General features: G+C 39.3%; 48 protein-coding genes (1 of these 48 cut by a window edge). 24 read left to right on the forward strand and 24 right to left on the reverse strand.

Annotation, left to right across the window (positions count from 1 at the left end):
* Window positions 1–214, forward strand: partial view of a LysR family transcriptional regulator gene (locus I6F50_RS11080; RefSeq protein ID WP_165741055.1) — the end only. Its footprint begins 668 nt before the window's first position; the window shows 214 of its 882 coding nt (coding positions 669–882); its start codon lies off the left edge, out of view; it ends in the stop codon at window positions 212–214.
* Between the two features lie 146 nt (window positions 215–360).
* On the opposite strand, the gene I6F50_RS11085 is transcribed toward I6F50_RS11080, so the two are convergent.
* The 4 genes from I6F50_RS11085 to I6F50_RS11100 all read right to left on the reverse strand — a co-directional run bounded on the left by I6F50_RS11085 (window position 361) and on the right by I6F50_RS11100 (window position 2,798).
* Complete coding sequence (locus tag I6F50_RS11085) at window positions 361–753, reverse strand: ACT domain-containing protein (RefSeq protein WP_165741054.1); 393 nt, start codon at window positions 751–753, stop codon at window positions 361–363.
* Between the two features lie 371 nt (window positions 754–1,124).
* Entirely contained in the window at window positions 1,125–1,682 is a 558-nt protein-coding gene (locus I6F50_RS11090) for a sugar O-acetyltransferase (protein ID WP_024613121.1), read from the reverse strand.
* Window positions 1,683–1,780: 98 nt separating this feature from the next.
* Window positions 1,781–2,341, reverse strand: coding sequence for a hypothetical protein (locus tag I6F50_RS11095; RefSeq protein ID WP_166112806.1), 561 nt, complete (start codon window positions 2,339–2,341; stop codon window positions 1,781–1,783).
* A gap of 1 nt (window position 2,342) precedes the next feature.
* Window positions 2,343–2,798, reverse strand: coding sequence for a YaiI/YqxD family protein (locus I6F50_RS11100; protein WP_165727905.1), 456 nt, complete (start codon window positions 2,796–2,798; stop codon window positions 2,343–2,345).
* Window positions 2,799–2,895: 97 nt separating this feature from the next.
* Here I6F50_RS11100 and I6F50_RS11105 point away from each other — a divergent pair, with 97 nt between their 5' ends.
* Window positions 2,896–3,426, forward strand: a complete 531-nt coding sequence (locus I6F50_RS11105; protein WP_165741980.1) for a lipocalin family protein — start codon at window positions 2,896–2,898, stop codon at window positions 3,424–3,426.
* Window positions 3,427–3,961: 535 nt separating this feature from the next.
* Here the strand turns inward: I6F50_RS11105 and I6F50_RS11110 are convergent.
* From I6F50_RS11110 to I6F50_RS11120, 3 genes are read right to left on the reverse strand one after another with little or no spacing between them, the layout of a single operon-like run.
* The gene (locus tag I6F50_RS11110; RefSeq protein ID WP_197176232.1) at window positions 3,962–4,297 is read right to left on the reverse strand and encodes a DUF3325 domain-containing protein; all 336 of its coding nucleotides are present in this window, start codon (window positions 4,295–4,297) and stop codon (window positions 3,962–3,964) included.
* Window positions 4,294–5,895, reverse strand: a complete 1,602-nt coding sequence (locus I6F50_RS11115) for a PepSY domain-containing protein (protein ID WP_165740800.1) — start codon at window positions 5,893–5,895, stop codon at window positions 4,294–4,296. Before I6F50_RS11115 ends, I6F50_RS11110 begins: the two co-directional genes overlap by 4 nt.
* Window positions 5,892–6,233, reverse strand: coding sequence for a hypothetical protein (locus I6F50_RS11120; RefSeq protein WP_165728812.1), 342 nt, complete (start codon window positions 6,231–6,233; stop codon window positions 5,892–5,894). The genes I6F50_RS11115 and I6F50_RS11120 overlap by 4 nt, the downstream gene beginning before the upstream one ends.
* A 343-nt stretch (window positions 6,234–6,576) precedes the next feature.
* On the opposite strand from I6F50_RS11120, the gene I6F50_RS11125 reads away from it, so the two are divergent.
* The 3 genes from I6F50_RS11125 to I6F50_RS11135 all read left to right on the forward strand — a co-directional run bounded on the left by I6F50_RS11125 (window position 6,577) and on the right by I6F50_RS11135 (window position 8,801).
* On the forward strand, window positions 6,577–6,933 hold the full coding sequence (locus I6F50_RS11125) for a VOC family protein (RefSeq protein ID WP_165740799.1): 357 nt from the start codon (window positions 6,577–6,579) through the stop codon (window positions 6,931–6,933).
* 150 nt (window positions 6,934–7,083) lie between these two features.
* The gene (locus tag I6F50_RS11130; RefSeq protein WP_024591552.1) at window positions 7,084–7,665 is read left to right on the forward strand and encodes a uracil-DNA glycosylase family protein; all 582 of its coding nucleotides are present in this window, start codon (window positions 7,084–7,086) and stop codon (window positions 7,663–7,665) included.
* Window positions 7,666–7,922: 257 nt separating this feature from the next.
* On the forward strand, window positions 7,923–8,801 hold the full coding sequence (locus tag I6F50_RS11135; protein WP_197176234.1) for a bile acid:sodium symporter family protein: 879 nt from the start codon (window positions 7,923–7,925) through the stop codon (window positions 8,799–8,801).
* Between the two features lie 318 nt (window positions 8,802–9,119).
* On the opposite strand, the gene I6F50_RS11140 is transcribed toward I6F50_RS11135, so the two are convergent.
* Complete coding sequence (locus tag I6F50_RS11140; protein WP_197159946.1) at window positions 9,120–10,787, reverse strand: cell surface protein; 1,668 nt, start codon at window positions 10,785–10,787, stop codon at window positions 9,120–9,122.
* A gap of 72 nt (window positions 10,788–10,859) precedes the next feature.
* Entirely contained in the window at window positions 10,860–12,326 is a 1,467-nt protein-coding gene (gene dgt / locus I6F50_RS11145; protein ID WP_007583580.1) for a dGTPase, read from the reverse strand.
* A 163-nt stretch (window positions 12,327–12,489) separates the two neighbouring features.
* On the opposite strand from dgt, the gene I6F50_RS11150 reads away from it, so the two are divergent.
* Complete coding sequence (locus I6F50_RS11150) at window positions 12,490–13,710, forward strand: alkaline phosphatase family protein (protein WP_165728810.1); 1,221 nt, start codon at window positions 12,490–12,492, stop codon at window positions 13,708–13,710.
* A gap of 91 nt (window positions 13,711–13,801) precedes the next feature.
* Here the strand turns inward: I6F50_RS11150 and I6F50_RS11155 are convergent, their stop codons facing one another.
* Both I6F50_RS11155 and I6F50_RS11160 read right to left on the reverse strand, forming a co-directional pair.
* Window positions 13,802–14,545, reverse strand: a complete 744-nt coding sequence (locus I6F50_RS11155) for a zinc-dependent metalloprotease family protein (protein WP_007583576.1) — start codon at window positions 14,543–14,545, stop codon at window positions 13,802–13,804.
* Between the two features lie 126 nt (window positions 14,546–14,671).
* Window positions 14,672–15,376, reverse strand: coding sequence for a hypothetical protein (locus tag I6F50_RS11160; protein WP_165728809.1), 705 nt, complete (start codon window positions 15,374–15,376; stop codon window positions 14,672–14,674).
* Window positions 15,377–15,755: 379 nt separating this feature from the next.
* Between I6F50_RS11160 and I6F50_RS11165 the strand changes: the two genes are divergently transcribed.
* Window positions 15,756–16,913, forward strand: coding sequence for a benzoate/H(+) symporter BenE family transporter (locus tag I6F50_RS11165; protein ID WP_165728808.1), 1,158 nt, complete (start codon window positions 15,756–15,758; stop codon window positions 16,911–16,913).
* 137 nt (window positions 16,914–17,050) lie between these two features.
* On the opposite strand, the gene I6F50_RS11170 is transcribed toward I6F50_RS11165, so the two are convergent.
* From I6F50_RS11170 to I6F50_RS11190, 5 genes are all read right to left on the reverse strand, one after another.
* Window positions 17,051–18,100: a DUF2955 domain-containing protein gene (locus I6F50_RS11170; protein WP_007583570.1), complete on the reverse strand. Its 1,050-nt coding sequence runs from the start codon at window positions 18,098–18,100 to the stop codon at window positions 17,051–17,053.
* 10 nt (window positions 18,101–18,110) lie between these two features.
* Window positions 18,111–19,175 (reverse strand): HlyD family secretion protein, encoded by a 1,065-nt coding sequence (locus I6F50_RS11175; RefSeq protein ID WP_121953524.1) that lies wholly within the window; start codon window positions 19,173–19,175, stop codon window positions 18,111–18,113.
* 8 nt (window positions 19,176–19,183) lie between these two features.
* Complete coding sequence (locus I6F50_RS11180) at window positions 19,184–19,651, reverse strand: MarR family transcriptional regulator (protein ID WP_007583567.1); 468 nt, start codon at window positions 19,649–19,651, stop codon at window positions 19,184–19,186.
* A 134-nt stretch (window positions 19,652–19,785) separates the two neighbouring features.
* The gene (locus tag I6F50_RS11185; RefSeq protein ID WP_024592422.1) at window positions 19,786–20,670 is read right to left on the reverse strand and encodes a spermidine synthase; all 885 of its coding nucleotides are present in this window, start codon (window positions 20,668–20,670) and stop codon (window positions 19,786–19,788) included.
* On the reverse strand, window positions 20,663–21,286 hold the full coding sequence (locus I6F50_RS11190) for a fused MFS/spermidine synthase (protein WP_007583564.1): 624 nt from the start codon (window positions 21,284–21,286) through the stop codon (window positions 20,663–20,665). Before I6F50_RS11190 ends, I6F50_RS11185 begins: the two co-directional genes overlap by 8 nt.
* A 635-nt stretch (window positions 21,287–21,921) precedes the next feature.
* Between I6F50_RS11190 and I6F50_RS11195 the strand changes: the two genes are divergently transcribed.
* The 11 genes from I6F50_RS11195 (at window position 21,922) to I6F50_RS11245 (ending at window position 30,399) form a co-directional block, all read left to right on the forward strand.
* Entirely contained in the window at window positions 21,922–22,575 is a 654-nt protein-coding gene (locus tag I6F50_RS11195; protein WP_033026818.1) for a thermostable hemolysin, read from the forward strand.
* Window positions 22,572–24,041: an AMP-binding protein gene (locus I6F50_RS11200; RefSeq protein WP_197141698.1), complete on the forward strand. Its 1,470-nt coding sequence runs from the start codon at window positions 22,572–22,574 to the stop codon at window positions 24,039–24,041. The genes I6F50_RS11195 and I6F50_RS11200 overlap by 4 nt, the downstream gene beginning before the upstream one ends.
* On the forward strand, window positions 24,034–24,723 hold the full coding sequence (locus I6F50_RS11205; RefSeq protein WP_166377543.1) for a TenA family transcriptional regulator: 690 nt from the start codon (window positions 24,034–24,036) through the stop codon (window positions 24,721–24,723). The genes I6F50_RS11200 and I6F50_RS11205 overlap by 8 nt, the downstream gene beginning before the upstream one ends.
* Window positions 24,720–25,490, forward strand: a complete 771-nt coding sequence (locus tag I6F50_RS11210; RefSeq protein ID WP_165740509.1) for an SDR family oxidoreductase — start codon at window positions 24,720–24,722, stop codon at window positions 25,488–25,490. The genes I6F50_RS11205 and I6F50_RS11210 overlap by 4 nt, the downstream gene beginning before the upstream one ends.
* A 23-nt stretch (window positions 25,491–25,513) precedes the next feature.
* Window positions 25,514–26,161 (forward strand): hypothetical protein, encoded by a 648-nt coding sequence (locus tag I6F50_RS11215; protein ID WP_165740510.1) that lies wholly within the window; start codon window positions 25,514–25,516, stop codon window positions 26,159–26,161.
* A 7-nt stretch (window positions 26,162–26,168) separates the two neighbouring features.
* On the forward strand, window positions 26,169–26,828 hold the full coding sequence (locus I6F50_RS11220) for a response regulator transcription factor (protein WP_165740511.1): 660 nt from the start codon (window positions 26,169–26,171) through the stop codon (window positions 26,826–26,828).
* A 26-nt stretch (window positions 26,829–26,854) separates the two neighbouring features.
* Entirely contained in the window at window positions 26,855–28,168 is a 1,314-nt protein-coding gene (locus I6F50_RS11225) for an ATP-binding protein (protein ID WP_165728802.1), read from the forward strand.
* On the forward strand, window positions 28,161–28,514 hold the full coding sequence (locus I6F50_RS11230; RefSeq protein ID WP_024591521.1) for a cupredoxin domain-containing protein: 354 nt from the start codon (window positions 28,161–28,163) through the stop codon (window positions 28,512–28,514). Before I6F50_RS11225 ends, I6F50_RS11230 begins: the two co-directional genes overlap by 8 nt.
* Complete coding sequence (locus tag I6F50_RS11235) at window positions 28,501–29,241, forward strand: iron transporter (RefSeq protein WP_197176236.1); 741 nt, start codon at window positions 28,501–28,503, stop codon at window positions 29,239–29,241. Before I6F50_RS11230 ends, I6F50_RS11235 begins: the two co-directional genes overlap by 14 nt.
* Entirely contained in the window at window positions 29,238–29,954 is a 717-nt protein-coding gene (locus I6F50_RS11240) for a hypothetical protein (protein ID WP_165740513.1), read from the forward strand. Before I6F50_RS11235 ends, I6F50_RS11240 begins: the two co-directional genes overlap by 4 nt.
* Window positions 29,955–30,189: 235 nt before the next feature.
* Complete coding sequence (locus tag I6F50_RS11245; protein WP_002959120.1) at window positions 30,190–30,399, forward strand: cold-shock protein; 210 nt, start codon at window positions 30,190–30,192, stop codon at window positions 30,397–30,399.
* An 844-nt stretch (window positions 30,400–31,243) separates the two neighbouring features.
* Here the strand turns inward: I6F50_RS11245 and I6F50_RS11250 are convergent.
* The 3 genes from I6F50_RS11250 to udk all read right to left on the reverse strand — a co-directional run bounded on the left by I6F50_RS11250 (window position 31,244) and on the right by udk (window position 34,137).
* A complete protein-coding gene (locus I6F50_RS11250) occupies window positions 31,244–31,954 on the reverse strand; it encodes a transporter substrate-binding domain-containing protein (RefSeq protein ID WP_197176238.1) in 711 nt (236 codons plus the stop codon).
* 306 nt (window positions 31,955–32,260) lie between these two features.
* Entirely contained in the window at window positions 32,261–33,487 is a 1,227-nt protein-coding gene (locus tag I6F50_RS11255; protein ID WP_007583535.1) for a NupC/NupG family nucleoside CNT transporter, read from the reverse strand.
* 17 nt (window positions 33,488–33,504) lie between these two features.
* Complete coding sequence (gene udk, locus I6F50_RS11260) at window positions 33,505–34,137, reverse strand: uridine kinase (RefSeq protein WP_007583533.1); 633 nt, start codon at window positions 34,135–34,137, stop codon at window positions 33,505–33,507.
* Between the two features lie 192 nt (window positions 34,138–34,329).
* Between udk and I6F50_RS11265 the strand changes: the two genes are divergently transcribed.
* The 3 genes from I6F50_RS11265 (at window position 34,330) to I6F50_RS11275 (ending at window position 37,182) form a co-directional block, all read left to right on the forward strand.
* Complete coding sequence (locus I6F50_RS11265) at window positions 34,330–35,562, forward strand: phosphopentomutase (protein WP_010555228.1); 1,233 nt, start codon at window positions 34,330–34,332, stop codon at window positions 35,560–35,562.
* Complete coding sequence (deoD, locus tag I6F50_RS11270; protein ID WP_002959109.1) at window positions 35,562–36,266, forward strand: purine-nucleoside phosphorylase; 705 nt, start codon at window positions 35,562–35,564, stop codon at window positions 36,264–36,266. The genes I6F50_RS11265 and deoD overlap by 1 nt, the downstream gene beginning before the upstream one ends.
* A gap of 697 nt (window positions 36,267–36,963) precedes the next feature.
* Window positions 36,964–37,182: a hypothetical protein gene (locus I6F50_RS11275; RefSeq protein WP_165722933.1), complete on the forward strand. Its 219-nt coding sequence runs from the start codon at window positions 36,964–36,966 to the stop codon at window positions 37,180–37,182.
* A gap of 437 nt (window positions 37,183–37,619) precedes the next feature.
* Here I6F50_RS11275 and I6F50_RS11280 read toward each other — a convergent pair whose 3' ends face one another.
* Window positions 37,620–38,510, reverse strand: coding sequence for a tetratricopeptide repeat protein (locus I6F50_RS11280; protein ID WP_197176240.1), 891 nt, complete (start codon window positions 38,508–38,510; stop codon window positions 37,620–37,622).
* Window positions 38,511–39,413: 903 nt separating this feature from the next.
* Between I6F50_RS11280 and katG the strand changes: the two genes are divergently transcribed.
* Window positions 39,414–41,594 carry a catalase/peroxidase HPI gene (gene katG, locus I6F50_RS11285; protein WP_197176241.1) on the forward strand — a complete coding sequence of 727 codons (2,181 nt, stop codon included), beginning with the start codon at window positions 39,414–39,416 and terminating at the stop codon, window positions 41,592–41,594.
* A gap of 162 nt (window positions 41,595–41,756) precedes the next feature.
* Here the strand turns inward: katG and I6F50_RS11290 are convergent, their stop codons facing one another.
* Window positions 41,757–42,329: a hypothetical protein gene (locus I6F50_RS11290; RefSeq protein ID WP_010555231.1), complete on the reverse strand. Its 573-nt coding sequence runs from the start codon at window positions 42,327–42,329 to the stop codon at window positions 41,757–41,759.
* A gap of 192 nt (window positions 42,330–42,521) precedes the next feature.
* Between I6F50_RS11290 and arfB the strand changes: the two genes are divergently transcribed.
* Window positions 42,522–42,935 carry an alternative ribosome rescue aminoacyl-tRNA hydrolase ArfB gene (gene arfB, locus I6F50_RS11295; protein WP_007583522.1) on the forward strand — a complete coding sequence of 138 codons (414 nt, stop codon included), beginning with the start codon at window positions 42,522–42,524 and terminating at the stop codon, window positions 42,933–42,935.
* Between the two features lie 129 nt (window positions 42,936–43,064).
* Here arfB and eat read toward each other — a convergent pair whose 3' ends face one another.
* Genes eat through I6F50_RS11310 form a run of 3 tightly spaced genes read right to left on the reverse strand, consistent with a single transcriptional unit; the run spans window position 43,065 to window position 46,820 of the window.
* A complete protein-coding gene (gene eat / locus I6F50_RS11300) occupies window positions 43,065–44,471 on the reverse strand; it encodes an ethanolamine permease (protein WP_197159960.1) in 1,407 nt (468 codons plus the stop codon).
* 58 nt (window positions 44,472–44,529) lie between these two features.
* Window positions 44,530–45,417 carry an ethanolamine ammonia-lyase subunit EutC gene (gene eutC / locus I6F50_RS11305; RefSeq protein WP_197176242.1) on the reverse strand — a complete coding sequence of 296 codons (888 nt, stop codon included), beginning with the start codon at window positions 45,415–45,417 and terminating at the stop codon, window positions 44,530–44,532.
* A complete protein-coding gene (locus I6F50_RS11310; RefSeq protein ID WP_197176243.1) occupies window positions 45,414–46,820 on the reverse strand; it encodes an ethanolamine ammonia-lyase subunit EutB in 1,407 nt (468 codons plus the stop codon). The genes eutC and I6F50_RS11310 overlap by 4 nt, the downstream gene beginning before the upstream one ends.
* Before the next feature lie 220 nt (window positions 46,821–47,040).
* On the opposite strand from I6F50_RS11310, the gene I6F50_RS11315 reads away from it, so the two are divergent.
* Window positions 47,041–48,021: a helix-turn-helix domain-containing protein gene (locus tag I6F50_RS11315; protein WP_165741312.1), complete on the forward strand. Its 981-nt coding sequence runs from the start codon at window positions 47,041–47,043 to the stop codon at window positions 48,019–48,021.
* Window positions 48,022–48,179: the final 158 nt, after the last annotated feature.

The raw sequence follows: 48,179 nt of genomic DNA on the forward strand, positions 1-48,179 counted from the left end.
AGTGGTGTCGGCACCGTGTTTTTCTATTGTGCCGATGTACCTAGAAACAACCGACTCTATCGCATTTTTACCCTCACGCGCAGTAAGCTCAGAGCTAGTAAAAATAGAGCTGCTACAGTTACCCGCGCCGTTTGACGTAATAGCCGCATGGCATCCGCGCTACAATAAAAACCCGCTTCATAAATGGGTAGTATCGAAGTTGGTTGTTGAGTGATTTGAGAGTTATTATTTGTAATAAAAAATAAAGCGGTTTTAATAAAGCTTTTAAGACAAGAGCATTATGAAACGTAGATCGGTTAAGTGAAGCGTCCCCCGTCGCTCCAATATTCATATCAATCAGATTGTTGCTTCACCAGCAACCTAACCAATCTCTCCAAGTGCTTTCATTGCAGCTTGTGCTTTATCTGTTTGTACAAAAATATGGTCGTGATAAAACGCAGCTACCACATTAGCGCTAATGCCATGCTCAGTGAGCTTTGCAGATACCGCAGCGGTTAACCCTACGGCCTCTAAGCTTGAATGTACGTTAAGAGTAATTAAATTATATTTACTCTCAAAGGTAATACCTGCTTTATCGGCGGTTTCAGCTTTTAAAATAAGGGTTAGCCCTTCTTCTTCTACATAAGTGGCAAGTGGGTCTAAATGAACATAATCAGCAAGCTTTCCTGCCAAACAACAAAAAATATACTCGCCTTGCTTAAGCTCTGGCTGCATTGATTTTAATAATTGGTTTAACTCTAAAATTCCGGCCATGGTCGCTCTTATTAACCTAATTCAATTCAAATAAGTAAGTCTATTTTCAAACTGTTTTTTAATTAAATTACTATCTCGTTTAACTATTATTTTTTCGACAATATCCCAAACACCGATCAAATTTTAAGGCTCTATTGGCGATTGGTTTAAGCTTATACCATTCCAATAAATAGCAGATCTATTTTACTTGCTAAAACAACCCATTTCTTTGTTGTCAATTTCGCAAAGGGAACAACCATTTACATCAATTTACGCCTAGAACTGAATTATTTTTTCGGCGTAAAATTTAGATCACATACTTAATGGAATTGGTATTAAATACTATAAAAGGAGTAAGTTTAAAGAGTCGCTTAGTTTTTAAGTTGAGCAAATTAACTTTCAATCATTTTTATTATTTTTGCAGGATTCCCACCTATAACAACGTTATCGCCAAACGATTTTGTAACAACAGCACCCGATGCAACAACTACATTATTACCTAAAGTAACGCCTGGATTTATGACTGCATGACCACCAATCCAACAATCATTTCCTATTGTTATTGTTTTTGCATATTCGAGCCCACTTCTTCTATCAATTGGGTTTATAGGGTGTGTAGCGGTATAAATTCCAACCTGTGGTGCAATAAAGCAATTGTTACCAATATTAACTTCCGCAGCGTCTAAAATAACGCAGCCAAAATTAGCATAAAAATTTTCACCTACATGAATATTTGACCCATAATCACAATTAAATGATGACTCTACATGAACTTGTTTTCCTGTTGAGCCAAATAACGCATGTATAATTTGAGCTCTTTCATCCAAATGAATAACACTTGTTTGGTTTAGCGCTTCCGTTTTTAAGCTAGCTTTTAATCGTAATTCAATAAGCTCAGGGTCACTTGGGTCATAATACTGACCAGATAGCATTTTTTCTTTTTCTGTCATAATTTAAAATCCAAATAATATATTTTTTATAAGTGGCAGATTCAGCTTTTAAGCTAAGCACCACTACCTTTGTTTAGTACGTGTGCATTTAGTTACTTTTAACTATTTTTTAGTTGTGCAACTAGCTCGCTAAGCCTAGCTATTTTTATATTACTTAGCTGCCTGTAATCAAAATACGGGCATACTATAATATTGTTGGCTATATCTATTGCAAATTCGTCGTCGAGCCACTCAAATTTCGCATTAAGCTTACCTTGTTGGAGTAAGCTTTTAGCGTGCGTACGCCCAGCAATTATGTGTAGCTGGTTTTTATTATTTGAAGCTTTATCTGTACAAGTAACAGTAATATTAGGCGCGCTAAATAGCAGGGCGGTTTTACTACTTTTTTGCAGTAAAAACTCATCGCGATATTGCTGCCAAGTAGGCGCTTGTTTAGCAAATGAGTAATACTCACTTGGTAGAGCAAACAATACTTTGGCGTACACGTTAAATACTTTGCGCCAACCATTACCGCAGTGCTGGTTTATGGTATTTATTTGTTCATTTATAACCGGTTCAAGGCATTGAAGTGTTTCAAAAAACGGCATTGGCGGCGCTTTTGCTACATACACTGCCACGCTAAATTGGGTATCGCCTAAGCCAACTAATTGGGTATTCAAGTTAGTTAGCCTTGTTTTGCGCTAAAATACGATCGAGATTATTAGCAAAATTTTGACGGTCGGTTTGACTAAGTGGAGGCGGCCCGCCACTCATTTCTACACCACTTGAGCGCATGGTATCCATAAAGTCGCGTACGTTAAGTATTGAGCGAATATTCTCCGTGGTGTAAAGCTCGCCACGCGGGTTGAGCGCCTGCCCACCGTTATCAATTACTTCACTCGCCAGCGGTATATCGCCAGTAATAACTAAATCGCCTTTTTCAATACGTTTCACTATTTCGTCGTCGGCTACATCAAAGCCTGACGATACTTGAACGCGGCTTATGTATTTTGACGGCGGAATACGCATTGCGTGATTAGCCACTAAAATAGTGTCGATTTTCATACGCTCTGCCGCTCTAAAAAGTATTTCTTTTATAACGACAGGACACGCGTCTGCATCTACCCAAATTTTCATGCTATGGTCATTTTTATTGCTTTAGAATTAAGACGATCCTATAGCAAATTTTATTCTTGTGAAATAGCATAAATTACATAATTGAAAAGGAGCTTACATGAAGGCTATAAAATACGGTTTACTTATTACTGGTCTATTTTTTCTTAGTGCCTGCACCAGCCCCCCTGAGGGAATAACACCCGTTAAAAACTTTGATATACAAAAATATAAAGGCAAATGGTTTGAAATAGCGCGTCTTAATCACTCGTTTGAAGAAGGTATGGAGCAAGTTACCGCGACTTATTCAATTAACGACGACGGCACAGTAAAGGTCCTTAACAAAGGCTATTTAACGGATGATAAAAAATGGGATGACGCCGAAGGCTTGGCCAAATTTGTTGAGGGCACCGACACCGGACATTTTAAAGTCTCGTTTTTTGGTCCATTTTATGGCGCTTACGTGATTTTTGAACTTGACCAACCCGATTATCAATATGCATTTATAACCAGTTACAACAAAGATTACTTGTGGTTTTTATCGCGTACACCAACGGTTAGCAAAGAGCTTAAAGAGCACTTTTTAACTAAAGCGAAAGAGTTAGGCTTTGCTACTGATGAAATAATTTGGGTAAATCAAGAGAGTATGTAAAGGGGGTTTACAGTTAGCTGTATGCGCTTTTAAAGTGGTAATAAAAACGTCATCTAACTGTAAAGTAAATTAAATATATAAACGCTATATTGCTAGCACTTACAGTGAGACAGTAAGTATTAGGAACACTGAATATCCCCTATTGTTGGCAAGCTATATAGCTTGCCATTTTTTTTGCCTAGGGCGTGTTGATCTTTGTGGATTGAAATCTGTTCAATCTAGGGGCGATTAAATCGCGGCGCGAGGTTTGTAACCTAGTGGGCTAAGTAAAAACCGAGCAAAGCTTCCGCGTCCTGCTCACGCCCCTTACCTACATCCATGTAGGCAACAAAGAGTTAATCGTCCCTAGAAAGAACCCAAAGGGCAGCGCATGTTTGGTATTTATGCTGCGTTATCGCCTATTTATGGGGAATAACCACACTACATAGGCTCTGCCTTGCCTAAATACCAAACGGTCTGCTGCAAATTCACCCACCAAAGATCAACACGCCCTAATCTATGGGAAAGTAACGGATCACGTTTTTACTAACTAAGGCTAGTTTAACGCTAAAAATAGACCGCTAAGTACAATTAATAAGGCGCTTAAAACACTAAACCACTTTACGTAGCCTACTAAAAAGTTATAAAAAACCATTATAATTAAGAAACTTAGGCTCATAAACCCACAAAATAGTAACGCGCCATAACCACTTTGAGTTGCTACGCAAAGTACTAAGCTTAGTAAAATACTGATCCAAGCAATAAATAGCAGGCTTTTACTTTGTAATTCTGTAGGGCGTTTTTTAAATACATCTTTAAAATGATTAAACTTAGCCAGTGCAAAACCATTAAAACCAAACAAACACAGACTAAAACCAAGTAAATCAATCATGATTTTTGCCTTTTAAGATTATTAGATTGGTTAGGGCTGATTATTTTTGAGTTGTTTTTAGCAGTACGTAATTTTTCGGTTTGTATAAAAAATAATATACTAAATAACAAAAACAGTGCATCAAAAGTAAATAAAGCCCACTGTTTGTGCATCAAATAGCTAACTATATTACCGTTAGTTGTAAGTGCATTAATAACCGGTACGCTTAAACATGCAACAGCATTTATAGCTGCCATAACTCGCCATTGCAGTGTGTCGCGCTTTATAAGTGCTAAAAGAGCAACCGCTAGCCATGTTAAAAAGAACGCGAGTATTTCTTTATCGGCGCGCTCTGCGGTAGTTGGGCTAAGTAGTCTGTTAGCAATAAAAAATGCACACGTTGCCAGTGGTAGTCCCATAATAGTGGCTAGGTTTAACCCCTCAACTAGTTTTAAACCAAACGAAGGTTTAACGTTATTTTTAGTTCGCTCGCGAATTCGCTTAGCCCACATAATACAGCCAGAGCCAATCATTACACAGCCTGCAATACCGCCTAATACGTATAACCAACGCAGTAACCACGTAGCTAAACGCCCTGTATGCATTGAATTAAGTGATTCGTAAAGCGCTTTGCTACTAGTTAGCTCGTCATCAGTTTTAGCAACCATTTGCCCTGTAGCACCACTAAATATTAAGCGTGGTGCTTGGTCACGCAGTGTTTTACCTGCGCTTACCAATACGGTAATTGTTGAAGCTGCCATATTTGGTTGGTTAACTTGTACGCGAGTAATATCTGCATGAGGCCACTTAGTATAAACCTGATCCAAAATGCTTTGAATCGGCACCATTGACGATTCGCCTTGGGCTTTATCGGTCATGGTGTTGCGAGGGGTTACATCGTTAAAAAAGCCACGCATGCCGTTATCGTAAGACGTTTGCGCAGGGTAGGGAAACAACATAAATATGAGCGTAATCATGCCCGTGTAAGTAATCATTAAATGAAAAGGCAGGGCAAGCACAGAGCTTAAATTGTGGGCATCTAACCACGTACGGCTACCTTTATTACGTCTAAAACTAAACATATCTTTAAAAATACGCTTGTGAATAACCACACCCGATATAATGGCAATTAGCATAAAAAAGCTAGCAAAGCACACAATCCAGCGTGCGGTTATTGCATCCATGTAATGTAAATCATAGTGCAGCCGATAAAAAAAGTTACCACCTTTAGTATCTACAAAGGGCTCAAGCTCTTTCATGGTATTAGGGTTTAACTGTGTGTTTTTAAACTGGCTGCGGCGCTGGCCTGGCTCTTTTGGCTTTGCATAACCATAAATTAAATAAGGAATACGCGGCTCAGGTAATGTAATACGCCAGCTTGATGAGTTAGCTCCATGGTTAGCTAAGTAATCGAACCCTGTAATTATTTGTTGTTTTTGCGCTTCTATACGCTGTGTTTGGGCTTGTACATTATGTATGGCAGGTTGATTCCACAGCGTTATTTCGTCTCTAAAAAAGCTAAGTGTTCCTGCAAAAAATATTAAATATAATAACCAACAAACGAGTAACCCTACCCAAGTGTGTAACCAAGTCATCGATCTGAAAAAGCTGTCTTTCATACCCAACCCTTTAGTAATACAAGCAATCCGATAAACGCACCTGTACTTAGTAAAATACTGATCCAAATTTTTCTTAATGATTTAACGCTAAAGGCATAAATAAATACTACGGCATAAATTAAAATGCTGATTGAAACACTAAACAGTACAGCGTCTTGCTTAGCTATTGGCAATACAAAACTTAATAACGCAGTACTTGCAGAGGTAAAGGCATAGCCACCAATTATGGCAATAAAAAAACGTAAAAATACCAAAACTCGATAACTGCTTACGCTTTTTACTATAAGCGCAATTACGTTAACCTTATCGAATGGCGCACTGTGCAAAGGTGCCTGCATAGTTAATTAATCCCTTTATTTAAAGCTGAGGATAAAACAAAGGCGCTATTATATATGTTACAAATACAAAAGATAGCTATTCTCATTTACGGCGGCTAACTTTTAGTAAATTATCCTTCTTACTTAACCTGAACCTTGGTTAACAGGTTTTATACGTATTGAATTATGGTGATATTTAAATTTATTTTCTCTAGCGCTGAAAATAGCTGCTCGAGATAGATTTATTATCCAGAGTTCAGATTACTTAGTAAAATACTGATCTGTTATTGTTTAATGATATTGCACAGGCTGCATGTAAAGCTTAAGGTTAATAAACTGAGTAAAAATAAAGAGTGAAATAACGATGAGCGATCACGAAAAACTAAATTACGTAGAGTTTCCTGCATGCGACTTACCCGCAACTAAGGCCTTTTTTAGTCATGTATTTAATTGGCAGTTTACTGACTACGGCCCAGAATACACGGCGTTTAGTGGGCAGGGGTTAGATGGTGGGATTTTTCAGGCTCCATTAAAATCACTAACTCAGTATGGGGCAGCATTACTTATTTTTTATAGCGACGACATACACGCAACCTTTAAAAAAGTAGAGACATTTGGCGGAGTAATATTAAAACCTATTTTTGAGTTTCCTGGCGGTTGTCGGTTTCACTTTACAGAACCAAGTGGTAACGAATTTGCGGTATGGGCGAAAGAACACTAGGTACTATAAGGGCTGTAGGGCATTTAGGCTTAAAGATCAGGATTTTACTAACTAATCGCCATTTTAGATAAAATAAACCGATTTTTTACCAACTCATTTATCCTAAATGGCCATTTAGGATGAAAATTAAGCATTTAAGGCCAAATAAACATGAATAGTCACCAATTAATAGACCAAGTTAGTAAATGCGTGATCTGTGATCCTCATTTACCTTTAGGGGCTCGACCTGTAATACAATTTAACCCAAACGCACGTATTTTAATCGCAGGCCAAGCACCGGGTATAAAAGTTCACGAAACAGGCGTGCCGTTTAACGATGCAAGCGGAAACCGCCTACGAGAATGGCTTGGGCTAACACGTGATGAATTTTACGACGCTAATAATATAGCAATTTTACCTATGGGCTTTTGCTACCCGGGTAGGGGGAAGTCGGGTGATTTACCACCGAGAAAAGAATGTGCCCCAGCATGGCGCGAGCAATTATTGGCTGCACTACCAAATATTGAGCTGACAATAGTATTAGGTAAATACGCGCAGGCGTATCATTTACCGGAGACTAAAAAAATGCCACTTACGGAGTTAGTAAAATCGTGGCGTGAGTATTGGCCAAATTATTTAGTGCTTCCACATCCGAGTCCGCGCAATAATATATGGCTTAAAAAGAATCCATGGTTTGAGCAAGATGTACTTCCAGAACTGGGTAAACGCATTGCTACTATTTTAAATAAGTAATGCTTCTAGCATTAGGATTTATTGTAAAGGGGCGTTATACCAATCCGCAATAATACTTAATCATTTTGCGGGGCTAAACGTGTCGCTACCTGTGTTAAAAAATTCTCATTTAGAACAACTAAATAGCGAATTTTTTGCCTAGCTATCAACACGTTTTTCTATCCTCAAAATAGATCACTTAATTAAGCGAATTGGTATACAGTTAACTTAAAAATTAACACTCCAATTAAAAAAAATAACAAACGAGGCTGTCTAATTTGAATGCATCTATATTAACTGAAGTAATACTTCCGCTCGCCCTTGCACTTATTATGTTTGGTATGGGTCTTGGGCTCACAACAAACGATTTTACTCGTCTATTTAAAAGCCCGCTCGCCATTGTTATGGGTTTAATAGGCCAACTTGTAGCAATGCCTTTATTAGCATTAGGGCTGTGTTATTTACTTAACCTACCAACGCCTATAGCTATTGGTTTAATGATATTAGCTGCCTGCCCAGGCGGTACTATGTCAAATGTATTAAGCCAGCTTGCTAAAGCTAATTTAGCGCTTTCGGTAAGTTTAACCGCTGCCTCTACCGCAATTAGTATAATAACCACACCGTTTATTATTGGCTTTGCTATGAGCCAGTTTGCCCCAGCAGACGATGCTACTTTCTCTATTTTAATTACTTCATTAGGGCTATTTTTTATTACCTTAGTGCCAGTTGCTATAGGCATTTGGTTACGTCACTTTAAAAGTGATTTTGCCATTAAAGCAGAGCCGTTTTTTAGACGCTTCTCGTTGTTTTTTATGCTTATGATGATTGCAGCACTAGTAATAAAAGAGCGCGATTTATTAGTTAGCTCATTTAACGATGTATTTTGGGCGTGCATAGCACTTAATATTGGTTCAATGGTTGTTGGTTGGTTAATTGCTAAGTGTTCAAAATTAAATTTAACTGATTCGCTGACGCTTTCAATTGAGGTTGGAATTCAAAATGCATCGTTAGCTATTTTAATTGCTATTAGCTTTTTGAATAAACCAGAATACGCGGTCACCGGTGGCGTGTATGGCCTTGCCATGTTTATAGGGCCACTGCTATTAATTGGCGGGTTAAAGCTTAAAAATAAACGTACCGCTAGGGCTGTTAACTAGGACTTTTAATTAGGGCATGTTGACCAAGTTACTTTAATTTAAGGCTACGGATAACGTAGCCGTAAACTCCAGTCTAAAAATACCACCTGTTAAATGTATGCTCTGCACCCATCGCGTCAACAAGTTGTAGGCTTACAAAAGACTCTTAAGCTTGAATATTGCACTAGGCGCTGAGCTTGTTTGCGCGAGGAGTGAAGCTTCTAATTACTAGGGCGCATTTTAGGATAGGATAAGAGTGTAAGTAATACGGTAAAAAAGCAGTTAATTATTTGGTTACTAAAACTGCGCCTCAAATATGAGGCGCTACTTTAAAACTTACTATTTGGTTTGCATGTTTTTAGCGCGTTCTTCTGCATCTATTAATGCTTGCGATTTAGGCGCGCGTTTTTTCTCTTCTATTTTGGGCTTTTCAGCCGAGTCAGGATCCCAGCTTGAGTCTAACGATAAGTTAGCAAATGGATTGTTACTGTCCGCTTTTTTAGGCTCAATTACTGGCTCATCAACTAGCGGTGTTGTTTGTGCTTGCTCAGGTATCGCGTCTTCTTTTTTAGGCGTCGGCTTTTCACCAGGTAATGGTGCATCTGGGTTAAATGTACGCACCTCTGGTTCTTTAAAGTCTTGCTCGGTTGTATACGTAGTCGATTGGGCGTCAGATATTTGCTCTGGAGCGTGTAAATCTATAACCGGCTCACTCGCTGTTACTGGCTCGGGAGTACTAATAACCGGCTCTACAGTGTTATGTTCAGCTTCTATTGGCGCAGATTCCGTTACTTGCGCTGTATGGTGCTTACGTTGTTTTTTTACTGGCTTTGCATCTGGGTCAAAGTCGCGTACCTCTGGCTCATTAAAGCTGCTGGCATTTTTAATGCGCTCTAAGGTTGTTTTGGCGGCGGCTTCAAACTCGGCGGTATTAGGTTCAGGTTTTTGTTTTACTTCGTTAAACGTAGCGGTACTTGTTTGCTCTAAAGTATCAGTTAAGTTAAGCGGTGTAGGCTCAATTTCGCTTGTTTTCACTTGTGTAGCTACGTTGTTTTGCTCATCTGAAATTTGCGTTGTTGTATGTTCAATATCAGTATTTTGCGCTGTGTTAGTAGGTTCCACTGACTCTTCATTTGTCGCTACGCTGCTCTCAACTGCTTTATTATTTTGAGTTGCTTCGTTGATGACGACAGGCTCAATCTCTGGCTCTTTTGTTGTTTGTACTGGCTTTGTTGCTTTAGTTTCAGGTTTAGCTGACGTAGCAATTTTTTCTGATTTAACTTTAGGTGGAGCCGCTATAGTCGGTTCTGCCATCGCTTTGCTTTGTTTTGCACGGCGCAGGCGCACGACTATCATAGCGCCAATAAGTACCACTATAACAAGTATTAAAGTGGGTAAAAGTAACGAGCTTGGGCTCTGCGCTACAGGTTGCGGCGTAATTACTGGCGCTGGTTTAGTTAACACAGCTGCTGGTTTTACAGGTACAGGCTTTTCAGGCGTAGGTTGAACGTTTTGCTCTGGCGTTGCCGGTTTTACTTGCTCTATCACAGCTTCGTTTTTTTGCTCTGTAACTACTTGCTCGGGTGCTGCTTTTGTTGGCTCTGCATCAATTACTATTTCGTTACTGTTGGTATTTAGCTGATCGTTTATTTGTTGTTTTTGATCATTAGTTAAATTAAGGGTTTGCTCGTTGATGCTTTCTTTAACAGCTTCTTCAGTGGGTTTAATTACAGGGGCAGGTTCAACAATTTTAGGTTGTGGCTGAGTAATAATAGTCGGTTCAGGCTCTATTATTTGGGGCTTAGGTTGTGCTTGAATTTCTTTTGGCTTATTACAGTTATTTTTGTAATCACGCGCAGCTTTACGATATTTTTGACTCGCTTTATTATTACTATTTTGCTGTATTTCTTGTTTAATTAAAATGCACATAGCTTCGTTGTATGCAGCACTTTGCGCACTATAAAATAAGGCAAAGCAAAGGGTAAATCTAATTAGTTTTGATATCATGAAGTTATGCGCGCTTAAATATTAATAGTTTGATTTTAAGCGCAAAATTAAAAATTATCCAGAGTAATACAACTAATCAATAACCATAAGGCTGCGATATTCATCGTAAGCAAATTGGTCGGTCATACCGCTTATATAATCTTGGATTAATCTACAACGATAATAAAACTCGTATGCCGCAAAGTGATCGGGCTCTTCTTGCATCGCATCTATTGCGTGTTGGTAACTATTTAAGTGCTTTTTAGAGAGCTTTTTAACAAGTCGCGACTCTATTAATAAACGTGAATCGCCATTTAGTGCACGCTTAAAGTCATCCTTGTTTAGTAGCAGTAATGGTTTATAGCAATCGAGCAAACCATTAATTATGCGATACCCTTGTAGCTCTAATTTTTCGACTTCTTTGTTTGAAAATACATGCTCAAGCGCTACCTGCTTTAGTGTTTTAGTTACTGCATGTAGATGGCTTCTATCTTCTAAAAGCGCTTGGTTAAAATCGCCATGATAAATAGGTTCTATATTTTCGATAAAGCGTTTTGCGGCGTGATTTACTAGCGGATGTAGCAATGCAACCCGCAAGTATATAAAAAATTCACTATTAAAATTATAGGGTTGTGCTTGTGCACGCTCTAGTGCGTAGTCTACTGCTTTGTCTACAAAATTTTGATGTTGAGCGTCGTCGATTAACAGGTTTATTAATACTTTTTTGTAACTACTTTTAAGTTTTTCGCACAGCAACTCAGTGCTTATTATGTCTTTTTCTACGGCGTCTTCTATGTCGGCTAGGCAATACGAAATGTCGTCGGCGGCTTCCATTATGTAACTTGCAGGATGGCGGCAGTAAGGCTCAATAGTGAGCTCTTTTTGTAGCGCTTCAACAAAGTTTTTTTCGCTGTAGTAGTAACCCACTTTTTTCATTAAGTAGTTTTTATTTTGGGGTATGTCTTTTACATCAAGCCCAGCAGGGCGAGTGTATTTTAAAATACCAGCACTTTGGCTGTAGGTTAAATTAAGCGTTTGCAAAGAATGAATTATACGTATGCCTTGAGCGTTGCCCTCAAAGTTACAAATATCAAGCGCAAGGTGTTTAAAAACAACACCTATACCGGTGTTTGGTTCTTTACAGCGCTCGGGTGTTACGCTTGCTAGGTTGTTATTAAACCAGTGGTTAATAGCCGCTTCGCCAAAATGCCCAAACGGTGGGTTGCCTATGTCGTGCATTAGGCAGGCCATTTCTACTAAGCTTTCTAGCGGGCGTTCTAGGTCGGTTAAGCCGTAATCTTTTTGCTGTTGGTAGCTTAAATTAGCAAAAATACGTTGCACTATAAAACGACCAACCTGTTGTACCTCAAGCGAGTGAGTTAAGCGCGAACGAACAGCTGCGTTACGCTCAAGCGGAAACACTTGTGTTTTTTGCTGCAGCCTGCGAATAGCGGCACTGTTAATAATACGGCCACGGTCGCTTTCTAGCGCCATCTGTAAGTTAGAGGTTGTGCGGTACATTCGTGCTGGCGTTATTTTTTTACTAAAATCTATGGTCATCTTTATACTTGTCCTTTTTTACAATTGATGACTGGCATAGTTTTTAGCACATAGTCATTTGTCTTTAATATACAGGGTTTAATCTATCAGTTTGTATCATAAAGTAACAACTTGCTTTAAAATAATTTTTTGAGTAATTGTTGTGCATTTATAGGTGTTTATAATGAAACAGTGGATTTTAAAGGCAGTATCAATTTGCCTAATGTTAGGAATGAACAGCGCATTTGCTGCAAAAGAGCAAACTGTGGTGCTTGTATCAATTGATGGCCTGCGTTGGGATTATATTGAAAAACACGGCGCGCCAAATTTAAAAGCAATGGCCGAGCGCGGTGTTCGCGCACAAAAGCTAATACCTGTTTATCCAACTAAAACGTTTCCTAACCATATTTCTATTATTACGGGCTTACTGCCAGTAAACCATGGCATTGTTGATAATAGCTTTTGTGATAAAGCGCGTAAAAACGACTGTTACAGCATGGGCAAAGCATTGGGCGATAGCACATGGGTAAAGGGTATTCCGCTTTGGAATTTAGCCAAAATGCAGGGACTTAAATCGGCTACTTATTTTTGGCCTGAGTCAGATGCATTATTTAACGGCATGACACCAGATTACTTTTATCACTATTCTAAATACAGCGATTACCAAAGCCGTGTTGATCAAATTATTCAGTGGTTAAGCTTACCAAAAGCACAGCGCCCACGTTTTATTGCGAGTTACTTTTCGCTAGTTGATAGCATGGGCCATGAATTTGGGCCAGACGCACCACAAACGCGTGATGCAGTTAAACAGCTTGATGAATTAATGGGGCAATTACAAACTCGCTTAAGTAAATTAGAGCAAGAGGTAAACTTAGTTATTGTCTCGGATCATGGTATGGCGAGTATAGATCCAGATAAAAGCATTGATGTAACCACACTGCCTCAAGATGAAAACTTTTTAGTTAAAAATACTGGCCCACGTTTACTTATTTATACCCAACCGGATGCTAAAAACGCTGATATTGAAGGTTACAAAGCACGTTTACGAGATGCGTCAAACGGTCGTTATACAGTATTAACTGACGAGCAATTAGCAGCGTATCATTACAATAAAGGCACTCGCGTAGGCGATATTGTGGTGCAAACTACAGCACCAGCGGTATTTACCAATGGTAAAAAACCAACCTATTTAGGGACTCACGGTTATGCATATACCGAGGATATGGCAGCATCATTTATTGCTGTAGGCCCTGCATTTAAACAAGGTGTAAGCCTTAAAGAAGTAAATAACCTTGATATTTACCCAGTACTTGCAAAAGTGATGGGACTTAAATTGTTAAACAAAGTAGACGGCAATGGTAAAACATTAATGCCAGCAATTAAGCAAAAAATCGTTGTGCATTAGCTTAATCTAAAAGAGCGCGTAAGCGCTCTGCAGGGAAGAACATGTTAAAACTATAAAGTGGGCTATTTAGCCCACTTTTTTATTGGGCAGCTTATTTAAAGTTAGCAATACTTGTTTTTGTAGCAGTAACTGTGCGAATTGCATGCGCTTGGTTTGTAATACCAAATGCAATACCGTTTACGCTCCAGCCAGGGTTAGAGAAGTAATCGTACTGAGTTGCGCTACCGTAAACGTGCGGGTAAGCCATTATACTTGCAAACTCGTTTTGTACGCCATGACCCATGCCATCTACATATACACCGCCAGACGTATCACCTTGTTTGCGTGAATGCGCTAAACCTTGGTTATGACCAAGTTCGTGTACAAATGTCGTTGCACCACAATCAATTGCAGTGATTGAGTACATACGGCTGCTCATTGAGCTGTATAGATTGCCATTAGTGCCTTGGCCAACCCATGCTAAACCACATGAAATAAGCCCATTGCCAGCACTTTGACCAGTACCTAATACGGCAATCATGTCGGCTTTCCAATCGCTGCGTAAACCATCTACGTAGCTGCTATTTGTAACCGAATCTAACCAATCCTCAGACGGCGTTACTGCATAGTCACCTAAGTTTTGTTTGCCAGCTAAGCGTAGTGTTATATCAACGCCATTTTGGCTATATACCTGATTACTAAAAGCAATTAGTTGATTTATTTTAGTGTCAATATTGCTAGTTGCAGCAGCTGATTGGTCGGTATATAAAATACCGATATCGATTGTTTCTGCTTGTGCAACACTTGCTGCACATAATGCCGCAGCCAGTGCGGTTGTTGTGATTACTTTTTTCATTATTGTATTTCCTTACTCTTGTTGTGGTTGGAACTTGTTTTTAACTTGGTTGATCTCATAAAAAGCAGACACACTAAAGCTGCCCTATAGTGCGGCTTTAGTTGTTTTTTATATTTTGATTATTGGTTAGCCATCAATTTTTGGTGCAAATATATCGATGCTTTTATCTGATTTGGGTTTTGGTGCGGTTACATCATGCTCTATGTGGCTTTTATATAAATCGCGTTTTGCTGCAATCCATCCGTACTTACCTTTACTTTCGAATACATAATTGCCAGAAGGCGCAGTAAATTGACCATATACGGCATCTTTACCTACCGTTAAAACGGTATTATGCATGCGGCCATCAACACCCACTATTTTGCCAAATATGCTCTTATCGCCATTTTCAGACTCAACCACATTAGTCACTTCTGCGGTGAATGTTTCGGCTGTTTGCGGAATAGCTAAATCAAAATTTTCGCCAGTCTCTAACGCCTGTAAAGAATTTAAATCAAACTCAATATAGGCCTCGTTATGTAAGTCGGTAGGTAAAACTTTTGCGTTTATAAGCACTTGCTTTGCTTTGTCGGATAGGCGATTTACGGCATCAAATTCTTCAAACGGTAAGCTGTTGTCAGGGGCAATAATAGGTTTAACGGTAATTGGATCTTTACTCATATCAATAGGTGCAGGGGGATGTGTATTGCGCGTTTTTTGTAAATCAATAGGAACAAAATCAATAGCAACAGGCGCGATAGGTTCGCCCGTTTCATCTGCATTAAAAAATAGCCCATAAACTGCAAATGCCGATAATGGTATAGCAATTAGTAAGACGACAGATCTCTTCATTTGTTTCTCTTTTAGTGTTTTTGGTTAACTGTTTGTTATGTTTTATATTATTAAATGGATTAGATCAAGATAATAAATGTAACCGAAAAGAATTAATTCTAAATTTCATAATTCCTTATAAAATATAAGGATATTTATTTTTGGTATGTTTTTCACTCTTTTTAGTATTGGTTTTTTGTAGGGTTTATGCGGCCTTTGGCGCGTTTGTGGGTACTTGTTTGTTTAGTTAAATACAATGGTTAAAAGTGACTTTTTGACGTTAATTACAATGAAAAATAAAAAGTGAATTTTTTTCACTCTTTGTAAACTAATCGCTAATTGCAATGCATTTATCGGGCACGTATGTTGTGTGCTGCATAAATGGCATTACGAGGGATTTATGAAGGTGTCTGATCAGTTGCTTAACCGAATTACAGCAGGGCTTGTGGCTGTAATTATTGGTTTTTCGAGTTCCATTGCATTGATTTATCAGGTGGTGATAACCCTTGGAGGCACGCCTGATTTAGTAGCTAGTTGGATTTTAATGCTTGGTTTAGTGATGGGCACAACGTCAATAGGTTTGTCGTACTATTACAAAGTGCCTGTTTTAATTGCGTGGTCTACCACGGGGGCTGCATTACTGATTTCAAGTGCACAAGGGTATAACTTAAACGAGGCTATTGGCGCGTTTATGCTCAGTGCATTGCTCGTTTTTTTGTCGGGGGTGACGGGCTGGTTTGAAAAAATAATGAACCGTATTCCAAGTGAGCTTGCGTGCGCCATGTTGGCCGGCGTACTTGTTACCTTTGGTATCGATGTGTTTAATTTTATGAACGACATGCCTTTAGTGATTGGCTTAATGGTTGTTATGTACTTTATTGGTAAACGCTTTTTTGCCCGTTTTGCTATGTTAAGTGTGCTTATTATAGGTGTACTACTCGCTTGGCAAATGGGCCATATTGATACCAGCGCACTGCACTGGAAAATGAGCGAATTTGCTTATATTGAACCCGTTTTTCACTTGCAAGCATGCATTAGCATAGGTTTACCACTTTATATAGTTACCATGACCTCGCAAAATTTACCGGGTATTGCTGTTTTAAAAGCGCATAAATATAAAGCGCCTATATCTGCATCTCTTAATGTGACTGGTTTTGTAAATATACTTACCGCCCCGTTTGGAGCTTATTCTATTAATTTAGCCGCTATTACTGCTGCTATTTGTATGAGTGATGAAGCGGATGAAAATCATGATAAACGTTATTGGGCGAGTATAGCGGCGGGCGCATTTTATATTTTAATGGCGCTGTGCGCGGCTACATTAGTTGGGTTGGTAGCAAGTTTACCGCAGGCACTTATTTTAGCTTTGGCGGGCATTGCGCTATTTGGCACCATTGCTAATAGTTTGCAGCAAGCCCTTAGTAGTACTAAATATACGGAGGCCGCAATTGTTACTTTTTTAGTAACTGCATCTAACTTAACATTACTCTCAGTGGGGTCTGCTTTTTGGGGAATTATAGCAGGTGTGCTTACGCTTCTTATCACCCAAAAAGACTAAAAGCTTTATTGTGTACAAAGAGCCGTTGGTGAGTATTTAAAACAAAATTATAGTTTATTTATATCATTAAAATAACTTAACTAAGCTTATAAAAAAGGCTGCAATTGCAGCCTTTAGTTTTATAAAACAAGATTTACCTAATCAAAAGTATGATGGCGAGTTACACTAAACCGATTAAGTATATGGTGCATAATATACACAACGCACAGACTTAATATTATAGCCACCGATACCGAGCTAAACCGGTACATTGCGCTATAAACAAGATCTTGGCCTGGTCCGAGTGAGTTCCCAAATAAAATACCAAACGTAGTCAACACACCAAAACCAATACCAGGTATGCCTCCGCCTAAAATATGAAAACGCGCAAAAAGAAACGAAAGTATCCATAAAATAGCCATCGGAAAAAGTAAAAAATCAGAGTGACTATACAAAAATAGTTGCGATAGTAACGCTGCATTACACCCTATAAGCGTTCCAATTGCTCGCTGCCAACCAGCCATACCTGCGGCTTTCCAGCATAATGAAAACAAAATAAGCACAGAAGCTGCCTGCGCAGATATTGAGTCTTGTAAATCAAGAACCTGAAAAACCACAAAAGAGAGCGTAGCCACGGTTGAGCATAACAATACCTCATGGCGAATACTTTCTTTTGCTTTAGCTGGCATTACTCGCCCGGGCCTTGCGGTTACATCAGGAAATAGGCCATGCATTAATGCTCCAATAACAACGGTTAAAAATATAGCCAAACCATTAGTTAAAATTAACGGATAAATACTACTTCCTTCATCAACATAGCTCGAAAAATGCAGCTGAATAGAAAGGCTTATCACGCCTAAAGCGCCAAATAAAAAGGCACTACCGCTACTCATTTGGTAAAATAAAAAGCAAAAAACACCAAACACTAATAATGTCATAACGACTGGTAAGTGAGAAAACAATCCCTGCATTATCAGCACTATAAGCGCGCTAAATGCAGCAGATGCTATAAATTGATTTATAAGCCCACGACTTAACGTAGGTACCATGCCCAATATCAACATAGGATAAACGGTAAAAAATATACCATTAGGCCAGTTCATTAATTTACTAATAGTAAAGCCAAGGGTGCATCCACCTGCAATGCGTAGTGCTTGGCGAAGGCCATTAGAGTCTAATTGTGGGCCTTGGCTAACAATTTGAGTCATAAAGTCTCCATTAATAAATGTAGTGTAACCAGCTAATAAACCTAATTTGTGCAGAGCCAAACCATTGCCCAATTGTCGATTCTGGTAATAATTGTACTGTTGCACGTGACCCGCTCGGCATGTTTGCTATTAAGTCTTGATGATTTACGAGCTTTAAATGAATGCGTTGACGCTGTGCATCGCGTACCCAACGATTGCTGGTTTCTGTTGTACTTAGTAAACCATTTGCACTAAGTTGACCGTTGCTAACACCTGCTTCAAATGTTTCTAGTATTGCGTCGTAAACTTCACCTGGGCGGCTATCAAATACTACGCGCGCTTGAGTGCCTTGCTTCATATTTGAGAGTGACTTTTCTCTAAAGTCGGCAACTAAATCGGCTTTTTTAGCGACAATAGCTAATAATGGGCTACCTGCAACAGCATACGCGCCGTCTAATAACTGTAAGTTAGCAACTACGCCGTCACTTAGTGCACGTACTTGCGTGTAGGATAAATTTAACTCAGCCTGCGCTAACTGGTTAGCAGCATGACGCATAGCTAAGTTTTTATTACCTGAGTCACCTCTAGCTAAAACTGCTTCAGCTAACTGCGCTTCTAGAGCCGCAACATTTGCTTTACTGGCTTCAAAGTTAGCACGAATGCTTTCAAGCTCTTGCTCCGATATAGACTTTTGAGTATAGAGTTTTTCGCCTCTGCTTTTTAATAGCTTTTGCTCATGCTGCTTAGCATTTGCAGCACTAATTTGTGCTTCAAGGGCTTTAACATTGGTATCAAGACGCTTATTTTGTAATTTGGCATCATCAAGCGCGAGTTGAGCTTGCTCTTTGGCTAAATTATATGGGCCTTCATCGATACTAAATAATATATCGCCCGCTTTAACTGGTTGGTTATTATTAACTTGCACACTAGTGACTCGGCCACTAATTTGCGGTGATATTTGCACAACAGGGTGGTATACACGTGCCTGTGGTGTCACAGGTAAAACCATATCGGCCACTAAATAGTAAATAAATACTAAGATAAACCCTATGAGAGAAAACCTTACATAGCGTGCAAACTTTTGATCCGGTGTCATTTTTAGCCTTACTTATTAACTTGAATACATTTAAGGGCGTTTTGCTCTATTTTGATCAAACCAAATGCAATGGCATCTAGCTGCTCAACAGATAAACCGCTGTATAACTGATTTTTTATATCGGAAATGGTCTCTTGCAATGAATGTAAAATGGCATCACTTTGCTCAGTAAAATAGAGTCTTTTACTGCGCTTATCATGTTTGTCTACACGGCGAACGATTAACGATTGCTCCTCTAATTGCTTAAGCGTGCGAGTCAGTGAAGGCATTTCTATCCCTAAGCTATTAGCAAGTTCAAGTTGTGTTAGTCCCTCACCACGCATATTTATATGCATTAGTGCAGTCCAGCGCGACTGAGTAAGCCCCAAAGGCTCAACAGCAATGGTTACTGCTTCGCGGCATAAGCGATGAACTCGGCCCATATTACCGATAACGGTTAAATCGAGCGTCTCGTGAAAAGGTTTTTGTGTAGGCATAGCCATCCCAACATAGTTAGCAAGCTAACTATTTTATCATTACTTAGCAAGCTAAGTAAATATGCGTAAGTGCGAGAAGTGGCAAAATATTTGCTAAACCTCACCTGTAAAAAAATGGTGAGGTTTAGGGAGTTTTAAAAGTTAAGTAAATTAGCTGGGGAGTATTGATCGGTAAGTACTTTTGTATCTGCAGGCCAATCTTGGCCGTCTTTAGTAAAGTGCATAAGTTGGCTAATCGCTTTTATATCTACACCGTATTTTACTAATTTAGGGGCGAGAGCATTAACACGCGTGTTAATTTGCGCTTCGCTCGGTATTGATTTAAGTCCCGCTAAAATAATACGGTTGCTGCGATTTTCGCGGCTTACATTTATAAAGTCGCCAAATACAGCGTGGTAAGTTGCCGACTCATGCTCATAAAGTTTACTACTTGAAAACGTATTTGCGGCAATAACGCCACCATCGGCTAATACGCTTTGTACTTCTTCAAAAAACTCTTTAGTGAGCAAATGCTCCGGAATATAGTCACCGTTAAACGCATCCAAAATAATCCAATCGTACTTTTGCTTTTTAATAGCGGCGCGCTTTATAAAAATACGGCCATCTTGCACGCTTGATGTCACTAAGTCGTTTTCTATAAAGTTAAAGTAATCGCGTGCAACTTTAGTTACTGCAGGATCTATTTCAACATTATGAATATTTGCAGTGGGGTATAGCTCATGAATAACATTAGAAAGCGTACCGCCACCTAATCCTATAATAAGTACACTTTTAGGGTTGTCGGTTACTAAAAGGCTCGCAAACGTCAATTTTGTGTAATTAAAAACAAGTTTGTCGGGATTGCTTTTATACATGCAACTTTGGCTTGTTTGGCTACTTTTAGTATTAAATTTAAGGCAACGTAAGTCGCTCGTTTCTTCAACAATAATATTGCGATAAAGCGAGCGTTCTTCATGAATAACCTTACTAAACGCAGAACCTGAAAACACAATTAATGGCAGTAGCAAATATTTAAGCATGAGCAAGCCCCTTATTATTAACCAAGGTATTAATAACAATCGCGACTAAACCCAGTGCCCCAAGTGTTAAAGCAAAGGCGCTAATAATTGTATTTACGTCAAACGCGAGCACAAAGTAAAACGAGGTAATAATAGTACCCAGGGCACTGCCAAGCGTACTTACAAAGTATAAACGCCCAGCAACTTGGCCGCTTTTATCGCTATCTGTTACCAGTAAGCGCACAGAGTAGGGCGAGATCATGCCTAAAATAACGGTAGGTATAAAAAATAAAGCAGTTGACGCTAAGAGTGAGCCGTAGCGGCTATCTTCAATATGGGTAAATATAAATTCCATTATAGGCTGCGAAAATAATGTAATAGGAACAACCATAATGCTGGCAATTAAAAATATTAAACCATATTTGGTAAGGGATGCATTTTTAGTGCTGAGTTTACCACCAAGTAAATACCCAAAAGATAAACTAAGCATAAACACAGTAATTATACTGCCCCAAATATGCACGCTACTGCCAAAAAAGGGGGCAAGAATCCTCCCACCTAAAAGCTCAATGCCCATTATGCAAAAGCCGCTGCAAAAAGCTAAAAAGTAAATTAACGCGTTTGTTTTTATGCTCATGTAATTATCGTTATGTAACTTAAGTAGAACACTATACTAACGTGATGCATACAAAGCTGCTAGGGCCTGTTGACCTTTCAGGATTAAAAATTGTTCTATCTAGGGGCGATTTAATCGCGGCGCGAGGTTTGTAACCTAGTGGGCTCGGTAACTGCTCCTGCGTTACCCTACTGGCTTACATCCATGTAAGAATAAGTAAAAACCGAGCAAAGCTTCCGCGTCCTGCTCACGCCCCTTACCTACATCCATGCAGGCAACAAAGAGTTAATCGTCCCTAGAAAGAACCCAGAGGGCAGCGCATGTTTGGTATTTATGCTGCGTTATCGCCCATTAATGGGGAATAACCACACTACATAGGCTCTGCCTTGCCTAAAAACCAAACATGCTGCTGCAAATTTAACCTCGAAAGATAAATAGGCCCTAGGGTAATAATTAACCTAAGTTTAATTTAAAAAAGAAGTTTTGTTATAGCAATTTGTTAGTTAGTTGAATTCTGATCTATTTAGCTTGCCTAGGCCCTCGCGATTTAATACTTAAGACGCTTTTTCATTTAAATTAAATTTCTTAAGTTTTCTTTAAGTTTCACTCGTTAAGTTTAAACCCTGAAATATAAACAGGTTTAAATGAGCGAGCTTATGCAATTAGCCCACACTTCTACATCATTAGATTTAACACAAAATAACAGTCAGTTTATTAGTGCTCGTATTGATGATGTGCATCGAAAAAATCTCGAAAATACAGTGAAAGAAGGTTTTTTAGTTGCGTATAACGCTAAGCTTACTTCTTTTATGCCACTACTTTGCCAATACGTTACCGAGCAAGGAAAGTGCACGTTAGGGCTAAGGCAAGCAACTTCGCCATTGTTTATTGAGCAATATTTAGCATCACCCGTTGAAGATTTTTTAGATGAAAGTATTTCTCGCAATAAAATTTTTGAACTTGGTAATCTCTGCTCTACAAATCGAAGAGCAACACTTGCACATTTTATTATTGTTAACGAAGCTCTGCAAAGTGTGGGGGCAAAACATTTAGTGTTTTGTGCAACCAACAAAGTGCGTGCTTTATTGCGCTTACTTGGTGTTACGTGTACCGAAATTGCACTTGCGAGCAGTTTTGTAGTTGAGAACCCATTAAAGTGGGGCAGCTATTACGCCAACCAACCAACAGTATGCATTGTGAGCCTAGAGCAAGCTCACCAACAAGTATTAAATACCCCAATGCTTTATAGTTTGATGCAGCAAAACCACTCAAATATCAATTCTTTGGTAAACGCATTGGTGAATGTATGAACTACTATAATACTCATTCAGTATCGCCATTAATTATTGCCCATAATAAAGATCTAACACGTGAAATTAACGGTGATGAGTTTAACCAGCAAATACAAAAAGTAGTAAAAATACTACAAAGCTTTAACGGCAAATGTGTCGCTTATAAGCTCGATAATACGCCAGCTTGGCTTGTTATTGATGCCGCTACTGCGGTTTCTAATAAAGTGGCTGTGCCAATTGCTCACTTTTTTAGTGAACAACAAACTCAATATGTACTAGCGCAATGCGGCGCTAATGTATTTATGAGCGACACGCTAAACCCTTTATTTGGGGAGCCGACCGCATCAATCAATTTATTTGAGTGTTACACATTATATATTTACGAAATTGTTGCAGCTAAACCCGTCAGTTATTTTCCAGAAACTCAAAAAGTAACGTTTACATCAGGCTCTACTGGACAACCAAAAGGCGTGTGTTTATCTGCAAAGAGCCAAATGCAGGTAGCTCAATCTCTGTGCGATAAAATTAATATTAAAAAGCCTGTGCATTTATGTTTATTGCCGCTTGCTGTGTTACTTGAAAATATAGCCGGTGTATATGCGCCTTTAAAAAGTGGCGGTACAGTGCATTTAATGCCGTTAAATGAATTAGGCTTTATTGGAACAGCATTAAAACAGCCCGCACAACTTATTGCTGCTATTGATAAAGTTAAGCCAAATACGCTTATTTTAGTGCCAGAACTATTAGCATGCTTAGTTGCTTTTGCAGAAGATGGATGGCAACCGCCTAGTTCGTTACAGTTTCTTGCTGTGGGTGGTGCGCTTGTCAGCGAAATGCTAATAGTTAAAGCGCGTAGCTTAAACTTACCAGTGTACCAAGGTTATGGGCTTTCTGAGGCGGCATCTGTCGTTAGTTTAAATACACCCACAAACGATAACCTCCACAGTGCCGGCTCTGTGTTACCTCATATTCAAACTAAAATTGAAAATGGTCAGCTTTTTATAAAAGGCGATTTGTTTTTAGGTTACTTAAACCATCAACCTCACAACAAAAACCACTGGTATGCAACCGGCGATCTGGTCGATCAGCATCAAAACACCTTATTTATTAAAGGCCGATTAAAAAACCTAATTATTACCAGTATGGGGCGCAACATTAGTGCCGAGTGGCCTGAGTCACTATTACTAAGTCAAAGCGGTATTTTACAAGCGGTTGTATTTGGTGAGGGGCAACCTTTTCTGAGTGCCATTATTTACGCCGATACAAAGCTAAGTAACCCAGTGTTAGAGCAATACATTAACGCAATTAATAAACAACTACCCGACTATGCACGAATTCAAAAATGGCATCGTTTAACTGCCCCATTAAGTGTGCAACAAGGATTATTAACAACAAATAATCGTCCAAAACGAGATGCCATAAGTAAGCAGTACCATGCTGTGTTTGAGCAATTTTACCGACTTGGAGAAGTAATTAATGAGTGATTTTTTTAACACCCTTAAAGAGCAAACTAAACAAGAACAAAACTATCTGCTTGCAGCGCCTATTATCCAGCGTGTTTTTAAAGGCGAAGCATCACTTGAAGAATACGCCTCGTTTTTAGCACAAGCGTATCACCATGTTAAACACACAGTGCCATTAATGATGTCGGTTGGTGCACGATTAACCGACAATCAAGAATGGCTGCGCGAAGCCATCGCAGAATACATTGAAGAAGAGATTGGTCATCAAGAGTGGGTACTTAATGATATTGCAGCCTGTGGTTTTGACAAAGAGATAGTGCGGTGTAGTCAGCCGCAATACGCTACCGAAATGATGGTGTCGTATGCGTACGACTCCATTGCACGTAAAAATCCGTTGAGCTTTTTTGGCATGGTGCATGTGCTTGAAGGCACTTCTATAGCGCTTGCTGATGGCGCGGCTTCAAACATTGCAAATGCTGTGGACTTACCTAAAAAAGCATTTAGTTATTTAACCTCTCACGGCGCGCTTGATATAGAGCATGTAAAGTTTTTTGAAAACCTAATGAACCAAATAACAGATGAGGCGGATCAAGAAGCCATACTTCATGGTGCAAAGCGCTTTTATCGTTTATACGGCGATATATTTCGTGGACTCGATGATGAACCGTTTTTTAAAGCAAGTGCACAAGGCAAATCGGCATGAGCAGCTCTTTATGTGTGCTAACTGGTGCAACAGGCGGAATAGGGCAAGCAATTGCTAAAGCCCTATATGCAAAAGGGTGGACGTTACTGCTTGTAGGGCGTAATACGCAAGCTCTTGAAAAACTGAGCCGTGAATGCCCAGACAGTGAAACATTTACTGGCGATTTAACCGACGATACAACACGCATTAACTTAGCCATAAAAGCCAAGCAACTCGGTGGCGTTAAATTACTTATTAATAACGCTGGCGTAAATACGATGCAAAGCCTTGAGCACACAAGTAATGAGCAAATAGATAATATGCTGACTACTAATTTGTCGGTACCTATTAAATTATGCCAACTATTTTTAGGGCAGTTACAATATACCAAAGGCACCATTGTTAACGTGGGATCATCGTTTGGCAGTATTGGTTACCCGTTTCAAACACTTTATTGCGCCAGTAAATTTGGTTTACGTGGTTTTACAGAAGCGTTATCGCGTGAGTTGAATGGTTCAGGCGTTAAAGTGACCTATTTAGCACCAAGAGCAACAGATACCTCTATTAATAGCAGTAAAGCGCGGGCAATGAATAAAGAGCTCGGTAATAAAATGGACTCGCCAGAATTAGTTGCTCAAGAGTTATTAGCACTTATAAGTTCGAACCAAACAAGGCGCTTTATTGGTTTTCCTGAAAAATTATTTGCACGCATAAATGGCGCATTCCCAAGCGTTGTTGATAACGCTATTGCAAAACAACTTCCTAAAATCAAACGCTTTTTAAGTTAACAAACACATACAAGGGCAAAATTATGTATAAATTTACACTCGCATTATATTTAATATTAACGGCTGTATTTACGACCGCAGTACAGGCAGATGAAGCGCAAGACTTAACCTCAATTCAACAAAAGTGGGCAATTGCCAACTACGAACTTGAAGACGATGCGCAAATAGACGCGTTTACGCAACTAAGTGAGCAAAGCGCGTTATTTGTTAAAAACTACCCAAGCTCAGCACAAACACATATTTGGAATGGAATTGTGTTAGCTAGCTTTGCAGGTGCAAAAGGGGGCTTGGGTGCACTTGGTTTGGCAAAAGAGGCAAAAGTGTCACTTGAAAATGCACTCTCAATAGATGGCACTGCATTAAATGGCTCAGCTTACGCAAGCCTTGCAACGCTTTACAGTAAAGTACCTGGTTGGCCAATTGGTTTTGGTGATGACGACAAAGCTGAAAAATTATTTAAACAAGCGCTCGCTTTTAATCTCGAAGGCATTGATACTAATTACTTATACGGTGAATATTTGTATGACGAAGGCGATTATAAACAAGCTAAAGCACGACTACTTGTAGCACAAGCTGCGGGCATTCGTGATACTCGTGCAAAAGCAGATGAATATCGCCAACAAGCAATAAGCCAGCTATTGGTAAAAGTAGATAAAAAACTAAAAAGATAAACACATAATGCATTTATTACTCGTTGAGGATGATCATTTAGTGGCGCAAGGGCTTATTCGCTCTTTGCGTCAAGAGGGCTACAGTGTAGAGCATAGTGGCACAGTTAAGCATGCCTTAGAGTGCCTTTCTAGTGGTGAAATTGAGCTTGTTATTCTCGATTTAGGATTACCTGACGGCGATGGCTCGCAAGTTTTAAAGCATATTAAAGCGCAAAAAAAAGTAATACCGGTGGTTATTTTAACTGCTCGCGGCAGTATTGATGACAAAGTCCAAGGGCTTGACATGGGCGCTGACGATTACCTTGCAAAGCCGTTTGACCCCGCTGAGCTATTTGCCCGTTTACGTGTAGCAAGTCGGCGCATTAACCAAACACAATCAAGCTTATTGCGCTGTGGTGATGTAGTAATGGATACATCTGCTCATACAGTTACACAAAGTGGGCAGTCACTTACACTACCGCGGAAAGAATACATGCTTTTAAAAGCGCTGATGGAAAATCAGGGAAGGGTGCAATCAAAACAACAACTCGAAAATAAACTTTACCAATGGGGTGAAGAAGTTGGCTCTAATGCCATAGAGGTCCATATTCATCATCTTCGTAAAAAATTCCCTAGCGATTTTATTAAAACCTTACGTGGCATTGGCTACGTAGTTGGTAAGCGTTAGGGTGTGTTTATCTTTCGAGGTTGAAAATGTCTATTCGTAAACGCCTGACCTTAATTTTACTTTCAATGATGGTGCTAACTTGCTTTTTAGCATTAGTAAAAGGCTATCAAAAAAGCATGCACCACGGCGAAAACTTGCTTGATAATGAACTTAAAATAGTGGCTGGCGTTTTAATTGAGCAACCATTGGTACTAAGCACAGATGCAGTACAAGTAAGTAATAATAGCGCTCAGTTGTTGTATCAAATTTGGCAAAATAATAATTTACTTAGTGGCTCATCGAGTTTAACGAATAACCAAATTAGTTTTAGCGAGGGCTTTCAAACAGCCAATGTAGCAGGGCAGCGTATGCGGGTATTTGTGATGAGTAAAAACACCCGTAAAGTCATTGTTGCTGAACCTATGGCAAAGCGTTTTGAATTAGCTGAAGCCGTTATTTTATCTGCAATGTTACCTATGCTATGGGCAGTCCCTCTGCTTGCTATTTTTATTAGCTTTTTTGTTAAATACGCATTAGCCCCTCTTACCCGATTATCTAAGCAGTTGGCGTCTCGCCAAGCTAACGACTTTACGCCAATTAACTGGCAAGTAACCGACGAAGAAATTAAACCGGTTATTAATCGTTTAAACGACTTATTTAAACGCGTAGAAACCGCTTACTTACGAGAGCGCTTTTTTGCCTCAGATGCAGCTCACGAATTACGTACCCCGCTCAGTAGCTTAAAAATTAATGTACATAATTTGGCTAATAAACAAAGTAATCTGCAAGACCATCAAGAATTACAAGCCATGTCGCAGGGCATTAACCGCTTAAGTAATATTGTTGAACAAATGCTAATTTTAGGGCGCACCCAGCCTGAGCAATGGCAGAAGCAGTTTAGCGAGCAATCATTGCTAACCATTACCCAACAAGCCGTGTCGGAGCAATACGATAAAATAGACGAAAAAAACCAAACGATTAGCCTCGAAGGCGATGATTTTGTAATTAATGGTGATGAGTTTACATTAACGACCCTTATCTCTAACTTGCTCAGTAATGCGATTAAATACACACCTAGTAACGGTCAAATTATAATTAAATTAGCATCAAGTAATAATGACTATAGTTGGCAAATTGATGATTCTGGTGCGGGGATGACTGAAGAGCAAAAAGACCGAATATTTAATCGCTTTTATCGCGTAGGTGGCGATCAACATCCATCAGGCGAGCAAGGTGCCGGTTTAGGTATGGCGATTGTTCAACACATTATTGCTATTTATGACGCAAAAATTCATTTAGCGAATAGCTCTTTAGGTGGATTAACCGTTAAGGTTACTTTTACAGGAGTAAAAAGTGACTAAACGTTTATTCAATCAATGTCTTTGTTGTTTGCTATTTTTGTCGTTTAACGCGGCGAGTAAAGAGTACCTTATTATTTTAAAAGATCATTTGTTTTATCCCTCGCAAATAATTATTCCCGCAAATAAAAAAGTAAAACTATTGATAGAAAACCAAGACAGCACACCAGAAGAGTTTGATAGCTTTGATCTAAACAGAGAAAAAGTACTCTACCCAAATCGTAAAAGCATTATTTATATAGGACCGCTAAGTAAAGGGCATTACGAGTTTTTTGGTGAGTTTTCGCCAAATACAGCAAGGGGCGTTGTTATAGTTAGCGATGAAGGGGCGCAGCATGCTAATAACTAGTTTAGTCATGAGCCTTAACCAATTACTACCTGTGGCTATTTTATTAGTATTACTACAAGTAGTTAAAAAACAGAGCTCTTTGCGAATATATTCTGCTTTATTAATAGGCGCGGTAATGTCGTTTTTGTACATGCAAAGTGCGTCGTGGGTGAGCCAGTGGTTTGAACACCAAGGGTTAGAGTACTCACAAATAGGGCTATGTATCACTATATTTATTGCTGTATTGGTATTTGCACTAAAGCAAAAGTCAGCGGCATTTTATATCGCAGTTATAAGCACAATAACGCTCTATTTAAGCCATTATATTATTTACCTCACCAGTTTTTGGCAAAATAGTGATGCAGGGCAAAGCTTATTTATTGGCACTTTATTAGGTGTTGGAATTTGTTTAAGTTTTAGCGTATTGCTGTACTTTTTAATGAATGCAATTAAGCACCGTTTTGGTATGTACCCGCTTTTTATTTTGCTTGCTTTTAACAGCGCGGCTAAGTTATTAGTTGCATTGGATTTGGCAAGCCAAATAGATTTAATTACAAACACCTCAACAGTGTGGGATTTACGCTATGTATTAAGCGAAAACTCTGAGCTAGGCCGCGTACTGCGTGCTCTTGTTGGTTACGAGGCCACTCCTGATTTAATGAGTGTACTTATATATAGTACAAGCAGCGTGTTATTTTTATTACTTTGTTATGTTATTCCGGCTTCAATAACTAAGGAACGTGTATGAAAGCACTCAACCTATATTTAGCGCTTAGTTTTACCGCTCTTTGTTTGTTGGTATTCTCAATCCAAGCAAAGGCTGATGGTATTGTTGTTGATAAGGTATATCACCCCTATGTTTTGCCTTTTGAGCGTGAATTTGAGTGGCGATTAGTGTCGCACCAAACAGATAGTGGCAACATACTAGCGCAGCGTTTGGGTGGTGGCGGTGCTATTAACGATACAATGGCACTCGAAGGCTATTTAGTTGGTGAGCGAGACGATAACGGCGACTTTGGATTAGAAGCTTATGAGCTTGAGCTACGTTGGCAATTAATTGAACAAGGTAAATTATGGGCTGATTGGGGCGCGTTATTTGAGCTTGAAAAAAAACATAACGAAGATGTGTATGAGGCAACCTCGGGTTTTGTGATCGAAAAAGAATTTGGAAAAACAAGTCTTACGCTAAATGCTTTTTTGGTTTATGAGTGGGGGCAAGACATTAAAAACGAATGGGAAAGTGAGTTTAGAGCACAATATCGCTATCGATATCGCTCTGCTTTCCAGCCTTCTATAGAGGTTTACCTAGGTGAAGACTTTATTGGTATAGGGCCTGGCTTTATAGGTTTACAGCGCTTTGATGGGCAAAAGCAATTAAAATGGGAAGCGGGTTTCATCACTGAGATAAGCCAATCAGAAAAAAACCATAGTTTTAGGCTCGCATTAGAATTTGAATTTTAATAACCAATGATAGCTGTTTTGGTTGTTTATCATTCTGATTATAGATAGGTACTTGACATATTATTTAAACTCTATATAGTGGGCCGCAGCTAGAAAGAAAGCATGTAAGCTATAAATCTCCATTTCGATATAAGTAATACTTGTAGTACCGTCCTGAAGTTTTTAAAGTACCATCTCATTTTTTGCTACACCCGCTCTTATGAGCATATTTTTATTTTTATTTCAGGATATTACAATGTCTAACATCGTATCAGGTACAGTTAAGTGGTTTAACGAGTCTAAAGGTTTTGGTTTCATCGAGCAAGAAAATGGCCCAGACGTTTTCGCACATTTCTCAGCAATCAAAAGCGAAGGTTTCAAAACTTTAGCTGAAGGCCAACGTGTAGAGTTTACTCTTTCACAAGGTCAAAAAGGTCCACAAGCTGATAACATCACAGCTGTATAATTTTACTTTTTAAGTAAAATGAAAAAAAAGCGCTTAAGGCGCTTTTTTTGTGTCTGAAATTTGACTCAAACCAAGCAACGTCCATTATCAATGTAAATTAACTAAATGATATTGCTATTATTAAGCCCCTCCTAATATTTATTTTTCTATTCTTCTAAGTCATTGCGCTAATGCAAGTGAGTTTAAGCTTGTAATTTATACCGAACATTTCTCCCTTATAATTTCAAAACAACAAATTCAAAACGATAAAGACCAGCTTGTTAGTAGTACTCTCAATATTGTAAAAGGTATTTGCACAGCTATTGATATAACCTGCGAGTTTAAATTGCTACTTTGGAAGCGTGCTTATAACTTAGTTTAAAAGCCCCTTACTTTGGCATTGTTTCAATAATTAAAAACATCGAACGTGACCCTCTATTTAATTGGGGTCAGCCGCTAGCATCTAGTAAAACCTTCTTTTATAAGCTCAAAGCTAATAAGCAAGTTATACCAATTCCATTAAGTATGCGGTCTAAATTTTAAGCCGAAAAAAAATTCAGTTCTAGGCGTATATAAAATTGGTTTTAAAGCGGGCGAAAACAATATATGGATTTATTTTTAAAAAGAAAAATAGATCTAATTTCGGGCTCATAATGACAATAATGCATCAGCTGGAACCTTTGACTATAAAGTGGGGAAGGTGCTGAAAGGCTGTAAAAATTATATCTTTGTGCGCTTGCTAGCAATTGCATCGCATTTAATAAGTAAGTAGTTGTGCGTGTCATAAAGCGATTTAACAAAGAATATAAAAAGTTAAAAATGAAAGATGATTTTGCCGCCTATAAGCATACTTACCTTCAATGATTTATCTTTCATAAGGCAGCCCTTTATTTTGCTTTATTTTTAAAAATGCAGCTTGCAGTGCTTCTATTAAATGCATATCTGTTTTTTTATTCGCAGCTAAATAAGCATCAATTGTTAGCTCATCTATTTTATAAATAAACTTTAAGTGTGCTGGTTCAAGCTTTAAATAGTCGCTCATCTGCTGCATATATAAAGGATCGTCTACAATTAAATCTACTTTTTTAGCTAATAGTAAAGAGTATGATTTTTGAATATCAGAGGTTAAAACAACTTCAAATCCAAGTTTCGTGAGGGTTTGTGTTGAAAAGTCATTGCGTTGCATTGCAATTTTATACACTTTTGCTTGTTCAGTATTATTTATAATAAGATCATCACGCTCTGATAGGCCGATAAAGCCTAGTTCAAAACGTCCGACAGGTCCTATCCAATAAAATTTATTTTCTCGCTCTACAGTGCGTGCAAGGCTGTATATAAAGGTGTTTTTTAACTCATCTGCAATTTTATAAGCACGTGCCCAAGGATACATTTGAATGTTAGGTGTGAGATCAGCCTCAGCAAATATATCTCTAATAAACTGAGTACCTTCACCTGCTACCTCGCCATTAATCAATACTTGGTTTGGTGGTGCTAACTCTGTAACAACAAGCAGGACTTCCTTTGCTTGAACATACACAGAGCAAATTAAAAAAAGAGAATAAAGAATATATTTCACAATAGCGAATCGTCATTCGGTTAGCTTAAGTAATAATAAGTGTGGCTGAAAATATGAAAAACACAAAAATTATTTATGTGAACTTGTTACTAAGATATTGGTTTATTTGAGTTATGTATAACTATAAAGGGGGCTAGATAGATAAGTGGCTTGGGGTTTGAAGTAGTTGAGGCTAAAAATTAAGGCCTAAAACGATAAAAGGGCCTTGCGGCCCTTGGTGAAGTATCGTTCAAGTCAGATAGAGCTTTAACCCCTTAAAGCGCTATCCTCTTGTTTTGCAACACCGGTGTTCATCTCAATAAGTTTCTAAGCTAGCGAGAGGAAAAACCCAGCAATTGCTGCGCTCATAAGGTTAGCCATAGATCCTGCTAACACTGCTCTGAGCCCTAAGCGTGCGATATCCTTCCGCCGACTAGGCGCCATACCGCCTAACCCACCTAGTAAAATGGCTATCGATGATAAGTTAGCAAACCCACATAAAGCAAAAGTAACGATTGCTTGTGTGTGCGCGCTTAACGTATCGCGATAATTTATAAAGTCTAAGTAAGCAACAAACTCGTTTACTACTATCTTTTGACCAATAAAGCTGCCGGCTATAATCGCTTCATCCCATGGCACACCTAGTAACCATGCAACTGGAGCAAATACATAACCTAATATTTCTTGAAGCGTTAATGTTGGGTAATCAAACCACCCGCCAATACCGCCTAATAAACCGTTTAATAATGCAATTAGCGCTACAAAAGCAAGTAACATTGCACCTACATTAAGTGCTAAATGCATACCGTTTGCAGCACCTGATGCAGCTGCATCAATTACATTTACAGGTTTATCTTCGTCATCTAAATCTAAATCAGCTAAGTTATCTCTAGGCGTTTCAGTTTCTGGCACAATCATCTTGGCCATTAAGAAACCACCTGGTGCAGCCATAAAGCTCGCAGCAATAAGATACTTAAGATCTACGCCAATAATTACGTAACCGGCCATTACAGAGCCTGCTACAGTGGCTAAGCCACCTACCATTACTGCAAACAATTCCGATTTTGTCATCGTTGCTATAAATGGCTTAACTATTAACGGTGCTTCAGTTTGGCCTACAAAAATATTTGCAGTTGCTGAAAGCGATTCTGTGCGCGAGGTCTTCAATAATTTTTGTAAACCGCCGCCTAAAATCCTAATTATCCAATCCATAATGCCAAGGTGATATAACACAGCAACAAGTGCTGAGAAAAACACGATAACCGGCAAAACTTGAATCGCAAAAATAAAACCTAATGTGTCTTGTGAGGCAAGTGGACCAAATAAAAATCCAATACCGTCGTTTGCATAACCAATAACCGATGAAACGGCTGATGACATGCTAGTTAACACATTTTTACCTGCTTCGAAAAACAGTACAAAACCACCAATAACAATTTGCATCGCAAATGCTATACCAACGGTTCTTAAATTAATTGCCTTGCGATTAGTTGACGCAGCAAAGGCAATGCTTAGTAGCACACACATGCCTACTAAGCTCATAAATGTTGTCATACAAATGTTTCCCGTTGTTATTCTTGTAGTAAATATTTAATTTTACTTTTTATTATATCAATCGCAACGCGGTTCATGCCGCCTCGAGTCACAACTAAATCAGCGTTATGCTTAGAAGGCTCAATGAATTGATAAAACATCGGTCTAACAGTTGCCTGATATTGCTCAACAACAGATTGTAATGTTCTGCCTCGTTGCTCCATATCACGTTGCATACGACGCATTAAACAAATATCTAAAGGTGTGTCTATAAACACCTTAATATCAAATTCTTTATTAAGCGCTTTATCACTCAATAGTAAAATACCTTCAACAATGAGTATTTTAGCAGCTGGCACTCGGCGTGTGGTTGCGCTGCGCGTGTGCTGTGCATAATCATACGTTGGTACTTCTACTGAGTTACCACAACGCAGTTGCGTTAAATGCTCAAGCATTAATGCGTGTTCAAATGCATCTGGATGGTCGTAATTTGTTTGCGTACGATGAGCCATCGGCAAATGCGACTGATCCTTGTAATAAGCATCTTCTTCAATAATGGCGATAGCGCCTGGTTCAAGCTCATTAACCAATTCATTGTAAATTGTTTGGCTAAAAAGAGATTTGCCCGACGCTGATGCGCCTGCAATGGCTATAATAGTAGTTCGTGTCACTAAAGTTCTCATCCACACAGAAAGATATATTGTTGGTAGATCACAATAGCAAAAAAGACACGATTAATCTCTTTTGCTTCGCTCAAGGGTGCAAATTTATAATGTTTAGGTTTTATGAAACAGGACTTTTGTCCTGTACGAAAAATTCGATCAGCAGATAAAGTAACCGCCTAGAATCAAAGTGAGGTCAAAATGGCAAGAGCAATTATCTTAATGGCAGATAGCCTAGGAATCGGTGCAGCACCAGATGCAGATAAATTCGGCGATCTTGGAGCTAATACATTCGCTCACTTACTAAAAGCATATTACGACGAAACAGGCAGTGCGCTGTCGCTTCCTAACCTATCAAAACTTGGGTTAGTGGATGCATGCGAAGCTGCCGGTGGCGAACCGTGTTTAATTTCAGACCGCCAAGCTCCTCAAGGTGCATGGGGTTACGCTAAAGAAATCTCTAGCGGAAAAGACACGCCATCAGGTCATTGGGAAATGGCAGGCGTACCGGTGTTATTTGATTGGGGATATTTCCCAAAAACACAGCCAAGTTTCCCACAAGAATTTATAGACGAGTTTATTGCTCGTACAGGTATTCCTGGCATTTTAGGCAATTGCCATGCATCAGGAACTACCATTTTAGAACAGCTAGGTGAAGAGCACGTAAAAACAGGTAAACCAATCTGTTACACCTCAGCTGATAGCGTGTTTCAAATAGCCGCGCATGAAGAGTCATTCGGCCTAGAGAAGCTTTATCAAGTTTGCGAAATCGCACGGGCGCTACTTGATGAAATGAATATAGGACGAGTGATTGCGCGGCCATTTTTGGGTTCAAATAGCCAAGACTTTGCTCGAACGGGTAATCGTCGTGACTATTCAGTACTTCCGCCTGCACCAACATTGCTAGATGTACTAGCAAAAGACGGCGGCGAAGTAATTAGTATTGGTAAAATTTCAGATATTTACGCGCATCAGGGCATAACCCAAAAGCATAAAGCACCTGGACTTATGAACTTGCTAGAAAAAACCAGCGAAGTAATGGAAAGCGCGCCAGATCGTAGCTTAATCTTTACTAACCTAGTTGATTTTGATGAAAAATTTGGTCATCGCCGTAATCCAGTAGGATACGCAAAAGCATTAAAAGAATTTGATGACTATTTACCAACTATACTAAATCAGTTAAAAGCAGATGACGTATTAATGATCACTGCAGATCATGGCTGTGACCCAACCTTTCCAGGTTCTGAGCACACTCGTGAATACGTACCTGTTATTGCATACCAGCCAGGTATGAGTAACACACCATTAGGTGAACGCAACAGCTTTGCAGATATAGGTCAAACACTGGCACAGTGGTTTAGCTTATCTGCGCTTGATTACGGCGACAGCTTTTTAAATGAGCTAAAAACGCCAAATAAAAAGGAAAACAATTAATGAGTACTCCGCATATCAGTGCAAACGTTGGTGATTTCGCCGAAACAGTATTAATGCCAGGCGATCCGCTACGTGCGCAATATATTGCTGAAAACTTTTTAGATGATGCAGTACAAGTTACAGGCGTTCGTAACATGTACGGTTTCACTGGTACTTACAAAGGTAAGCCAGTAAGTATCATGGGTTCAGGCATGGGCATTCCATCAATGTCTATTTATGCACGTGAGCTAATTGTAAGCTTTGGCGTTAAAAATATTATACGTATTGGTACGTGTGGCGGTATTGGCACAGATATCAAAATTCGTGACGTAATTTTTGCACAAGGTGCAAGCACAGATTCAAACGTAAACCGTGCACGCGTACGTGGCTACGATTTTGCTGCTATTGCTAACTTTGACCTACTTTTAAACGGCGTAAACGCTGCTAAAGAGCTAGGAATTAAAGCAAAAGTAGGTAACGTATTTACGACAGACACATTCTATCAAGCAGATGACTCGTTCTATAAAGACTTAGACAAGTTAGGCATGCTAGCAGTAGATATGGAAACAGCCGGTTTATACGGCGTTGCAGCTGAATACGGCGCAAACGCAATGGCACTATTTACAGTAAGTGACCACGTAATCACTGGCGAAGCAACACCTGCTGATGAGCGTCAAAGCACGTTTAACGAAATGGTTAAAATTGCATTAGAGTCAATAGCTTAAATAACACATAACAGTTCCTTGGTAACGTATTCACTAAGTTTTGGAGACACGCCCAAAGTGAAGTGAGACTAAACCTCCAAAGCCGCATTTTATGCGGCTTTTTTTATGCCTGAAGAAAATGGGTAGCAGCTTCTAATTACTTATACCAATTCGCTTAATTAAGTGATCTATTTTGAGGATGGAAAAACGTGTTGATAGCTAGGCAAAAAATTCACTATTTAGTTGTTCTAAATGAGAATTTTTTAACGCCCGCAAGCAGCGCGTCTACAAGTGAATTTTAGCCACCGCGTTAAGTTTTCCACGTAGGCGCAGAGCTTGCTCGCGCGAGAAGCGCAGCTTCTAATTACTTAATCACCCATCCTAAAAACTACGTTTTTAAACGCCCGTAAGCAGCGCGTCTACAAGTGAATTTTAACCACCGCGTTAAGTTTTCTACGTAGGCGCTAAGCTTGCTCGCGCGAGAAGCACAGCTTCTAATTACTTAAGCTAACTACTCTAAAAGCGCAGCGTCTCTAAACCTATTTGTGTATAACAGCCCTAAAAAATAGTATGCACGCAGAGAAGAAAAAGAGGAGCAAATGAGAAGAGCAAAACCAATGCTGACTCGGCATTATAAAAGTACAAGCGTTGCTTTAAAAGCTTGTAACTTGCGCGAATAGCAGTGTTTATACCAAGTTTAGAGTATGACTTGTTGCTAATGTTAGAAGCACAGTTTCTGATTGTTTTTATTATTTTAACTTCTAAGCTCTTCTCTAAAAGCGCAGCGTCTCTAAACCTATTTGTGTATAACAGCCCTAAAAAACAATATGCACGCAGAGAAGAAAAAGAGGAGCAAATGAGAAGAGCAAAACCAATGCTGACTCGGCATTATAAAAGTACAAGCGTTGCTTTAAAAGCTTGTAACTTGCGCGAATAGCAGTGTTTATACCAAGTTTAGAGTATGACTTGTTGCTCATGTTAGAAGCACAACTTCTGATTATTTTAACTTCTAAGCTCTTCTCTAAAAGCGCAGCGTCTCTAAACCTCTTTGTGAATTAATCACTTTAGGTCTTAACTCTACGGTAGAGCAGAGTTTGTAGAGCGCAGTAAAGCTTCTAATTATACCAATCTGCTTATATATGGGGTCTATTTAACGTTAAGAAAATTAAGCTAGAACTAGGCAAAAATTTTTGTATCTAGTTGTTCTAAATAAAAAATTTTTAACGACGTTATAGTGCAATTTAATTCGTTAAATTGATCAAAAATTTATGCAGGTTGGTATTACCCAACAAACATAACCTTTAAAAACAAAAAAAGGGCCAAGGCCCTTTTTTATGATGTTGCGCCTAATCATACAGGCCAAATACTGAGTGCTTAAACAACTTCACCAGCTACTATCGTATTAAAGCTGTCGTTGTCATGTAAGCTTGCAAATGCGCTCTCATGTAATAGCTCATTACGTAAATTTGGAGAGTATTCAAGTGCCATTTTAATGTCGGCTAATGCATCAGCATGCTTATGTGTTAGCGCATAAGCACATGCTCGTTGCCAATAGGCATAACCATAGACACTATCTATATCAATGGCTTGATTACACAACTCAATGGCTTGTGCTGTTTCATTTATTTCTAATAACGCATCGGCCTTATAAGCAATGGCTTCAACATCCTCTGGTTTGCGTTTTAAAATCTCATCAAATATTTCAATTTTATTAGCAAAATCACTTTCTAAATTGGCGCGCATCCATAACGAATGAACCTCGTTGGTAACTGATATTCGCTCTTGGTTACTGAGTATTTCTTCTGAGCGTACGCGTAGTTTTTCTTCAAGAATTTTTAATCGGTCTTCATACTCGTCAGTAATTACACTTACACGTGTATTTACAATATCTTCTACTTTGTTTTTAACATCGCGTAGTGAGTTCCAGCCCACTAAAACCAAAATAGAAGCCGTAGCGGTAATTATAAAAAATACATTATTAATAGTATCGGTAGTGTATGTTAATGCGCGATCTGCAGTATCAAGCTGTGCATGAGTAACTTGCTTAGTTACATCCTCACGGAGTTTTTGTTGATCTTGCCTTACGGCTTTTAGCTCGTCGAGTATGTAGCGCTCCATTAGCGGTTTAAACATAGACTCTTTAAGTTGTTTGAGGGCTTGTTGCTCTTGTTGTGCTGTAGGGTCTGCTGGTTTTTGTTCAGCAGAATTTACTATGCCCGAAAAAAAAGTTAAACAAACAAAAAGTGTAGATAGGTAATAACGCATCGGTACGCCTAATTAAATTAATTACTGTAATAACTTTAACATGCAGGGCTGAATGGCACTAGGGCGCGTTGACTTTTCAGGATTAAAATTGACCTAATTTAGATAGGAGTAATAGTTGTAAGAATTTTTTAGCCTAGTGAGCTTAGCAATAACAGGTTAAAGCATGAGCATTTTGCTAATACTTAGTTGGTTTTAAGAAAAAATAGGCAAAAAAAACCAGCTCAATATGAGCTGGCAAAAACTGCTTAAAACAACAATATGTCGTAGGGATTCACAGGAGAACAACTTCATACTAACTGAATCTTTATGAACAAATACTTAATTCAATTCAATTAGTTAAAAATATAAGAATACTCAAAGTATTCGGTTTATAAAGTAAAGGTGCATTGGGCTTAAGTAATGCACCTTTATAATTATAACTATATAACTACAATTTCATGGTGAAGGGGGGTATTCCAATGTGCGCTTCAAATAAATTAAAGCCACTTTCAAACCCTTCACATACCATTACGCCGAAATTTTTCAATTCGATCACAGGTCTAGTAAAAAGGTTAAGGTTAATTCACTAATTTTTTTTATCTTACGTAATACCTTATACGAGCGTCATCAAATTTATTTTTACTATTATTTTGAACGTAATTACAAAGCTATTGTTAAATACATCATTAGCAAAAGGCCAATCAAAAATATAAATTGGAGCAATCGTTTTAAATAGTATGTTGAGGCTGGCGTAGCATAATTTATGCGCCTATATTAAGGATACGTAAGTGTTTAGGCAGGCACACTAAATAATAAGTAAGCCGATTAAATAAAAATAACCGTTACTTTTTAAAAAGTTATAAATACATAAGCAACAATACTGATTGATTAAGTATTTTACTTTTCTATTATAAGGATTCCAGAATGAGCAACCCTAAAGCAGGCCAATGTCCGGTCATGCACGGCAGTAATACTAAAACGTCTAATCCCAATACTGATTGGTGGCCAAATGCCCTAAACTTAGACATTCTTCATCAGCACGACACCAAATCAAATCCATACAATAGCGACTTTAATTACGCTGAAGCATTTAAATCAATCGATCTTGACGCGCTAAAAACAGACGTAAAAAGCTTAATGACCGATAGCCAAGATTGGTGGCCAGCCGATTGGGGACATTACGGCGGTTTAATGATTCGTTTAGCATGGCACTCAGCGGGTTCATACCGTTTGGCCGATGGTAGAGGGGGCGGTGGTACAGGTAATCAACGTTTTGCGCCACTAAATTCATGGCCAGACAACGGTAACCTCGACAAAGCGCGCCGTTTACTTTGGCCAATAAAGAAAAAATACGGTAACAAGCTTTCATGGGCCGACTTAATTATTTTAGCGGGCAACATGGCATACGAATCAATGGGTTTAAAAACCTTTGGTTTTGCCGGCGGCCGAGAAGATATTTGGCATCCTGAAAAAGACGTTTACTGGGGAGCTGAAAAAGAATGGTTAGCGCCAAGTGATGGTCGTTACGAAAGTGTAGATAAACCAGACACCATGGAAAACCCATTAGCCGCAGTACAAATGGGCTTAATTTATGTAAACCCTGAAGGTGTAAATGGTATACCTGATCCGCTTAAAACAGCGGCCCAAATTCGCGAAACTTTTGCGCGTATGGCAATGGATGACGAAGAAACCGCTGCATTAACGGTAGGCGGGCACACAGTAGGTAAAGCACATGGTAATGGCAAAGCAGAAAACTTAGGCCCAGAGCCAGAAGCTGCTGACGTACACGAGCAAGGCCTTGGTTGGAATAACACTACAACCCGTGGTATTGGCCGCGATACAGTTACATCAGGTGTAGAGGGCGCATGGACTACGCACCCAACACAATGGGATAACGAATACTGTAAGCTTTTATTAACCTACGAATGGGAACTCACTAAAAGCCCTGCAGGTGCTCATCAGTGGGAGCCTATTAATATTAAAGAAGAAGACAAGCCTGTCGATGTAGAAGATTCATCAATTCGTTTGAACCCAATGATGACAGATGCTGATATGGCCATGAAAGTGGACCCAACGTACCGTAAAATTATTGAGCGCTTTTATAACGACTTTGACTACTTTTCAGACGTGTTTGCACGTGCCTGGTTTAAACTAACTCACCGCGATTTAGGTCCTAAATCATGTTACTTAGGTGCCGACGTACCAAGCGAAGACTTAATTTGGCAAGATCCAATTCCAGCCGTTGATTACACATTAACAGACGACGAAATTAGCAATCTAAAAACCACATTATTAAATTGTGGTGTTAGTGCCGCTGATTTAATAAATACAGCTTGGGATAGCGCACGTACTTATCGTGGTTCTGATAAACGTGGCGGCGCAAATGGTGCACGCATTCGTTTAGCACCGCAAAAAGATTGGCAAGGTAATGAGCCAGAACGTTTAGCATCAGTACTTAGTGCGCTTGAAAAAGTGCAGGCTGGCTTGAGTAAACCTGTTAGCATCGCCGACTTAATTGTTTTAGGTGGTACAGCAGCCGTAGAACAAGCTGCAAAACAAGCCGGTGTTGATGTAAACGTGCCGTTTGCTCCAGGACGTGGAGATGCAACAGACGAAATGACTGATGCAGAATCGTTTGATGTACTAGAACCCATTCACGATGGTTTTAGAAACTGGCTGAAAAAAGATTACGCAGTATCAGCGGAGGAGTTATTACTAGAGCGCAGCCAACTAATGGGATTAAGTGCACCAGAAATGTCGGTACTTATTGGTGGGATGCGAGTACTAGGTACTAACTATGCTGGCAGCGAACACGGCGTATTTACAAATAGCGTAGGCTCATTAACCAACGACTTCTTTGTAAACTTAACTGACATGTCAAACCGTTGGGAGCCAACTCAAAAAGGTTTATACAATATAGTAGACCGTAAAAGTGGCACTACTAAATGGACTGCAACACGCGTTGATTTAGTATTTGGATCAAACTCTATATTGCGCGCACTTGCTGAGTTTTATGCACAAGACGACAACAAAGAGCGCTTTGTACATGACTTTGTAAACGCATGGGTAAAAGTAATGAACGCAGACAGATTCGATCTTAAATAATCTGTACGCTAAATAAAAACGGGGGAGTAATAATTTACTCCCCCGTTTTTGCATATAGTCCCGGTCAGTATTACTTATAAAATATTGTAATTTATCTAAGTCATATAAAAATTAGGCATTAAAAAAGGCGGCAAAAGCCACCTTTTTATAAAACAATAAAACTTATAGAAGTGCAAAAAGCTTTTGTAGTTGTGGCATGTATTCGCTGACAAGTTCAAGGTTGCTTTCGCTTACTAAAGACTCTGTAGACTCCTCAGCTGCGCTTGACGATTTACCAAACGAACCCATTAACGAGCTAGCGCCTTTATCTTTAGCACTTTTCATGCTTTGAAAACCGCCCATTACTTTATTCGCTGTTTCTTGATTATCAGCAGATAAACCCGATTTAAGGTTTTCGATATAAGCCATTGATACTTCAGAACCTACAGTTACTAGTTGCTCTGGTGTAAAGCCGTAGCGGCCTGTAACACCCGCGAAGCTTTTGTATAGGTCTTGCTCTTTAATCATGCTTAGTGCGCTATTAGCTAAAGAGCTTTGTTCGTCAACACTTTGATCTGCAGAACCACCTAACATACTTGCTAAGTCTAAGTCTTTTAAAGACTCTTGGCTGCTTGCCCAGCTCGTTACAGCTGGCAGTGCTTTCATATAGCTTTGAAGTTGACCTTCGTTAATATCTACTGCAAGGCTTGAGAAACTCATTGCTAATAAGCTAAGTGATACAAGTATTTTTTTCATTGAGCATTTCCTAGTATTAAAGTTGTGCCAATTAGAAACTAATAAGCAACACTTGCCAACACAAAATAATATATTGGCAGATTTTATAGTACAATTTATGAGAATTTATTTAAGTTCTAAGAATTTAGTTCATTCACCACAAGCTAATGTACTGATGATATAATACATTTTTGACAAATAGAGCTGAACACAATGTTAACAATTTCAAATACTGTCACTATCGATGAATGGGAACTAGAGCTAACGGCTATTCGTTCGCAAGGTGCCGGTGGTCAAAATGTTAACAAAGTAGCCAGTGCAATTCATTTACGCTTTGATATTAACCGCTCTAAATTACCTGATTTTTATAAAGAGCGCTTACTTGCCTTAAATGATACAAGAATTACCAAAGAAGGCGTTTTAATAATTAAAGCGCAAAGCCATCGTACTCAAGAGCTAAACCGAGAAGATGCCCTTAAGCGCTTAAAAGATTTAATACTTAGTGCTACCGTTGTTAATAAAGCGCGTCGTGCCACCAAGCCCAGCCGTAATTCACAGCGAAAGCGCATGGATAAAAAAACTAAACACGGGCAAAACAAAGCGCTACGCGGCAACATAAAGTTTTAGTTTTAAACGGTATTAATAAAGTATAGAAGGGACTTGATGCCTACATGCAGGCATCATTTTTACATCGTATTGTACGTATAAAAATATGAGTGAGGGGTAGCCTCACTTATATTTAATAACTATTAATACCTACTTAGCCATTTCTAAATCAGATTCTGCATTTGCCAACATTGCAAACTCTTCATCAGCGCTTTTAGCAACTAAGTGTTTTGAGCTATAGCCAAAGTAATATGCGGCGCCCACAATAAACAGCACCATAGTGTATAAAAATGCACGAGGGTCAAACGCATACACGCCCGTTAATGCTATAAGCGAAAGTACTAAAGCAATACTTGACGTAACTACGCCACCTGGAGTTTTGTACGGGCGAGGTAAATCAGGTTGTTTAACGCGAAGTAAAATATGACTCAGCGCCATTAATGCATACGAGAGCGTTGCACCTACTACTGCCATTGCAAGTATTAAGTCACCCTCACCACTGAGTGATACTAAAAAGCCAAATACTGCCGGTACAATCAACGCACGTGCTGGCACTTTGCGATTAGTCGTAATAGACAACGAACGTGGTAAATAACCGGCTCTAGATAAAGCAAACACTAAGCGACTATAACCATAAATAATAGAGAAAAACGAAGCAACTAAACCCGCAAGCCCTAATATATTTACAACGGTTGCTAAGCCCTCACTACCGGATGCATTTAATGCATCAACTAAAGGTACAGCACTTGCCCCCATTGCAGCAGCACCGCCAGCACCAGGTACTAAAACAACAACTAAAAAAGCAGTAAATAACAAAAAGATCATTGCACCAATAATGCCTTTTGGCACATCTCTAGCGGGATCTTTTGCTTCTTCAGCAGCAAGCGGTACACCTTCAACCGCTAAAAATAACCACATGGCAAACGGTAATGCAGCCCAAACCCCGTACCAACCTAAAGGTAAAAACTCACTGGCTCCCACTGCATCGGTTACGGGGACGTCAAATAAGCGCGATGCATCAAAATTTGTGATTAAAACAAAAGCCGTTGCAATAATAGCTAATACCGCTAAACCACTTATTACCATCATTACTTTAAGCGCTTCTCCTACGCCCGCTAAATGAATTCCCACAAATAGTAAGTAAAATAATGCATATACCCATGGGCCATTAAATCCGGTGAGGGCTTCAACTGCCGAGCCAATAAAAATAACAATAGCAGCGGGCGCTAAGGCGTATTCAATTAATACGGCAAGCCCGGTTAAATAGCCTCCCGCTGGCCCCATAGCTTGACGCGCAAAACTATAACCACCGCCTGCAGCAGGTATTGCAGCTGACATTTCAGCAAGCGATAGTACAAGCGCTAAATACATAACCGCCATTAATACTGCAGCAATGGCAAAACCACCCCAACCGGCTTCGGCGATACCAAAGTTCCAGCCTGCAAAGTCACCCGATATTACATACGACACACCCAAACCTGCGAGCAATAACCACCCCGCAGTACCCCGTTTTAACTGTCTTTTAGCAAGGTACTCTGTATTATTATTAGTAGACATAACCTTTCTCCGTTGATGTTTAGTTTTTATTTTTTATTTCATGTGTTTTTAATTAAAATTATTCAGCAATTAAAAAGTTAGTGGTTGAAACCTGATGCTCAATTACATCATCTTGTGTGCGGTCTTTTAAATTAACCCCAGTTAGTTTTAGTTTTTTAGCTTCACGTAATAAGTACAGTGCGCGTCTCGCCGCTTCTGTATAAGGTAGGCCTGCAGGGCGAATATTCGATATGCAATTACGACATGCATCGTTAAGTCCTGTTTTGGGCTCCCATGTTAAATACAAGCCAAGGCTATCTGGCGAACTAAGTCCTGGGCGCTCTCCTATTAACACCATAACCACCTGCGCATTTAGCAACTCACCTATATCGTCGCCAATCGCTACTCGCCCTTGCTCAACCAAAGTAATGGGAGCAATTTTAAATTGCTTGTCTGTTGTAAGGTGCGTTAATAGCTCTGTTATAAATGGGTATGCATTTTTTTGTACCGCCAACGACGAAAGTCCATCAACCACTACAATCGCTAAATCGTATTTAGCCTGCGTAGTGTGTTTTTGTTTATTCATATAGCTGAGAAGTACTTGCCTACCATTTTCATCAAGTTTGCGGCCTAAATCGGGTCGCTGAAGGTAAGTAACCCTGTTAACGGCTTGGCTGTGTAAATGCAGGGGAGGGGCAACCTCTTTTAGAGCACTAATACTGCCTAGTTGCTCAGTTATTTCGTTAATATCAAGCGGAAAACTCACCGCATCACGCGCTTGTGCATGAGATAGCTGAAAAGCCAGCATTTCTGAGGTTGGCAAACTTATACCAGCGCGACCAAGCCCAATACGGGCGTCGGTAAAACGCCGTAAATCACTCCAAGGGTTGTGCACTACATTACCGTTATTTTTATGCTCATTTACTGAGTTATCTAATGGAGTGGTCGGTTTTGAACGTGATTTCATGAGCCACCTCCAGCAATTGCACCCAGAGGTTTAGCAAAAGCGGGAGGCAAGGTATCTGAAAGTGTGATGTCGGTAGTGCTTTGCATAATTTTCATTTTGCTTAGCCATACTTCAAACTCAGGGGCGGGTCTAGAGCCAAGAACTCGACGCACATATAATGCATCATGAAACGACGTAGTTTGGTAGTTAAGCATAATATCGTCAGAGCCAGGTATTCCCATTACAAACGAGCAACCTGCAACACCTAATAGCGTTAGCAAATTATCCATATCGTTTTGATCGGCCTCTGCATGATTGGTGTAACACACGTCGCACCCCATCGGTATGCCTAGTAACTTAGCGCAAAAGTGATCCTCAAGTCCTGCTCGGGTAATTTCTTTACCATCAAACAAATATTCAGGGCCAATAAACCCCACCACGGTATTAACCAGTAACGGATCAAACTTACGAGCAACTGCATAAGCGCGAGCTTCACACGTTTGCTGATCAAGCCCATGATGCGCATTTGCTGAAAGCGAACTGCCTTGCCCAGTTTCAAAATACATCACATTATTGCCAACAGTGCCGCGCTTTAAACTCAAAGCGGCATCTTGCGCTTCAGCTAAAGTATTTAAATTAAAACCAAAACTTGAGTTAGTAGCCTCCGTGCCGCCAATCGACTGAAATACCAAATCAACCGGTGCGCCAGCTTCTATACATTCAATAGTGTTAGTAACATGTGTAAGCACACAGCTTTGCGTCGGTATGGCGTATTTTTGAATAACATCATCCATTAATGTCATTAATTTAATGGCCTGGGCAACGTTGTCTGTTGCTGGGTTTATACCTATTACGGCATCGCCATTACCGTATAGCAGCCCATCAAGCATGCATGCAGCAATACCGTTAATATCGTCAGTTGGATGATTTGGTTGTAAACGTGTAGATAAATGCCCAGGGAGGCCAATAGTGTTTCTAAAAGCACTTGTAACATGGCACTTTTTAGCAATTAATATGAGATCTTGATTGCGCATTATTTTGCTAACTGCAGCAGCCATTTCAGGCGTAATTCCTTGCCTTATACTTGCAAGTACAGCGGGTGTTGCAAAGTCGCTTAAAAGCCAATTACGAAAATCGCCTACAGTTAAATGTGCAATAGCCATAAAGGCATTGGCATCGTGCTCGTCAATAATTAAGCGTGTAATTTCGTCATCTTCGTAGGGAATAAGTACCTCATTTAAAAATGTTTTAAGAGGTACATCGGCCAATGTCATTTGAGCCACAGCACGTTCTTGTGCTGATTGTGCAATGACGCCCGCTAAGCGATCACCCGAACGCTGTGGCGTTGCTTTAGCCATTAACTGGGCTAAGTTCTTGAATTTATAAGTGTGTGTACCTAAAGTGTAACTGTACGCTTGCCCCATGATTTACTCCACATAACTAACATGATAAACCTTGGTATAGGTTTTGCTGCATCTTTAGCTATAAATCAATTTTCAATAGTTACAAGACAGCTTATTTTGTACCAAGTAACTATCGAATTTCGGCAAAAGATTATTTATTAATCCAATTCAATTGGTTACATACGCAAAGCGGTGTTAACTTAACCATAATAAAAGTGTAACGAAAAAGAGCATCCCCTATATGGCGCAGCAAAGTAGCTACAACGCACCACTAAAGAGCAAGGTGCAAACACACGATATAGACGAGCAAGCGCATAGCCTTACTCAATGGCAGCAAAAATACGATCAAATGAGCGACGGCAGCTTTTATGGTTTTATTGAAGAAACAGATTACGTCAATATTCATGTGTTTAAAGAATACACCGAGCGAGCGCTTCGTCAGCAATGTAACATCGCCCCCAATTCGGTTTGGCTTGGCATTCCTTGTCAGTCGCAGCAAAGTAAGATTAATGGTCTAAGTGTGGCAAGTAATCAATTTATGTGCCGTACAAGTGATAATGACTTTGAGCTGATAACCCCTGAGCAATTTAATATTTATGGTTTGGTAATCGATTGGAATTCAATTGAATATATGGCGCAGCTACAAGGCGTAACATTGAAAAACCTATCATCTGCACAATCAGCTCGCTTATCGGTAAGCAACTCATCATTGCAAACGGCAAGGCAAATAATTAATAGCATGGTTGTAGGCAAGGGCTTTGGACTTAAAACCGAATCGCAACAAGATATGCTAAACATGTTGGCACTACACTTATTACAAGCAGATAATCCACAACAAAATATTGCGCCAAGTTATAAACATCGAAAAGCCGTAGTAGATAAAGTAAAAGATTACGTGGCCACAAATCCACAAAACCCAATAACCATAACCGAGCTGTGCGAGCTTGCCTTTGTAAGTAGGCGCACACTTCAGTATAGTTTTGAGAGTGTTTTAGGAATTAACCCTTTGCGGTTTTTACGTTTAACACGCTTAAATAATGTAAGGCGGGAACTAAAAAAACCAAACCAAGATAAGCCAATTTCAGTAATAGCAGCCAATTGGGGATTTTGGCATGCGGGACAATTTGCTAAAGATTACACGCAACTATTTGGTGAAAACCCATCACAAACAGTTAAAAATTCAGCACAGCAGTTTAAACCACCGTGCTCTACAAACTTGTAGGTGCGAATTTACTTCGCGCTCATGTAACGTGGCTTTAATGCTCTAAAAGTGAAAGCGAGGTATAAAACCTCACCTACATCGCCCCCTGTGTCAGGATAGTTGTCGCCTCTAACTTTTAATAGAGGCAGATAAAATGAGACGTCGATTTACACAAGAAT

Source organism: Pseudoalteromonas sp. NZS127_1 (assembly GCF_015864295.1).
GTDB classification, from domain to species: Bacteria; Pseudomonadota; Gammaproteobacteria; order Enterobacterales; family Alteromonadaceae; genus Pseudoalteromonas; species Pseudoalteromonas arctica.

Bases quoted from the DNA above. Each gene is read 5' to 3' on its own strand.
- I6F50_RS11120 (WP_165728812.1), bottom strand. From the start codon at position 6,233: ATGCAGGCACCTTTGCACAGTGCGCCATTCGATAAGGTTAACGTAATT.
- deoD (WP_002959109.1), top strand. From the start codon at position 35,562: ATGAGTACTCCGCATATCAGTGCAAACGTTGGTGATTTCGCCGAAACA.
- I6F50_RS11100 (WP_165727905.1), bottom strand. From the start codon at position 2,798: ATGAAAATTTGGGTAGATGCAGACGCGTGTCCTGTCGTTATAAAAGAA.
- I6F50_RS11220 (WP_165740511.1), top strand. From the start codon at position 26,169: ATGCATTTATTACTCGTTGAGGATGATCATTTAGTGGCGCAAGGGCTT.
- I6F50_RS11090 (WP_024613121.1), bottom strand. From the start codon at position 1,682: ATGACAGAAAAAGAAAAAATGCTATCTGGTCAGTATTATGACCCAAGT.
- I6F50_RS11290 (WP_010555231.1), bottom strand. From the start codon at position 42,329: ATGAAAAAAATACTTGTATCACTTAGCTTATTAGCAATGAGTTTCTCA.
- I6F50_RS11255 (WP_007583535.1), bottom strand. From the start codon at position 33,487: ATGACAACATTTATGAGCTTAGTAGGCATGTGTGTGCTACTAAGCATT.
- I6F50_RS11310 (WP_197176243.1), bottom strand. From the start codon at position 46,820: ATGGGGCAAGCGTACAGTTACACTTTAGGTACACACACTTATAAATTC.
- I6F50_RS11215 (WP_165740510.1), top strand. From the start codon at position 25,514: ATGTATAAATTTACACTCGCATTATATTTAATATTAACGGCTGTATTT.
- I6F50_RS11155 (WP_007583576.1), bottom strand. From the start codon at position 14,545: ATGAAAAAAGTAATCACAACAACCGCACTGGCTGCGGCATTATGTGCA.
- I6F50_RS11200 (WP_197141698.1), top strand. From the start codon at position 22,572: ATGAACTACTATAATACTCATTCAGTATCGCCATTAATTATTGCCCAT.
- I6F50_RS11280 (WP_197176240.1), bottom strand. From the start codon at position 38,510: ATGCGTTATTACCTATCTACACTTTTTGTTTGTTTAACTTTTTTTTCG.
- I6F50_RS11085 (WP_165741054.1), bottom strand. From the start codon at position 753: ATGGCCGGAATTTTAGAGTTAAACCAATTATTAAAATCAATGCAGCCA.
- I6F50_RS11170 (WP_007583570.1), bottom strand. From the start codon at position 18,100: ATGACTCAAATTGTTAGCCAAGGCCCACAATTAGACTCTAATGGCCTT.
- I6F50_RS11240 (WP_165740513.1), top strand. From the start codon at position 29,238: ATGAAAGCACTCAACCTATATTTAGCGCTTAGTTTTACCGCTCTTTGT.
- eat (WP_197159960.1), bottom strand. From the start codon at position 44,471: ATGTCTACTAATAATAATACAGAGTACCTTGCTAAAAGACAGTTAAAA.
- I6F50_RS11160 (WP_165728809.1), bottom strand. From the start codon at position 15,376: ATGAAGAGATCTGTCGTCTTACTAATTGCTATACCATTATCGGCATTT.
- I6F50_RS11105 (WP_165741980.1), top strand. From the start codon at position 2,896: ATGAAGGCTATAAAATACGGTTTACTTATTACTGGTCTATTTTTTCTT.
- I6F50_RS11245 (WP_002959120.1), top strand. From the start codon at position 30,190: ATGTCTAACATCGTATCAGGTACAGTTAAGTGGTTTAACGAGTCTAAA.
- I6F50_RS11195 (WP_033026818.1), top strand. From the start codon at position 21,922: ATGCAATTAGCCCACACTTCTACATCATTAGATTTAACACAAAATAAC.
- I6F50_RS11130 (WP_024591552.1), top strand. From the start codon at position 7,084: ATGAATAGTCACCAATTAATAGACCAAGTTAGTAAATGCGTGATCTGT.
- I6F50_RS11140 (WP_197159946.1), bottom strand. From the start codon at position 10,787: ATGATATCAAAACTAATTAGATTTACCCTTTGCTTTGCCTTATTTTAT.
- I6F50_RS11315 (WP_165741312.1), top strand. From the start codon at position 47,041: ATGGCGCAGCAAAGTAGCTACAACGCACCACTAAAGAGCAAGGTGCAA.
- I6F50_RS11125 (WP_165740799.1), top strand. From the start codon at position 6,577: ATGAGCGATCACGAAAAACTAAATTACGTAGAGTTTCCTGCATGCGAC.
- I6F50_RS11110 (WP_197176232.1), bottom strand. From the start codon at position 4,297: ATGATTGATTTACTTGGTTTTAGTCTGTGTTTGTTTGGTTTTAATGGT.
- I6F50_RS11205 (WP_166377543.1), top strand. From the start codon at position 24,034: ATGAGTGATTTTTTTAACACCCTTAAAGAGCAAACTAAACAAGAACAA.
- eutC (WP_197176242.1), bottom strand. From the start codon at position 45,417: ATGAAATCACGTTCAAAACCGACCACTCCATTAGATAACTCAGTAAAT.
- I6F50_RS11150 (WP_165728810.1), top strand. From the start codon at position 12,490: ATGAAACAGTGGATTTTAAAGGCAGTATCAATTTGCCTAATGTTAGGA.
- I6F50_RS11265 (WP_010555228.1), top strand. From the start codon at position 34,330: ATGGCAAGAGCAATTATCTTAATGGCAGATAGCCTAGGAATCGGTGCA.
- dgt (WP_007583580.1), bottom strand. From the start codon at position 12,326: ATGACCATAGATTTTAGTAAAAAAATAACGCCAGCACGAATGTACCGC.
- I6F50_RS11180 (WP_007583567.1), bottom strand. From the start codon at position 19,651: ATGCCTACACAAAAACCTTTTCACGAGACGCTCGATTTAACCGTTATC.
- I6F50_RS11275 (WP_165722933.1), top strand. From the start codon at position 36,964: ATGTTAGAAGCACAGTTTCTGATTGTTTTTATTATTTTAACTTCTAAG.
- I6F50_RS11235 (WP_197176236.1), top strand. From the start codon at position 28,501: ATGCTAATAACTAGTTTAGTCATGAGCCTTAACCAATTACTACCTGTG.
- I6F50_RS11225 (WP_165728802.1), top strand. From the start codon at position 26,855: ATGTCTATTCGTAAACGCCTGACCTTAATTTTACTTTCAATGATGGTG.
- I6F50_RS11165 (WP_165728808.1), top strand. From the start codon at position 15,756: ATGAAGGTGTCTGATCAGTTGCTTAACCGAATTACAGCAGGGCTTGTG.
- I6F50_RS11190 (WP_007583564.1), bottom strand. From the start codon at position 21,286: ATGAGCATAAAAACAAACGCGTTAATTTACTTTTTAGCTTTTTGCAGC.
- I6F50_RS11175 (WP_121953524.1), bottom strand. From the start codon at position 19,175: ATGACACCGGATCAAAAGTTTGCACGCTATGTAAGGTTTTCTCTCATA.
- I6F50_RS11210 (WP_165740509.1), top strand. From the start codon at position 24,720: ATGAGCAGCTCTTTATGTGTGCTAACTGGTGCAACAGGCGGAATAGGG.
- arfB (WP_007583522.1), top strand. From the start codon at position 42,522: ATGTTAACAATTTCAAATACTGTCACTATCGATGAATGGGAACTAGAG.
- katG (WP_197176241.1), top strand. From the start codon at position 39,414: ATGAGCAACCCTAAAGCAGGCCAATGTCCGGTCATGCACGGCAGTAAT.
- I6F50_RS11115 (WP_165740800.1), bottom strand. From the start codon at position 5,895: ATGAAAGACAGCTTTTTCAGATCGATGACTTGGTTACACACTTGGGTA.
- I6F50_RS11185 (WP_024592422.1), bottom strand. From the start codon at position 20,670: ATGCTTAAATATTTGCTACTGCCATTAATTGTGTTTTCAGGTTCTGCG.